Source organism: uncultured Desulfovibrio sp. (assembly GCF_944324935.1).
In the GTDB taxonomy this organism is placed as follows: Bacteria; Desulfobacterota; Desulfovibrionia; order Desulfovibrionales; family Desulfovibrionaceae; genus Desulfovibrio.
The window spans coordinates 1-57,671 of sequence record NZ_CALUYG010000003.1; the positions used below are offsets into that span (position 1 = coordinate 1).

Consider the following 57,671-nt stretch of genomic DNA (forward strand, 5'->3'; position numbering starts at 1 on the left):
TGTAGAGGGGCCAGCCCCTCTCACCCCCTGCCCCCCGCCGGGAGGCGACCCGGCCCGGATGCCGGGCAAAAAACGGCAAGCCGAAGCGGGGTCACGACAAAAAACATTCATCCCCCCTGCCCCCCGGCCCGTCGCCGGGCCGTCCCGTCCTGATCGCGCCACGCGACCAGCCGCCTTGCGTCCGCCGCCTTGGGCAGCTTTTGCCGTTTTGCCGCTGAAAAATCGGGGATTTGGGCAAGGAAAAAATTTCCACCGGCAAATGACAACTTTCAACATGCTGAAATAAAACAGTTTTTATATTTTGGCACGCGAACTGCATTAAAGTGGGCACAGCTTAACTAATAACCACCGCAGGAGGTGTCCCATGTCTTTGGTCGTTAATCACAACATGATGGCTATGAACGTTGCGAGGAACCTGAATGCCCATTACGGCAATCTGTCTACCTCGACGCAGCGTCTTTCTTCCGGTCTCCGCATCAACAGCGCGGCTGACGATGCCGCCGGTCTGGCTGTCAGCGAACTCCAGCGTGCCGATATTGCAACCCTGCAACAGGGCTCACGCAATGCAAACGATGCTATTTCCCTGATTCAGGTTGCCGACGGCTCCCTGGGCATCATCGACGAAAAGATCATCCGCATGAAGGAACTGGCGGAACAGGCCGCTACCGGTACCTATGACTCCACCCAGCGCCTCATGATCGAATCCGAATATCAGCAGATGGCTTCGGAAATCACCCGCATCGCCAACTCCACGGACTTCAACGGCATCAAGCTGCTCGACGGCACCCTGTCCGCTCTGGATCGGGCCGACGGCAAGATCCACGACGGCTCCGGCATGACCAGCATCGGCGCCCTGAAGGTCCACTTCGGCACCTCCAATGACTCGGCGGAAGACTACTACTACGTCGTGATCGGCGATTCCACCGCCTCCGCTCTCGGTATCGGCAACCAGGCCTACCAGATCGTGAACGGCGAAAAGCAGCTGCGCGACGGCGGCACCGTGTCCACCCAGGAAGCCGCCCAGAAGGCCCTGAACGCCCTGAACCAGGCCATCATTTCCAAGGACAAGATTCGCGCGCACCTTGGCGCCATGCAGAATCGCCTTGAAAACACCATTTCCAACCTGAACATCCAGGCTGAAAACCTGCAGGCCGCCGAATCGCGCATCCGCGACGTGGACGTCGCTACGGAAATGACCGAATTCACGCGCCAGCAGATCCTTACGCAGAGCGCCGTGGCCATGCTCGGCCAGGCCAACTCGCTGCCTCAGATGGCTCTGCAGCTCATCGGCGGCTAAGCCATCTTTACATAGGCTGTGGCAGACCAAAGACGGGAGGTCCGGGGGGAATGTCCCCCCGGACCGGAACGGAAAAGGGTGTGTCGCGGGCCGTCGGTCGCCCACGTTCCATGCCGTGCATGGCAGGCGACGTGACAAGATGGTCGATATTACCGGGCCGTCGCCTGCGGCGGGACTTGCTCCGCCTCCAGCGCCAGACGCGCGGCCTCCTGTTCAGCCTTTTTGCAACTCGTGCCGCAGGCGGCATATTCCCTGCCGTCCGGCAGGCTCACCACCACCTCGAACACCTTGGCGTGTTCCGGTCCGTGGCTGGCCAGCAGGCGATAGAGGGGACGATCCCTGTAACGCTGTTGCATGATCTCCTGAAGGAGCGTCTTGAAATCCTTGTGCCGGGGGGAAGCGTCTTCCCGCTTCGGCCAGAGTGGAGAAAACAACTTGCGGACGCACGCATGGGCCGCCGCGAAGCCGCCGTCCTCATAAACGGCGGCGAGCACAGCCTCAAAGGCGTCACTCAGTACGGTATCACGATCTCTCCCCCCCTGCCGTTCTTCTCCGCGCCCCATGAAAAGCGCTCGCCCCAGATCCAGACTCCTCGCCAGCCGGGCAAGGCTCGGCGTGCTCACAAGCTGCGAACGCAGACGCGTCAATTCCCCCTCGCGCAGCCGCGTGAATCGCTCAAAGAGCTCCTTGGAAACGGCCAGTTCAAGCACGGCATCTCCCAGAAATTCCAGACGTTCATTGTGCTGGCGCAGCGATCCTCCCTCGTTTGCCCAGGAGCTGTGCGTCAGGGCCAGCGCCAGCAGGGAACGGTTCGCAAAGCGATAGCCCAGCGCCCTTTCCAGACGCCCGGCCACGACCTCATCCAGCATGTGCACCGAATTTTTTTTCATGGGCAGACGGTAGCTCAAGCCCTTGCCGCTGGCAACAAAAAGCCTTGACACATGCCCGCGCAACGTCTATTTGCTTGACAGCCACGACAGCGGAAGAGCTTCCCTCCCGCTGCCGGCATCGCGTTTTTCCGGGCGGCGCGCCTCCGCGTCATGAGGGGCTTTTTGCCTGCCCCGCATGTCCCGCCTGACGGCCGTACCCGGCGTGCACTCTCTGGCGGATGCTTCCGCCGTCTTCGAGGAGAAACTCATGGCCTACGATATCCGACTGATGAAGCTTGTCACCGGCGAACTGGTCATCGGCAAATATGATGCCGACAAGGACTGCCTCAATGAGACCGCCATCATCCAGAGCATCCCCACGCAACAGGGCATGCAGATGATGATCCTCCCCTACGGCTACCCCTTTGAACCCAACTTCGAAGGGACCATCGAGGGCAAGCATTTCCTGTACCGCTATGTCGATACCCCCAAGGAAATGCAGGACAAGTACATTGAAGCCAGCACCAACCTCACGGTGGCCGGCGGTCTCGGCAAGCTCAAGTTCGGCGGCGGCCCCGCCCCCACCTCCGGCGGTCTGGTGACGCCGTAACTCACGTCCGCGCCGTTCCCGCGCCGGTCCGCCGGAAGGGCGCAGAAAGGGAGAGCTCTCCCGTTTGCTGATCCGGGGCGGTGGCAACCGCCCTTTTTTCATGCCTCTTTCAGCCCGGAAATCCCATGCGACAACTGCTTCCGCTCCTGCCCCGCCCCAGCCGCCATGTCGGCATCGAAGAAGGCGCTTGCCGCAAATCGCCCGAATCGGTCAGCCTGCGGGTCGCGCTGGCCTTTCCCGATACCTATGACGTCGGCATGTCCTATCTGGGGCAAAAGATTCTGTACGGCATCGTCAATGCCCGCGAAAACTGGTGGGCCGAGCGCGTCATGGCCCCGGACCGGGAAAGCGGCGATATCCTGCGCCGTCACGCGGCCCCGCTCTGCACGCTGGAATCCGGGCTGCCCATCGGCAGGGCGGACTGTGTCTCCTTCTCCATCACCAATGAGCTTTGCTACACCAATGTGCTGTACATGCTGGATCTGGGCGACATCCCCCTGCACCATGCGGACAGACCCGACGACCTGTCCGCCTGTCCGCTGATCTTCGCGGGGGGCGGCGCGCTGCTCAGCGCCGAGCCGCTGGTCCCCTTTCTGGATTTCTGCGTGCTGGGCGACGGCGAAGAGACCCTCGTGGACGTGCTCGACCTGCTGGAAAAGGCCAAGGCCGCGGGCTGGGGCCGCGCGCGCTACCTCGAGGAAGCGCGCCACATCCCCGGCGTCTATGTGCCGTCCTTCTTCACGCCGCGGGCGGACGGCAGCCTGCACCCCCGCTTTGCCGATCATGCCCGCCCCGCCCGCCGTATCGTGGCCGACCTCGACAGCGCGCCCTACCCCGTGGAACAGGTAGTGCCCGTGGGCGCGGTGCACAACCGCCTCTCGCTGGAGATAGCCCGCGGCTGTACGCGCGGCTGCCGCTTCTGCCATGCGGGCATGGTGTACCGCCCGGTGCGGGAACGCTCGCTGGACAACATCGCCCGCCTGCTGGAAGACTGCCTGAACAAGACGGGTTACGACGAGATCTCCTTCCTCTCCCTGTCCACCGGGGATTTCTCCGCCCTGAAGACGCTCTCCAACCGGGTGCTTGACCGCTGCGTCCATGAACAGGTCAGCCTTTCCCTGCCGTCGCTCAGGGTCGGCTCCATCGATGACGACATCATGCGCCGCATGGCCGACATCCGCCGCACAGGCTGCACCCTAGCCCCGGAGGCGGGCAGCCAGCGCCTGCGCGACGTCATCAACAAGGGCGTCAGCGAGGAACAGCTCCTCCTCCATGTGCAAAAACTGCTGGAATACGGCTGGCGGCAAGTCAAACTCTATTTTATGATCGGCCTGCCCACGGAGACCGACGACGACCTGCTGGCCATCGCCGACCTCTGCCGCAAGGTACGCGACGCCGCCGGACGCGGCAATCCGCGCCTTCAGGTCACGGCGGCCCTCTCCCCCTTCGTGCCCAAGCCCTTCACCCCCTTCCAGTGGGTGGAACAGATCGGCATGGAGGAGATGGAACGCCGCGTCCGCCTGGTGCGCGAGGCCTTCAAGGGCCAGAAGTTCCTCAAGCTGCGCTGGCATGAACCGTCCATGAGCCATCTGGAAGGCATCCTCTCCCGCGCCGGGCGCGAACTGGCCCCGGTGGTGGAGGCCGCCTACCGCAAGGGGGCCATCTTTACGAGCTGGGTGGAAGAGTTTTCCCTCGCGCCGTGGTATGAAGCGCTGGCGGAGAACGGACTCGATCCCGCCGCGTACATCGCCGCCCGCCCCCAGGACGCGCCCCTGCCCTGGGATCATCTGGAAGCCGGCATCTCGCCCGACTTCCTGCGCCGCGAATGGGAGCGGGCCCAGGCCGCAAAAGTGACCGACGACTGCCGCTACGGCGCCTGCCGTGCCTGCGGAGCCTGCGACACCCCGGCCCGACCCTCACGCCTGCCCCATGCCGGCATACCCACGGATGGCGGCCCCCTGCACCGCAACCGCCTCATCTTCAGCCAGCGGGATCAGAGCGCCCACCAGCCGCACCGGGACGCCGAAGGACGCATCATCTGCCGGGAACGGGAAAAGAAACCGCCGCGGATAGCGCCGGAGCTCACCGTCAAGGCCGCGCAGTTTCGCGTCTGGCACAGCAAGACCGACGGCTGCGCCTACCTGAGTCAGCTTGAACTGCAATCCCTGCTGGAACGCGCCCTGCGCCGCGCCCGCCTGCCCATGAGCTTCTCGCAGGGTTTCCATCCGCTGCCGCTTATGAGTTTCGGGCGTGCCCTGCCTGTGGGCGTGGAGAGCCGCGCCGAATGGTTCGCCATCACCCTGCGCGAACCGCTCGCCGCGGCGGAAGTGGCCCGGCGGCTGCGGGATGTCCTGCCCCCCGGCATGGACATCCTGCATGTGGAAAGCGTGGACGGCAGCCGGCGTACGGAGCAGTCCGTGCGCGAGACCTTCCGCCTGAGCGTGGACGGCGTGGACGGCGCGACCCTTGCCGAGGTCTTTGCCCGCTTCGCCGGCGAGCCTGAACATCCGCTGACCCGCGAGACCAGGAAAGGCCCGCGCACGGCGGACATCCGCCCCCTGCTCGGCCCGTGGGCGCAGGACGGCGATGCCGTGACATTCACTCTGGATTGGACTACGCTGTATCTCTCTCCGGCAGTCTTCTGTCTGGAGGTCCTGGCCCCGCTCGGCGAGGCCGGCAGCCTGCGCCCGGTCATGCATCTTTGCAAGACGGAACAGCACTTCGCCGCCGATCCCCGCCGGGGGAAATCCGCCGGGAACCTGTGACGGCAGACGCCGTGCGGCGTCCCCCTCAGGGAAACGGATCCAAGGAGGATAACGGAAATGTCCCGCAATGTGACGGAAACATGGTTCTTTTACGGCGACTCGCTGACCCTCGGCGTCAATGACGACGCCATGCGGGGCGGCTGGGTCGGCCGGCTTGCCCGCATGGGCGGCGCGGCGGGCCTCTATGCCCTGCCGCCGGCAACCTTCTATAACCTCGGCGCACGCCGCCATACGGTCGCTGACGTGAAAGCCCGCTGGAAGCGGGAGTGGGACGCCCGTCAGCTCCCCGGCATTTCGCCGCATATCGCCTTCTGCGCCGGCGTGGTGGATATGGTGCCCGCCGACGGCAAGCCCGTCGCCGACGTCTGCGCCACCATGCTGGCCATGCTGCGTGAAGCGGCCGCCCTTGCGCCGGTCCTGCTCATCAGCGTGCCCCCGGTGGCCGATCCCGGCGTGACGGCCCGCATCGCCGACCTCAATCGCGCCTATGCCGCCCTGTGCGCCGAACAGGGATTCGGCTGGGCCGACGTCTTTGCCACGCTGAGCGAGTCGGCCGTCTACATGCAAAGCCTCCGCGACGGTACCCACGCCGCGCCGGAAGGCTGCGCAGTCATGGCTGAGGCCCTTTTTGCCCTGCCGTCAGTGCAGGCCTTCCTGACCCCGCAACACTAGGACATAGGCATGGGTTCCTGTCAGCCCTTTGAAGATGATGCCCCGTTCGCCGACAAGGTGAAAACGCTGGAAGACGACGAACTGCTGGAGATCTGGGAAGAGACCCAGCAACTTGCAGGCCTGCTTTCCCAGCAGATCAAGGCCGAGCTGCCGCTGGCCCCGGAATATGAGCAGCTCATCGTCGCCGAACTGCAATTGCGGCACGGCCGCCGCCTCTACGCCGGCGGTATGCGAAAATAGGCCGCGCCTCTTCCCCGCCGCAGGAAAGCCCCCGCCGCACATCGTGCCGGGGGCTTTCTTGCGAACGTGCGCTCCCGCCTGCCCGGGAGCCCCATGCCGCCAGACGTCCCCACACTTGCCGGCGACCATGCCGCATGACAGCAAAAAAAAATTTTTGCTGGACATCACTTTCTTGTGGCGCTATGATTTTTTAACAGTCGGGAAATCTCTTCCCGACCTTTCCCTTTTTGTCCTCCCACATATCAACCGGAAGTGGATGCCTATGTTTACCGCCGGTGAGCTCGTCGTTTATCCCGCGCAAGGGGTAGGAGAGATAGAACGCGTCAATAATCAGCAAATAGGCGGCGTCGCGTGCGAGCTGTATATCGTGCGTATCCGCGCCAACAACATCACGCTCATGGTCCCGGTGGCCAATGCGACCAATGTGGGGCTGCGCCCGCTCATCGCCGCCGAGGAGGCTCGCCGCATCTGGGGATCCCTCCAGTCCGAAACGCAAAAAAACATCCATACGGGCCAGAACTGGAACCGCCGCTTCCGCGAATATTCCGAACGTCTCAAGAGCCCCGACCTTGGCGTGGTGGCCGAAGTGCTGCGGGAACTTTTGCTCATCAGCCGGCAGAAGGACCTTTCCTTCGGGGAACGCCGCCTCCAGGAGCAGGCCATGAGCCTTGTCACCGGCGAGATCGGTGAAGTGCTCAAGCTGGATGAACATGCCCTGCGTGATGACCTCCTCCAACGCTATGCGCCGGCGTCCTCAGTGCCGGAAGCCGCCACCTGCTGATCCCCCCTTCCGTCAGCCGCACCGCCGCCGCAACGGCGTCTTGTCCGACGCCCGCGTAAAAAACCTGTTTTTTCCCTTGCCTTTTTTCCTGACTTACGCTAATCGCAAGGCACACATCTTTTTTGTTTTATCCCCTGCGATCCCCTCTGTCACATCAGACGACACCCATCGTGCCGTATTCCCTGTCATAATCTCATGGAAAAAAAACCTCGTAAGCCCGTTCGCAAAAAAAAGGCCGAGCCGGAACTCCTGTCCGACAGCACCCTGAGTCTTACCGATCTCAAAACCCGCAGCATGCAGGATCTCATGGAACTGGCGGAAAAATACGAGATCGAGAATGCCAGCTCCATGCGCAAACAGGAGCTCATCTTTGCCCTGCTGCAAAGCTGCGCCTCACAGAACGGGGCTATCTTCGGGGACGGCGTGCTGGAGATACTGCCCGACGGCTTCGGTTTTCTGCGCTCCCCCTTATGCAGCTACATGCCGGGCCCGGACGATATTTACGTCTCCCCTTCGCAGATACGGCGGTTTTCCCTGCGCAAGGGGGATGTGGTCTCCGGGCAGATACGCCCGCCCAAGGAAGGGGAGCGCTACTTCGCCCTGCTGAAAGTCACTGAGATCGGTTTTGAATCACCGGAAAACGCCAAAAATCTCGTCCTCTTCGACAACCTCACCCCCATTTATCCCGACCGTCAGCTCGTCATGGAAAATGGGGACAAGAACCTCTCCAACCGGGTCATCGACCTCATGGCCCCCATCGGCTGCGGACAGCGCGGCCTCATCGTCGCCCCGCCCCGTACCGGCAAGACAGTCCTGCTGCAATCGCTGGCCAATGCCATCAACGCCAACAATCCTGATGTCTACCTCATCGTCCTGCTCATCGACGAACGCCCCGAGGAAGTCACCGACATGGAACGCACGGTCAAAAAGGCCGAAGTCGTGAGCTCCACCTTCGACGAACCGCCGCAACGTCATGTGCAGGTCTGCGAAATGGTGCTGGAAAAGGCGAAACGCCTGGTGGAGCGCAAGCGGGACGTGGTCATCCTCCTCGACTCCATCACCCGTCTCGGGCGCGCCTTCAATACGGTCACTCCCTCTTCGGGCCGCGTACTCTCCGGCGGTCTGGACGCCAATGCCCTGCAGCGCCCCAAGCGCTTTTTCGGCGCGGCCCGCAATATCGAAGAAGGCGGCAGCCTGACCATCATCGCCACGGCCCTCATCGACACCGGCTCCCGCATGGACGAAGTGATCTTCGAAGAGTTCAAGGGCACCGGCAACATGGAGATCTATCTCGACCGTCATCTGGCCGAAAAGCGCGTCTTCCCGGCCATCGACATCAACCGCACCGGCACGCGCAAGGAGGACCTGCTCCTGCCGGAAGACGTGCTCAACCGGGTCTGGATCCTGCGCAAGATCCTTGCGCCCATGTCCCCCATCGACAGCATGGAATTCCTGCTGGACAAGATGCGGGGCACCAAGTCCAACAAGGATTTTATGAACGCCATGGGCAAGTAGCACTCTTTGGTGTGCAGTGGTGCATGGAACACCCGCCACGCGGTATTACGCTGTCAGCCTCTCCAGTCGGGAAAAATCGGGAAAATTGCAGCACGACAATATATGGAAGGAGGATTAATTTATGAAACCCATTATATTTTCGGAGGATGTAAAAAAAGTACTCGATATGATTCCCGTTGCCATAGTTGAGATTTCTTTCGGTGAGGGGATCACCCGTGATGCCAATAATGCCAATAATGCTTTTTACGCATTAACGGGCAGCACGCGCGAACAGTACATGGAAGAAGAATTAAGCGGAAATCCGCGCAATATTCTCCACCCCGATGACCTGGTTCCCGTTTTTGAAGCATTCAAAACCCATGCTGAACAGAAAGAAAGTTTTGATATCCAGTATCGCGTTATACATATGGATGGCAGCACGGTCTGGCTTGGTGTTCATGCCGCATACATGGGAACCAACGACGGAAAAGCCACGTTCCTTTGCACGATGCAAGTCATTACAAAAGAGAAAAGAAACCACGCCAAGCTCAGATACTATGTGTTACGTGATGCCGCATTCAAAAGTATGACGGAAAACATATATATGGAGTACAATTTAGCAACTGATTATATCGTTTTTTCAGGAAAATGGAATACTATCATGCGTAATAATACTTTTACTCGAGTTTTGGATAGCAACCTTGAAGATTTTCACTTTCTTCCTGAAAAATCAAAAAAAATATTTTTTTCCATATTGCAGCGAAAAAGCTATAAACAGAACATGCAGAAATCTTCTTCAATAAAATTTCTTACAAAGAGAAATGAAGAAATAGTATACTCCGCAAAAAGTGTCCACATTTCTCCGTCATTTATTCTCGCGGTGTTCAGTCCCCAAAAATACATAGAGCAGATTTAGAGAATTTTCGACATGCGTTTTGTTATGAAATCATGAATATTCCTTAAAATATAAGGTGAATAATTTTTCAATAATTTCCGCCAGTTAAACATAAAGATGGCCGATATTGTCCAGGTGTGAAGTACCCATGCCGTCTTGCATGGTTTTTTTCATTTTCCCTGACCATCTTTTTCGCAGGAAAAACGCTAAGGAAAAAGGAAGAGCGTCGCCAGTCCCAGAAAGAGGAAAAAGCCCGCGCCGTCGGTGATGGTGGTGAGGAAGATGCTGGAGGCCTGCGCCGGGTCGCGTCCCATAGCCCGGAAGATAAGGGGGATGGAGCCCCCGGCCACGGCCCCGAGCATCATGTCGCAAAACAGCGCTCCGGCCATGACCATGCCCACTTGCGGCACGCTGGTGAATATCCAGGCCCCCACAAAGGCCAGCAGGGCCATGATGACGCCGGTGAACAGGCCGATCTTGGCCTCGCGCAGCACGGCCAGCCAGGCTTTTTTCTGCTCGAAGCGGTCCGTCGCCAGTTGCCGGATCATGACGGCCAGGGCCTGCTGGCCGGTATTGCCGGCCTGATTGGCCACCATGGGCATGAGCACGGCCAGCGCGGCCATCTGGGCGATGCTCCCCTCGAACATGTAGACCACGGAAGCGGATAAGGCCGAATTGACCATGTTCACCACGAGCCAGGGCAGGCGCCTGACCACGCTTTGCAGCCACGGGGTGTCGACGCTTTCCCCGGGGTCCGCGCCCACCATGCCCTGCATGTCGGCGCTGGCCTCCTCGTGCATGATGTCCATGATGTCGTCGTAGGTGACGACGCCCATGATGTGTCCCTCGTGGTCCACAACGGGCATGGCCAGAAAGTTGTAGTGCGACAGCAGGCTGGCCACTTCGCCCTTGTCCATGTCGTAGGGGACGCTGACCACGCTCTGCCCGCGCACGGCGTCGCCCACCACGGTCCCGGGCCGGGCCAGCATGATGTCCCGCAGGGAAAGCACGCCGAGCAGGATGTCCGAAGCGTCCACCACATAGCCGTAGTAGGGACTTTCCTTGTCTTCCATCTCGCTGCGGATGTGGGCGATGGCCTCATCCACGGTCATGTGCTCCTCAAGCAGGATGAGCTCGATGTTCATGACGCCGGCGGCGGAATCCGGGTCAAAGTTGAGCAGGTTGCGCAACTCTTCGGAATCTTCCTTGTCCAGCTTGCCGAGCAGGACGTCGCGATGATCCTCGTCCAGCTCGTCCAGCACGTCGGCGGCGTCGTCCGGCTCCATTTCGGCGATGATCTGGGCCGCCACGTCGGCATCAAGGTTTTCGAGCACGTCCACGGCCACGCTGCCGTCCAGCTCGGCCAGCGCCTCGGCGGCATCCTCCTTGGCCATATGGCGCAGGGCGCAGACCTGCTTTTCCAGCGTCAGATTTTCCAGATGATCGGCAAGATCGGCGGGATGGACGAATTCGGCGTCGATCTCGTCGCCGTCGTCCAGACAGAAGTCCGGCATGGCGTAGCGATGCGGCTCATCGGCCGGTTCGGTCTGTTGCTCCGGCGTCGCGGCCAGTGGCGGCGGCACGGCGGAAAAGGAGGCTGTCGCCGGATCCGCCGCGGATGTCCCGGTCCGCTGGTCAGGCGTCGCGGCCTTCGGGGCCGCGTCGTCGCCCTGCTGCGGCGCGCCGGTCCCGGGCCGGAAAGGAGCGGGACGGCTGCCGGCTGCCTGCCAGTCCTTATGATCGTGCATACCGCCCCCCTTTGTCGCCTGATGTTGTGAAAAACGTCCCAATTCCCGCCCGGCCTTGACGCAGGCGGACAGGAACTTTATCAAGGAAGCATCATCGGTCGCCATACGCTGCGGACGGCCAGACCACCACGGCCGGCTTGCCGGGACATGGGGTGAAGCCGTCGCGCGACCGTCGGGCATGACTTAGCACGCACCTATGACAGGGACAAGCAAATGTTGACGCCTTGGGCTACTTTTTTCTCCGGTCGCGGAGAAGTTTTTTTACGTCGCGCCGTGGAACTTGCGCTGGAAGAGGACGGCCCCGACCTGACGGCCGAGGGGCTCTTTTCTCCCACTGATCCCATGCGGGCCGTCATCCGGGCCAAGGAGGACACCCTTGTGGCGGGCCTGCCCGTCATGGCGGACGTCTTTGCCGCCATGCGGGCCGACACTGTCCGCTATACGCTGCTGGCCGGGGAAGGAGAGCGCGTCCCGGCCATGACGGAAGTGGCCGTCATGGAAGGGCCGGCCGTGGTCCTGCTCAAGGCCGAGCGCGTCATCCTCAATTTCGTCACGCATCTTTCGGGCATCGCCAACCTGACCGCGCGTTACGTCCGTGAGCTGGAAGGCACGGGCGTCCGCCTGCTGGACACCCGCAAGACGACGCCCTGCCTGCGCTGGCCTGAAAAGTATGCCGTTCTCGCGGGCGGCGGCTGCAATCACCGCCGGGACCTGACGGAAATGCTCATGCTCAAGGACAATCACATCGACGCCGCCGGCTCCATCGAACGCGCGGTGGAGAAACTGCGCTCCGTCTACTCCCCCTGTCCGCCCATCGAAGTGGAATGCCGCACGCTCGACCATGTGCGTGAAGCCGTGGCCGCCCGGGCCGACCGCATTATGATGGACAACATGCGCCCCCCGCTGCTGGGCGAGGCGCTGGCCCTCGTGCCGCCGTACATCGAGACGGAAGTCAGCGGCGGCGTGACCCTGGAAAACATCGGCGAACTGGCCCGTTGTTCCCGTCGCGCCCCGGACTTCATCTCCGTGGGACGCCTGACCCATTCCGCCGTTGCGGCGGATTTCAGCATGACCCTGCAACAGGGCCGGGCCTCCGGGCCCGCCCTTCCTTAAGGAAACCCGCATGCACGATACCGCTGCCGCCATCACCGCCCTCAAGTCCCGGCTTGGTTCCCGAGTCTGCATCATGGGCCACCACTACCAGAATGACGCCGTCGTGCGCCATTGCGACATCACCGGCGACTCGCTGGAACTGGCCCGCCGCGTGCCGGACATCACGGCCGACCATATCATCTTCTGCGGCGTTTACTTCATGGGCGAATCCGCCGTGCTGCTGGCCAAGCCCGGGCAAAAGGTCCATCTGCCCGCGCCCGACGCCGACTGCGCCATGTCCCTCATGTCGCCGGCCGAGAGCGCCCGCGCCGTCCTGCGCCAGCTGCACGACGGCGGCCGCCGGGTCATCCCGGTGGCCTACGTCAATACCACGCTGGCTCTCAAGGCCGTGGTGGGCGAATTCGGCGGCGCGGTCTGCACGTCCGCCAATGCGCGTACCATCATGCGCTGGGCGCTGGATCAGGGACGGGGCGTCCTCTTCCTGCCGGACCGCCACCTGGGCCGCAATGTCGGCAAACAGCTCGGCCTCGGCCCGGACGACTGGCATCAGCTGGAACTGGGGGCCGACGGCCTCTCCCCGGCGGAACAAGACCCCGCCCATCGTCTCTGGAAGACGCCGCTGCTGCTCTGGCCGGGCTGCTGCCCCATCCACGACCATCTGACCGTGGAGCAGATCGCCGCCGCCCGGGCGGCCCATCCCGGCTGCCTGGTCATGGCCCATCCCGAATGCCGGCCGGAAGTCATCGACCTGTGCGACGGGGCAGGCTCCACCTCCTTCCTCATCGACGAGGCCGCCCGCCTTGCCGCGGAAAAACCCGGCAGCACGCTCATCGTCGGCACGGAGACCAATCTCGTGGACCGCCTGGGCCAGCGGCACGCCGGGAGCTGCACCGTCCTGCCGCTGGGGCCGGCCATCTGCCCCGACATGGGCAAAGTGACCGAAGACAACCTCCTTTCCACGCTCCAGGCCATCGAGGCCGGCACGGCCGAGGCCCTGGAAGTGGATCCGTCTCTCTGCCCGCCGGCCCGTGAGACCCTGACCCGCATGCTGGACATCTGCGCCGCCTCCTGACGGCGTTGTGGACAAGGCGTCATCTTTGCGGGGCATTGCCCCCTTCCCCGCCGGAGCGGCCGAAACGCCGCTCCGGCACGAGCTTGTAACCGCCTGCGGGCATTGAGGGACGATCATGAGTCATTCCCGTTGTCATGTGCCGATCCTGATCATCGGGTCCGGCGTCGCCGGCTGCACGGTCGCGCTCACTCTGGCCGATGCCGGCCATGAGGTCCTGCTCATCAGCGCCGGGGAGAACCTCGGCCAGGGCAATTCCGAACTGGCGCAAGGCGGCATCATCTACCGAGCCGCCACCGATGATACGGATGCCGAAGCGCACGCCCTGGAACATGACATCATGGTGGCGGGCCATCGCTACAATTCCCGCTCGGCCGTGCGGCAGCTCTGCCGGCAGGGGCCCGTCTGCGTGGACGAGATGCTCCTCGAACGCGCCCGGGTGCAGTTCGACCGCAACCCGGACGGCAGTTTCAATCTGACGCGCGAGGGAGGGCACAGCGCGCCGCGCATCCTGCACAAGGCCGATTATTCCGGCAAGGCCATCATGGACGGCCTGACGGCGCAGGTGGCGGCCCATCCGCGCATCACCCGCCTTTTCCGGCGCGCCGCCATCGACCTGCTGACCAGCCGCCATCACGATCGCATCACCCAGTACCGCTACAGCATCACCAACCGCTGCCTCGGCGCCTATGTGCTCAATGAGGAGAGCGGCGAGCCGGAAACCATCCTGGCCGACTGGACGGTGCTCGCCACCGGCGGCGTGGGACAAGTGTTCCTGCACTCCACCAATGCCCCGGACTGTGTGGGCGCGGGCATCTCCATGGCCGCACGCGCCGGCGTGGCGCTGGCCAATCTGGAATTCATGCAGTTCCACCCCACCGCCCTTTACGAGGAACGCAGCAACCGCCGCCCCCTCATCACCGAGGCCATGCGCGGCGAAGGCGCGCGCCTGCTGGACGAAAAGGGCCAGCCCTTCATGCTGCGCCATGACAAGCGCGGCGACCTTGCCCCGCGCGACATCGTGGCTCAGGCCATGATGGAAGAGATGCTGCACAGCGGCTCCCCCTGCCTCTTCCTCGACGTGAGCGGCGTCAAGCAGGATCTGCCCACTCGCTTCCCCACGGTGTTCAACCAGTGTCTGGAGGTGGGCATCGACATCCGCAAGGAACCCATCCCCGTGGTCCCCGCCGCCCACTACTTCTGCGGCGGCGTCCTTTCCGACGGCTGCGGACGCACCTCCATGCCCAACCTCTATGCCATCGGCGAATGCGCCTGCACGGGGCTGCACGGGGCCAACCGCCTTGCCAGCACCTCCCTGCTGGAAGGCGTGGTCTGGGGGGTGGCCTGCGGACGCGATCTGGCCAAACAGGTCGGCCGCAAGCACGGCGTCATCCCCAAGGGCCTTGCCGACGCCATCCCCGACTGGCAGCACGAGGGCGACGAACAGCGCGACGACCCCGCGCTGGTGGCGCAGGACTGGTTCAACATCCGCAGCACCATGTGGAACTATGTGGGGATCTCCCGCTCGGAACCGCGCCTGCGCCGCGCCTTTGAGGATATGCGCGACCTTGTGCGCCATATCCACGACTTCTACAAGACCACGCGCATCTCCCGCCGGCTGGTCGATCTGTTCCACGGCTCGCAGACGGCCTACGTCATCACACAGGCCGCCATGCGCAATCCGCACAGCCTCGGCTGCCATCATCGCATCGACTGACAGACGGAGGGGCGGCCCGGGCCGCCCCTTTCCTCCCCGCCATGAAAAAACTCCTTCTTGCCCTGCTTGTCCTGACGGCGCTGCTCTGCCTGGCGGCCTACGGCTTTCTGCATCAGGCGGAACAGCGCATGGAGCGGGCCGTACTGGACGGCCTGCCTCACCTTTTTTCCCGTCAGGGCCGGCCGGCAAGCGTTGCGGGACAGGTGGAAGCCTCCCTGCTGGCCGGGCGTATCAGCCTGCGGGATCTGGACATCCGCCAGCCGGGCGACGGACTGCGCCTGCAGGTCAGCGAACTTTCCGTCAGTCTGGATACCGAACATCTCCACGCCATATTGCAGACGCTGGAGCATGGCCATAACGTCCCCCCCGGCGAAGATCGCGGGCCGCTCGTGCTGGATGACGTGAACCTTCGGGGCGCGCGCCTGCAGACAGCCGACGGCGCCTGGAGCGCCCAGCGCCAGCATATCGCCCATCTGGAGATCTCCTCTTCCCTGCTCTGGGCGCTGGATCGGGGGACCGCCACGCTGGCGTCCTTCCGCAAGGGCGTGAGCTTTTCCCGCTACTCGGCGGACTTCTGCGATTACGATGCGCCCTCCCTGCTTGCCCCCCTGCGCCTGAGCATACGGGAACTGAGCGCCGACGCCCTTGCCGACGGCAAGCTGCTCCGCCTGAACGGACGGGAGATCACGCTGGACAGCGCCCCCTACATGGTGGAATGCCGAGTGCTGCGCCATGCCGCCCTCCCGCTCGCCGACATGCTGGCCGCCCCCGACATGCTGGCAAGTCTGACGCACAGCCTGACGCCCGCCTCGGTCGCCGCCCGGAACCAGCCTGCCGGCTCCCGCGGCGACAACGGCTGGAGCCTTGCGGATGTGCGCTGCCGGCTGGCGGATGCCCCGCTGTTCGCCATTGAACGGCTCTCCTGGGAAAAAGATGTGGACCTGGACGGCAGAGACTCGCACCGCCGCCTCGAAGGGGGCCGGCTCTACGCCGACGCCCTTGCCGGCGCGCTGGGTCTCGCGCTGCCCGCGGGTGCCGTCTGGCAGTGGGAAATGGACGCACAAAGCCATGTGACCGATGACGGTACGGAAGAACGCCTCACCTGGCGGAGCAGCCTGGCCGACGGCAGTCTTTCGGCTGTCATCCCCGCGGGAAACGCAGGCGTGCGCCAGCTGAACGTCCGCTATGCCGACAAGGGACTGCTTGCCCTGGTGGGCCTCAACCGGCCCGACGCCCTGCGCGATCCCCTGCGCCCGCTGGAAGCGTACCTGCCCGCGCCCCTGCCGCACCCCCTGCGCGAGGCCCTGCTTCGCCTCTGGCGGCAGCCCGGCACGCTGGACGTCCGCCTGCCGGACGGCGTCCTCTGGGACCCCTTCACTCCGCCGGCCGCGGGAGAGGAGCCCCCCCTCATCATCACCGTGGAGCCGGGAGCGGAGACGCTGCGCGCACAGATTGACAGACTGAAGAAAAAACAGAGATAAGAACAAAAAACAATCTGAACGATCTTTCCACAACAAGGCGGAACCATGAAACGCTCTCTGATCTTCCTCCTCATCCTGCTTGTCGTTGCCGGTGGTCTGCTTTATGCGGCCGATACCGTCATCCGCAGCCAAATCGAAGCCACCCTTCAACAGGCGCAGGCAGAAAAACAGCTCAGCATCAGTTCATGGGAATACGACTCCCTGTCCCGCCGTCTGGTGCTGCATGACGTCAAGGCCGACTTCTCCTCGACGGGAACCGGTGTCCCCTATCTGGCCCGGGAGATCCGGGGCGACATCAATCTGCGCGCCCTCCTGCACTCCATCCCGCAGCTGGACTTCCTGCTGCCCGCCCAGGGCTATCTGACCATGCTGGATGCCTGGCAGGGGACGAACGTCTCCCATGACAGCTCATCGCCTGACGCCGGGGACTGCCGCCTGAGCGTCGCCCGCATGGAGGGGGAAGGGCTGGCCATCCCCGTAGCACAGTTCAAGAAACTGCGGGACGGCACGGAAACGCCGGACAATGCGCTGCGCCAGGGCGTCACCCGTTCCCTCGTGCTGGAAAACGTCGCTTTCACCTTCCGGCAGCCGCACCAGCCGACATATGAGATGACGCTGGGCAAGGGCAGGCTGGAAAAATGGGACATGCAGGGCGGCATAGGCAGCATCTACCTGGAAAAATGCGCCCTGCGGCAGGAAGACAGCCTTGCTCTGCAACTGGGCACGCTGACGATGACCGATCTTGTGCCTCAGGCGATGGAAAAGCTTGGCTCCCTGAAGGATATGGCGCAGGTGTGGGATACCTTCATTGAGGACATCCCCTTTACCTCGCTTGCCGTCACGGATGCGGAAATGCGGCAACCCACCGATACGTTCGTGCTGGGAGGACTCGACATCGTCCGCGCCGAAGGCCCCCGCCGCCTGAAGCAGCTCGCCTTCCGCAAGATGCGGCTGGAGGGGAACGGCGGCGAAGGTTCTGCCAGCATACGTCTTGTCGACTACGCCATGCGGGATCTTGTCCTTCCTGACAGCGCGCTGGCGAAGGAATTCCTGCTTGCCGTGGAGGATCCCCGACTTTTTGAAGCCTTCCTGGCCAGCCATGCCCCGGACAAGCCCTTCTTTTCCCACATGCTGCTCAAAGATGCGGACTGCGGACTGGGCGGCATATCCGTCTCTCTGGAGCTGCTGGACACCACCTGGGCGCTGGAGGGAGACACCCAGACCCTGGTCAGCACCATACGCAATTTTCTCATCCCCGAATCGATGCTCCAGGCCATGCCCCTCCCCTTCGCGCTTCCCGGCCTGAAGGATATCCGCCTCAGCATGTCCAGCACGCAGACTCTCACCAACGGGGAATCCCGGCATTCGGGCAAGATCGTGGCGGACTCCCTCTGCGAGCTGGCGTATCAGCATGAAGCGCAGGGCAAGAGCGTGCTTGGCCCCTGGACGACCCTGCGCCATCTGGATAGCCGGCTGACGGACAAGGGGCTCATGGCCATCATCGCTCTCAACATCGCCCCCGACCCGGCCGTCGCCCAGATGGGCATGGAGACCCTGGCTCAGGTGGTCGCCGAAAACCTCCCCAACGGCAGAGAAGCCCTGCCCGCCCTCAGGACCTTCATCGCCACGCCCGGTGAGCTGAGACTGAGCATCACCGGCGACGACTGGATCCCCATCCAGGGCGACGATCCCCTGTGGCTGCTGCAACTTGCGCCGCGTCTGCGCCTTGATGCCACACCGGGCAAGAATTCGCTGGCCGACCTTGTCGCGGCCCAGCAGGCAAAGGCGGGAAACTGACCGATGCAGACCCTCTGGCTCAACAAGGGTGAGGATCGCCGCCTGCGGGCAGGACACCTCTGGGTGTTCGGCAATGAGGTGGACAGCGGGAAGAGCCCTCTTTCCGCCTTCACGCCCGGAGAATCCGCCACCGTGCGGGATGCCCGCGGCGGCGTCATCGGCAGCGCCTATGTCAACCCGCATTCGCTCATCTGCGCCCGCCTCTACAGCCGTGCCCCGGATACGGAACTTGACGCCGATCTGCTGCGGCAGCGCCTGCGGGCGGCGCTGGAACTGCGCGAGCGCCTTTTTGACCACCCCTTCTACCGCCTCTGCCACGGGGAAGGGGATCTGCTGCCCGGGCTGGTCATCGACCGTTTCGGCGATCATCTGACCCTGCAACTGGGCACGGCCGGCATGGAGGCACGGCGGGAGGCCGTCGCCGCCTGTCTGGAAGAGCTGATCCATCCGGCCTCCCTGCTCTGGGACAATGACCTGGCCTCCCGCTCGCTGGAAGGGCTCGCCCGCGAAAACGTGCTGGACGGCCCCGTCCCCCGGCGGCTGGAGCTGCCCGAAAACGGCTGCACCTTCACCGCGCCCCTGCTGGACGGACAGAAGACCGGCTGGTTTTACGATCAGCGCGCCAACCGGCAGGAGGCCGCGCGTTACGCCGCGGGCGCGGACGTGCTGGACATCTTCTGCTATGCCGGCGGCTTCGGCGCCACGGCGGCCGCGCGAGGGGCCCGTTCCGTGACCTTTCTTGACGCGTCGCCGCAGGCCGTGGAGCTGGCCGGCCTCAATGCCGCCCGCAATGCGCCCCGTCTGGCCGACGACGCGGCCATCCATACCCTGTGCGGCGATGCCTTTGAGCTGCTGCGCGAGCTGCACGACAGCGGCAGGCGCTTTTCCCTCATCTGCCTTGATCCGCCCGCCTTCATCAAGCGCCGCAAGGATATGGCGCAGGGGCTGGCCGCCTACCGCAAGATCAATGCGCTTGCCCTGCGACTGCTGGCTCCGGGCGGGGTCATCGCCAGTTGCTCCTGTTCGCACCACTTGCCGGCCGACGAGCTGCGCCGCTGTCTGGGCCTGGCCGCCGCACGCCGGAAGACCGCCCTGCGGCTGCTCCTTGCCGGCGGTCAGGGGCCGGATCATCCCATCCATGTCGCCATGCCGGAAACGGCGTATCTCAAATGCTTCATTGCCCAGCGCGCCGACTGAGGCGGTCGCGCCTTGCCATCAACGCCCGGCGTACTGCCGGGCCCGTGAAGGAAACGCCATGCTGAACAAACCCCGTCTTCTCACTCCCGGCCCCACGCCGTTGCCGGAGCAGGTTCGCCTTGCGCTGGCGCAAGACATGATCCATCACCGCAAGGCCGCCTTCAAGGACATCATGCTGCGGGTCCAGGGCAAATTGCGGACGCTCTTCGGTACGGAACAGCCCGTGCTCCCTCTCTCCTGCTCCGGCACAGGCGCCATGACGGCCGCCGTGCACAGTCTCTTTGCGCCCGGGGACAAGGTGCTCGTCGTCAACGGCGGCAAATTCGGCGAGCGCTGGCAGCAGATCGCCGCCGCCCGCGGGCTGGAATGCGTCCTGCTGGATGTGCCGTGGGGCCGCGCGGTGGAGCCTGCCGCCGTGGAAAAGGCGCTGGAGGCCGACCCCGGCATCAGCGGCGTGCTCATGCAGCTTTCCGAAACGTCCACCGGCGTCCTGCACCCCGTGCGCGATGTGGCGGCCATCACGCGCACGCGTGACGTCCTGCTGGTGGCGGACGGCATCTCCGCCGTGGGCCTTTCCCCCTGCCCTATGGACGACTGGGGCATCGACTGCCTGCTGACCGGTTCCCAGAAAGGCCTCATGCTGCCGCCCGGCCTGGCGCTGCTGGCTCTTTCCGCCCGGGCATGGCGAAAGGCCGAGGCCATCCCCTCCGGCTGCTTCTATTTCAACCTGCCCAAGGAGCGCGACAACCTGGCCAAGGGCCAGACGCTGTTCACCTCGCCGGTCAACCTGCTTGTGGGGCTGGACGTCAGCCTGGACATGCTGCTCAAGGACGGGCTGGAGGCGATCTACCGCAAGCAATGGGCCCTGACCATGCTCACCCGTACCGCCCTTGCCGTTATGGGCCTGGAGCTCTTCGCCCCGTCCCATTTCGCCTGGGGCATCACCAGCGTCTGCCTGCCGGCGGGCATCGATGGCGTGGAAGTGCTGCGCCTGGCTCAGGAAAAATACGGCATCATCATGGCCGGCGGACAGGATCAGCTCAAGGGACGCATCGTACGCATCGGCCATATGGGCTGGGTGGACTGGGCCGACGTGGCGGCCGGTCTCTTTGCGCTGGATCGCTGCATCTTTGCCGTGGGCGGCTACAGCGGTGCGCGGGACTACCTGGAGCAGGGGCTTGCCGCCTATGAAGCCGCCCTTGCGCTCCCACCCGGCACGCCGGTCGTCAGGCGTCACAACTAGCGGCGGTCGCGTCCGCACGAAAGCGGGCCGCGCCAGCCATTCCGTCACGCAATGCCGGGCGGGCCCGCGCCTGCCCGTCCCCAAAGGATGTTCCGCATGAGCCAGAACAACGACGGTCCCGCCCGGGACACTCTGCCGGAGGTCACCTTCTCCACCTTTGTCATGTCGCTTGCCTCCGCCGCGCTGGTGCAGCTCGGCGAGGTCCCCAACCCGGAGACAGGCACGCAGGTCGTGCATCCCCGGCTGGCCCGGCACAGCATCGACATGCTGGAGATGCTGCACCGCAAAACCACGCAGGGCCTGGATGAACAGGAACGCCGGCTGCTGGAAAGTCTGCTCTATGAACTGCGCATGAAATATGTGATGAAGTGCGGTTCGACCGGCGACGGCACGCCGACGGCCTGAGCGGCCTCCCTCCGCCCGCCCTCGCCGGCGACCATGCGCGCCTGTGTATGACTATCGGGGAGCCCCCGCACCGTGCCCCCCGCCCCCCAACCTCATAGCAACAAAGGAGCGACCCCCATGCCTGACATGATTCGCGCCGGTCTTGTGGGCATCACCGGCTATACCGGGATGGAACTGGCCCGCCTGCTGGCCATGCACCCCTGCATGCGCCTGAACATGGCCTGTTCACGGGCCGAGGCCGGACGCCGCCTTGGCGAATTCTATCCCTTCCTGGAGCACCTTTCCGGCGCGGAAGTCGTCATCAGCGAGTACGAACCACGCCGCATGGCGCGCGAATGCAATGTGGTCTTTCTGGCCGTCCCGCACGGCAAGGCCATGGAGATGGCCGCCGACCTCGTCAATGAAGGCACCAAGGTGGTGGATCTCTCCGCCGATTTTCGCCTGAGGGACGTGGACGTGTACGAACAGTGGTATGTGCCCCATACCCGCAGGGAGTTCCTCCCCCAGGCCGTCTACGGCCTGCCGGAACTGTACGCCGCCGAGGCCGCCAAGACCTATCTGGTCGCCAATCCGGGCTGTTATCCCACGTCGGCCGTCCTGGGCCTTTATGCCGCCTTCAAAAATGATTTCATCGAGGCCGAGGACATCGTCATCGACGCCAAGTCCGGCACGACAGGCGCCGGCCGCAAAGGCGTCGTGACCTCCCTGTTCTGCGAAGTGGCGGATACCTTCCGGGCCTACGGCCTCGGCAAACATCGTCATACGCCGGAGATCGAACAGGAACTCTCCCTTCTGGCGGGCAAGCCGGTGACCCTTTCCTTCAATCCGCACCTTGTCCCCATGAATCGCGGCATCCTGTCCACCATCTACACCAAGCTCAAACAGCCGGGCATCACCCTGGACGAGGTGCATGCCGCCTACGTCCGCACCTGGGCCGGCAGCCGCTGGGTACGCATCCTGCCCAAGGGCAGCCTGCCGGAGACCCGCAACGTCAGGGGGACCATGTTCTGCGACATCGGCCTTGTGGTCGATCCGCGCACCTCGCGGCTCATCATCGTTTCCGCCATCGACAACCTCTGTCGCGGCGCATCCGGGCAGGCCATCGCCAACGCCAACCTCATGTGCGGCCTGCCGGTGGAGACCGGGCTACAGCTGGCCCCCCTCATGCCGTAGGGCCTGTTACCACTATTCGTTGTTTGTTCAGGGGGAAGGGGAAACCCCTCCGCCGGCGCGAGAGGGGTTTCCCTTCCCCCTAGCCACCATCCCTTCCCCAGCGCGCTTTTATCAGGAGGAACGCGCCTTGCCCGACGCTCTGCGCTTCCCTGCGGCAAGCCATCCCCCAAAACAGACGAGTACGGACGGCCATACGCTCCGTCCTTCACTGAAGGCCCAGCAACCCTGCTTTTCCCTGAGGACCTATCGCTATGGCGGAACAGCCCACATCCCCGAATCCAGCTTTCGACACCTCCTCCCGCCTGACGGCCGCCTTGCGGAACCCGCATCTCTGCCACAGCCTGCTGGATCGCCTGCGGACGGCGCTCGACGGCCGCAGCCTGCGCTTCATGGAAGTTTGCGGCACGCACACCGTTTCCATTTTTCAAAGCGGCCTGCGCTCGCTGCTCCCGGAGCAGGTGCGCCACCTTTCGGGGCCGGGCTGCCCCGTCTGCGTCACCCATGATGCGGAAGTGGCCGCCTTTCTCGATCTGGCCGGGCGTGACGGCGTCATCCTGGCCACTTTCGGCGACCTGCTGCGCGTGCCGGGCCCCGGCGGCAAAAGCCTCAAGCACGCCAAGGCGCAGGGCGCGCGCGTCGAGATCGTCTATTCGCCACTGGATGCGCTGACGCTGGCCGCCGAACACCCCGGAGACATGGTGGTCTTTCTGGGGATCGGCTTCGAGACCACCGCGCCCACGGTGGCCGCCACCATCCTTACCGCGCAGCAACGGGGGCTGGACAACTTCTGCGTGCTTTCCCTGCACAAGCTTGTGCCCCCCGCCCTGCGCGCCCTGCTGGACGATCCCCAGCAGCAGGAGCAGCCCATCGAAGCCTTTCTGCTGCCGGGGCACGTCTCCACCATCCTCGGACTGGCCCCCTACGCCTTCCTTGCCGGGGAATATCATGTGCCCGCCGTGGTGGGCGGCTTTGAACCGGCGGACATCCTGCTGGCCCTCTGCCTCATGGCCGAACAGCGGCGGGACGGACGGGCCGAGGTGGTCAATGCCTATGCCCGCGCCGTGGACGATGGCGGCAACCCCCGCGCCCGCGCCCTTCTGGACCAGTGTTTCCAGCCCGCCGACGCCCTGTGGCGCGGCATAGGCCGCATTCCGCAAAGCGGCCTGGCCCTGCGCGAAGGATTTGCCCGCTTTGACGCCATGCGCCGCCTGGATCTGCGCCTTCCCGACGTGCCGCCCCTGCCAGGCTGCCGCTGCGGTCAGGTCCTCAAGGGGCGTCTCACACCGCCGCAATGCCCCCTTTTCGGCAAGGCCTGCACGCCGGCAACCCCTGTCGGTCCGTGCATGGTCTCCACCGAGGGCAGTTGCGCGGCCTATTTCAAGTATGCCCGGAATGAGGATTGCTGATACTCTTCGCGGCTTGTTTTTTCGAGGGGAAGGGCCCCCCATCCCTTCCCCAGCGCGCTTTTATCGGGAAGGGGAACCGTGTGTAACGGACCAGATGGATACGCACCTCAGCCTTTAACCTTGCCGAGAACTACTTATGGATGACTGCATACTGCTGGATGCCGGAAGCGGCGGTCGCGCCTCGCAACGCCTCATCAGCCAGTGCTTCCTGCGCCATTTCGCCAACCCTCTCCTGGACCGCATGGACGACGCCGCCCTGCTGCCCGTTTCGTCCTCCCACAACAAACCGCTGGCCATGAGCACGGACTCCTACACCGTCACCCCGCTCTTTTTCCCCGGCGGCAGCATCGGCACGCTTGCCGTGCATGGCACGGTCAATGACGTGAGCATGCTGGGCGGCGATGTCCATTATCTGAGCTGCGCCTTCATCATCGAGGAGGGCCTCCCCCTCGCCACGCTGGACAAGGTGGCCGCCGACATGGCCGCCGCCGCGCGGGAGGCCGGGGTGCAGATCGTCACCGGGGATACCAAGGTGGTGCAACGCGGGGCCTGCGACAAGCTGTTCATCAACACCACGGGCATCGGCCATCTGCTCGTGCAGCCGGAGCCCTCCGGCCATCGGGCCCGTCCGGGCGATGCGGTGCTGGTGAGCGGCGCGGTGGGCGATCATGGCCTGACCATCATGGGCAGCCGGGAGGGCCTTTCCTTCCTGACCGACGTACGCTCCGACTCCGCGCCGCTCAACGGCCTTGTCCGCGCCGTCTTCACCGCTGCCGAGGCGGCGGGTATGCCCGGCGAGATCCATGTGCTGCGCGATCCCACGCGCGGCGGACTGGCCACCACCCTCAACGAGATCGCCGAACAGTCCGGCGTCAGCATCGAACTGGACGAGCAGGCCATCCCTGTCCATGAGGCGGTGCGCAGCGGCTGCTCCTTCCTCGGCCTTGATCCGCTCTACCTGGCCAATGAGGGCAAATGCCTCTGCATCGTGCCCGAAACCCTGGCCGATACCGTGCTTGCGGCCATGCGCGCCACGCCTTACGGCCAGGAAGCCGCCCGCATAGGCACCGTCGGCGCCGAGCGCGCCGGACAGGTCGTCCTGCGTACCCTTATCGGCGGGCAGCGCCTGCTTGGCATGCTCGAGGGCGCGCAACTGCCACGGATCTGCTGAGTACATGATGCACAAGGGGAGACGGTCCACGTCTCCCCTTTTCGACAGATCGTAAATTGAAAGTTAGAGCGTTTTAGCTTTGAAAAAGGTGAAACGCTCTAACGCACTCCCAGCGCGCGCAGGGCGCAGCGGGCGGCAGAGGCGATGAGGGCTTCCTTGCGGGCCATGTCCGCGCCATCTGGCGAATGGGTAAGGATGACCAGGAGGATCCGCCGGCCGTCGGGGGATTCCGCGAGGCCCACGTCATGGACGAGGCCGCCGCTGGAGCCGGTCTTGTGGGCCAGCCGCCAGTCTGCCGGGAGACCGGCGCGTATGCGCCCCGTGCCGGTCGTGCAGGCGGCCATCCAGGCCAGCAGCTGCCGGCGTTGCGCGGGAGGCAGGGCCTGCCCCGTCAGCAAGGACTGGAGCGTCCGGGCATAGGCAAGCGCCGTGGTCGTATCCCGTTCATCGCCGGGAGCCGACAGATTGAGTTCCGGCTCCATCCTGTCCAAACGAAAGGTGACGTCGCCCAGCTTTCTGACGTAATCCGTCACGCTGCGCGGCCCGCCGAGGCAATCCAGCAGAAGATTGGTGGCGGTATTGTCGCTGAAGCCGAGGGAAGCGGCGCACAGGTCGGCGATGGTCATGCCGTCGCTGCCGTGCCCGCCGGTGATGGGCGACCAGTCCACTTCTTTCTGCGGGGACCAGTGCAGGCGCTCCGTCAGCAGGTTCGGATCGCTGACGGAGCGATCCAGTATGCAGGCGGCCAGCAGCACCTTGAAGGTACTGCAGAAGGTGAATCGCTCATCACCGCGCCATGCCAGCCTCCGCCCGCTGTCCACATCCACGGCCACAAGGCCGATGCGGGCCTGATGCTCTTGTTCCAGCACGCGCAGCTCCGCGGTCTCAGCGGCCTCGTCCTGAGCGTTTGCCCTGACCGGCGGGGCGGCGCAAAGAAGCAGCAGACAGCAGCAGAGGCATGACAGCAGGCGGGATGCCGACAACAGCATGACGAACTCCTTTCCTTATGGAGAGAGAGCGTTGAAGAGAAATGGGGAGCCGCCGCCTGTCCGGCGGCGACTCCCCTGCAAAACATGCGACAGACCGCCGGATCAGCCGTAAATGAAGGCGTCCGGCACGTCGGCCAGCGTGGCGACCATGACGGCCTTGATGGTGTGCATGCGGTTTTCCGCTTCCTGAAAGACGTAGCTGTTGGGCCCTTCGAACACTTCGTCACTGACTTCCATGTATTCGAGGCCGAATCGCTGGTAGATCTTTTCGCCGATGGTGGTTTCCCGGTTATGGAAGCTGGGCAGGCAGTGCAGGAAGCCGCACTGCGGATTGCCGGTCTTGCGCATGACCTCGGCATCGACGCTGTAGGGCGTCAGCAGATTAATACGCTCCTGCCAGACTTCATCCGGCTCGCCCATGGACACCCAGACGTCGGAATAGAGGAAATCGCAGCCGTGTACGCCCTCTTCCACGCTTTCGGTACGGGTGATGCGCGCGCCGGTCTTTTCGGCGATGGCGCAGGCCGTCTGGTAGACCTCATCCGACGTCCAGAGGGGGCGCGGGGCCACGGAGCGGAAGTCCAGCCCCAGCATGGCGCAGCAGACCATGAGCGAATTGCCCATATTGTAACGGGCGTCGCCAAGATAGGCCAGCGTCTGCTCCCGCAGGGGCTTGGTGCAGCACTCGCGCATGGTCAGCATGTCGGCCAGCATCTGGGTGGGATGCCATTCATTGGTCAGGCCGTTCCAGACCGGCACGGAGGCATAGGAAGCCAGCCGCTCCACGATGTCCTGACCGAAGCCGCGGTATTCGATGCCGTCATAAAAACCGGAGAGCACGCGGGCCGTATCGGCCATGGATTCCTTTTTGCCCATCTGGGAGCCCGAGGGGCCAAGATAGGTTGTAGAAGCGCCCTGGTCATGCGCGCCCACCTCGAAGGAGCAGCGCGTGCGCGTGGAGTCCTTTTCAAACAGAAGGACGATGTTCTTCCCTTCCAGAAAACGCGGTTCCCGCCGTTCCTTCTTGGCCTTCTTCAGGGCTGCCGCCAGATCCAGCAGATAGAGGAAGTCTTCGGGGGTAAAATCCGTTTCCTTCAAAAAATGACGATTGGTCAGTCTGCTCATGCAATCTCCGCCCCTGCGGGGCCGCTCTTGTCCATCCTTTCGGCGCATGGCCGATCCCCGCTGGCAGGCAGGCTCGCGGGGGATCGCCGACGCCACGCTCCCGACAGCGACCAGCGATCCTGCGGCCGCCGCGCGGAAAATGCGAAAAACCGCCCGGCGATCCGCCACGCAGTTCGTTTTCCGGCGACTCCGGCCCGCAACAGGCCGCCTTGCCGCGCGTAAATTCAATGAACGCTGAACCTAGCACGGGAAAGGCCCCTTGTCCATGCGGGCGCAGCGCCCCGCCATGCGTACCGCCCGACGCGCGGGATGTATGCGCGTCCCATTGCCCACCAGCTCCTTTACCGCTATAGTTTGCGGCAAGGAGATGTGCACATGCGGAAATCTTCCCCTGTCAGCATCCTGCTGCCTGTTTTGTGCTGCTGCCTGCTCTGCCTGACAACAACGGCAATGGCGGCCGAACCGCCCGCCCCTCGTCTGCTCAAGGTGGTGGCCCTGACGCGCTCCGGGGTGAGTGCTCCCCTGCAAAGCGAGGCCATGCTGGACTCCTGGACGGAACGCGCCTGGCCCAAATGGCCGGCCAGCCGTGGCGAGCTGACCCGGCGGGGGGCGGATCTCGTCAGCGAGCTCTGGAGCGAGCTGCGTAACCGCTACCTGGCACTGGGCGTACTGCCGGCCAACGCCTCGCCGGCCGCCGTCTATGTGCGCGCCGACACCTGCCAGCCCGCCCGGGCCACGGCCACAGCCCTGCTGCGCGGCATCCTCCCGCATGGCGACAGCGGCTATGCCATCGGCGATCTCGCGCCCGACCCGCTCTTCCATCCGGTACAGAACGGCATGTGCGTCTTCCATCTGGCCGCCACGGCCAAGGACGTTCTGAACAACATGGACGACGGCCTGCCCGGTCTCAATGCCGAATACGCCCGGGAGATCTCCTTGCTGGACAGCCTTGTCGGCCCGGCGGATGCGGAATTATGCACGCGCTATGCCCTGCCGCCCGGCTGTCGTCTTTCCTCCATCCCCTCCTCCGTCGCCATTGCCCGGCAGGGTACACGGGCCTTCATCCAGGGAGGACTCGGCATCGCCTCCAGCCTGACGGACGTCTTTTTGCAGGAATTCAGCCAGTGGCCCAGCGAATCAGCCGCCTGGGGCCAGGCGGACACCGCCACCATGCGGCAGATCCTGAGCCTGCACAGCGCCGTTTTCAATGCCGTCCAGCGCACGCCTTCCGTGGCGGGCGCGCAGGGCAGCACCCTGCTCCACGAACTGCTGGCCGCCCTGCAAGGACAGTTGCCGGACAGCCGGGCCAATCGATCGCCCATCGTCGTCTTCGTGGGCTCGGACGTGAACATCGCCAATGTGGCCGCCCTGCTGGACGTGCACTGGCAGGCCTCGGGCTATCCCGCCGACATCATCCCCCCCGCCGCGACGCTGGCCTTCGAGCTCTGGCAGCAGGGCGAAACGCGGGTCGTGCGCATCAAGTTCTTTGCCCACGCGCTGGAGACCCTGCACAGCAGCACGCCCTTTGAAGATGAGGAAAGCCTTGCCGCCTTCACCGTCCGGCTGGGCAAAAACGGCGACTCCACCCTGCCGTATGCGGCCTTTGCCGCACGGGCGCGTGAGGCCGTCCGCAAGGACTGCGTCTTTACGGGGCTCGTCCTGCCGCATGTCGTGGCCGCAGCGTCCGAAGGGCCTCTGGAAACGCCATCCGCGAAAAAGGATGCCGGTGCGGAGACTGAGACGGACGATCCTCAGGGGCAACCGCCCCGCTAGGGCGTATTGGCATAGATATTACAAATAATTTCGATAGATAAAATAAACGACCCGTACACGCTCCGCTTTTCGTTGAGGGCGGGGCGTCTCGTGTCTCCGACGTTTCCCCGGGAAAAGCGCGCTGAGGAAGGGATGGTTTGGGGGAAGGATGCCGAGGAGCCTTTTCCCGCTCCGCTGCGAAAAGGCGGGTCCCCCGCGCAGACGGTACGCGCAGACGGTAACCGAAAGGCGTCCCGCAGGGACGTGCCCGTCAGGCGACGCGGGGCCTTGCGGACATCGCCAGCAGGGCAAAGGGGTTTCTTCTCCCGCAAAAAAACGTAATGAGTCCTGAGCCTGGGACCTGGGCACGCTTTCCGCATGTGGGGGAGGTGTGATATATTTTGCCGGGCTCAGCATGCCCTATGGGTCGCGCTCTCTGGCGGCAGACCGCCCGGGAGCGTTGCCCGCCTTCCCTGAGCGATAAAACGGCGGCAGCCTTTTTCGGGCTGCCGCCGTTGGCGTCTCGCGTGCGTGTCCGTCCCTGTGGACGGCAGATGAGGGACCGTCCGTCCGGCTCAGTCGCGCGGGTTGTCGCGCGGCAGCACCAGATTGAGCAGAACGCCGGTGACCGCCGCAAGGCCGATGCCCGCCAGCGTGAAGGAGCCGAAATCGAACTGCATGCCCCCCACGCCGAAAATGATGATCAGGGCCACGATGACCATGTTGCGGGGCTGGAGCAGGTCATGCCCCGCCCGCACCAGCGTGTTCAGGCCCACCACCATGATGGCCCCGAACAGCAGGATCATAATCCCTCCCATGACCGGCGCGGGGATGCAGTTCAGGAACGCGCCCACCTTGGCCACGAAGGACAGCAGGATGGAGCAGATGGCCGCCCAGGTCATAACGGCGGGATTGAAGGCCCGCGTCAGCGTCACGGCCCCGGTCACTTCGGAATATGTGGTATTGGGCGGTCCCCCCAGCGCGCAGGCGGCCATAGTGGCCAGCCCGTCGCCCAGCATGGTGTTCTTGATGCCCGGATCCCGCAGGAAGTCCTTGCCCGTTACCGAGCTGATGGCGATGATGTCGCCGAAATGCTCGATGGCCGGCGCCACGGTAATGGGGATGATGAAGAGCATGGGCTCCCAGGAGAATTGCGGCAGCACGAAGTCAGGCAGGCCGAACCACGGTGCGACATGCACGGCCTCCCAGTTGCCGACCCCGAGGCCGAGCGCCACCAGCAGCCCCACGGCGATGCCGCAGAGAATGGGGACCAGCCGCAGCAGGCCGCGCCCCAGCAGAGACACCACCACCGTCGTCAGCAGGGCCGACATGGACAGCGCCAGCGCCGTGCTCCGGGGAATGAGCTGCTGTGTGCCGTCACCGGAGAGCCCCAGCGCCATCTTGACGGCCACCGGCGCCAGCACGAGCCCGATGACCATGATGACCGGGCCGGTCACTATGGGCGGCAGGATGCGCAGGATGACGGCCGTGCCCCGAAAGCGGATGAGCGTGCTCAGGGCCACATAGAGCAGACCGGAAAAGATGAGCGCCCCCATCGTCTGCGGGACGCCCCAGGTTTTCACGCCATACATGATGGGCGCGATGAAGGCAAAGGAGGAGGCCAGGAAAATGGGAACCTTGCCGCGCGTCACCAGCTGAAAGATCAGCGTGCCGACACCCGCGGTGAAGAAGGCCACATTGCTGTCCAGACCGGTCAGCAGCGGCACCAGCACCAGCGCGCCGAAGGCCACAAAGAGCATCTGTGCGCCGAGCAGCGCTTCCCGCAGGCGAAAGACATAGCGGCAGGGATCGTCATGGGCGGTCGTGGCGTGCATCACGTCTCCCGTTGCTATTTCGTGCCGAAGATGCGATCGCCCGCGTCGCCCAGCCCGGGGATGATGTAGCCGTGCTCATTCAGGTGACTGTCCACGGCGGCGGTATAGATGTCCACGTCGGGATGCGCCTGCTGCAGGCGGGCGATGCCTTCCGGGGCGCAGACGAGGTTGATGCTGCACATCTGACGGCAGCCCCGCTTCTTCAGCAGGTCGATGGTGGCGATGAGCGAGCCGCCCGTGGCCAGCATGGGGTCGAGGATGATGGCATAGCGGTGTTCCAGATTGCCCGCCAGCTTGACATAGTACTCCACCGGCTCCAGCGTCTCCTCGTTGCGGTACAGGCCCACCACGCTGATCTTCGCTCCCGGCACCATGTCCAGCACGCCGTCCATGAGGCCGAGTCCCGCCCGCAGGATGGGCACGACCGTCACCTTCTTGCCGGAGATGGCCTCGACCTCCACCGGCCCGGCCCAGCCCTGTACCGTCAGTTTTTCGGTCGTGAAGGACTTGGTGGCCTCATAGCTCAACAGCCTGGCCAGCTCATTGGCGATAGTGCGGAATTCGCCGGTTCCCGTGGATTCCCGGCGCAGCAGCCCGAGCTTGTGCCGCACCAGCGGATGATCGACCACATGCACAGCCATATCGGCCTCCTCAACGTCGTAAAATAGTTATACATAAATTCTTTTTATTTTAGCTTTCCCTTCTTTTGCCTGTCAAGGGCCAGTGTGTCCGCATCTTTACACACGGCCCTTTTTGGCGTAGCATGGCCGCAGGGCAAGGGGATGCGACGGCCCGCCGCCCGCCGCAACGACGGGGAGCCATGCCGCCCCGCTGCGGGACGCCGAAACCGACGCCTTACGGGAAAACTCTCCCGCATATTCGCGGTGCAGACAATGCGTCCCTGTCTGCACCCCGTCCGCACGGGAGCCTTTTCCCGCGCTCTGTCCCGGGAAGACCGTCATGCCAGTGCTGCACCCTGTCGAAAATTTCCTGCGTCTGCGCGATGCCGGCCTGCCCCTGCTGGACGTCCGCTCCCCTGCTGAATTCCAGACGGCCCATATGGCGGGCGCGCAGAACCTTCCGCTCTTTTCCGATGAGGAACGTGCACGGGTGGGCACGGCCTATGCCCGTGAGGGGCAGGAGGCAGCCTCCCTGCTTGCTCTGCGGCTGGTGGGCGGCAAGCTGGCCGATATGGTGGAGACGGCCCGGCGTCTCTGCCCCCCGCGGCCGCTGACGCCGGAGGCAGCGGATCTGCTGCGGAGCCGCTCCGCCCCGCCGGACGACGCCCCTCCGCACGGGAGCGCCGCTCCTGAGCAGGCGGGACCGGCGTCGGCCCGCCGCCATGTGCTGCTCCACTGCTGGCGGGGCGGCCTGCGCAGCCGCAGCGTGGGCTGGCTGCTGGAAAGCTGCGGCTTCACGGTACATCTGCTGCACGGCGGCTACCGCGCTTTTCGCGCTCATGTGCGCAAGGTGCTGGCCAGTCCCCGCCCTGTCCTTGTGCTGGGCGGTATGACCGGCTGCGGCAAGACGGACATCCTGCACGCGCTCGCGGCCAGGGGAGAGCAGATCATCGATCTGGAAGGTCTGGCCCGTCATCGGGGCTCCGCCTTCGGGGCCGTGGGCCTGAGCGATCCCCAGCCCGGCAATGAAGCTTTTGAAAACAGCCTGTTCGAGCAATGGCGCGCGCTCGATCCCCGACGCCCCGTCTGGCTGGAAGACGAAAGCCGCCGCATCGGCCACGTTACGCTGTGCGACGAGTTTTTCCGCCATATCGACAGCGCGCCGCTGCTTGTGGTGGAACTGCCCCTGCCCCTGCGCATCCGCCGCCTGACGGCCATCTACGGCAGCGCCGCCCCAGGATCCCCGCCGCCTCCGGCCATCGCCGATGCGCTCTGCGCGGGCCTGCAGAAACTGCACCGCCGTCTGGGCAGCGAGGCGAGTGCGCGTTGCTGCGAGCTGGTGCGCGCGGGACGACTTGACGAAGCCGCCGGCCGTGTGCTCCACTATTACGACAAATGCTACGCGCATCAGCAGGCGCAGCGCGGCGGCCGCCTGCTGGGACGGCTGACCTGCGATGCGGATGCGCCCCAGGAAACCGCCCGGCGGCTGACGGCGCTGGTTGCGGAAGCTGCCGCCCCACGCTCCGCCGAGGAACTGCCATGACCCTGTCCCCTTGCCTGCCCGACGGCTGTCTGCCGGATGATCCGGCCCTGACCACCCCCTGCCTTCTGCTTGACGAAGCACGCATGGCGGGCAATATCGCCCGCTTCAATCGCCATCTGGCGCGGCAGGGGCTGTCCGCCCGACCGCATCTCAAAACCTGCAAGAGCATGGCCGCGGCACAGCGCCTTCTTCGGACGCCTTCCGGCCCGGCCGCGGTCTCCACGCTGGCTGAGGCGGAATATTTCGCGGCCCGGGGCGTGACCGACATCTGCTATGCCGTGGGGATCGTGCCCGACAAGCTGGAACGGGTGCTTGCCCTGCGCCGGCAGGGAGCGGATCTTTCCGTCGTGCTGGACGATCCTGTGACGGCCGGCCTGCTGGATGCGGCGGCCAAACGCCTGTTTGCCGGCACGGACACGCCGCTCCCCGTCCTGCTGGAGCTGGATTGCGACGGACACCGCAGCGGCCTTGACCCGGCGGGCGACGAACTTCTTGCCGTGGCCGCGGCGGTGCAGGCCTCACCCTTTCTGACGCTGCGGGGCGTGATGACCCATGCCGGCGCCGCCTATGCCCGCGCGGATACGGCCCATATCGCCGCGCTGGCCCGCCAGGAAGGAGAAGCCGTGCTGACCGCCGCCGAAAGGCTGCGCGCGGCAGGCCTGGAGTGCCCCGTACGCAGCGTCGGTTCCACACCCACGGCCCTGCTGGGCGAATACCCCCAGGGCGTCACCGAGGTACGCGCCGGCGTCTATCCCTTCATGGATCTGACCATGTGCGGCCTTGGCGTCTGCACGACGGACGAGGTGGCGCTCAGCGTCCTTGCCACGGTCATCGGCCACCGCCGTCAGGACGGGGCGCTGGTGACGGACGCCGGCTGGATGGCCCTTGCCCAGGACCGCGGTCTGGACGAATGCTTCGCCCGCTGGGGTTTTGGTCTGCCCTGCACTCTGGGCGGCACGACCCTGCCGGGCCTGCGGGTCAGCGAATGCAATCAGGAACACGGCATCATCAGCTTCCGCCCCGGGGAGGCCGTCCCCGTTCCGGCCCTGCATGAGCGATTCCCCCCGGGAAGCCGCCTGCGCATCCTGCCCAACCATGCCTGCGCCACCGCCGCGCAGTACGACGCGTATCATGTGCTGCGACAGGGGCGGATCACGGCCCGCTGGGAGCGCATCCGCGGCTGGTAGGGGCCGTCTCCGTCCCCCCACTCTTGCCACCGCCGCGACGACACGATACACGCATCTTGCCGGCTGGGCATGTCCCGCTCCGGGAACCGTCCCGCCGGCCTGTCTAACCAAGGAGGATATCATGCCTGCAACTGTCTACTACACGGACATGCACACCCGCTCGCACGAGGACAGCAAGATCGCCAAGCTGGCCCGGCTGTGCGACGCGGTGGGACTCAAACGGGTCGTCCGCAAGAATGATCTCACCGCCATCAAGCTGCACTTCGGCGAATACGGCAACGACACCCACCTGAACCCTGCCCTGGTGCGTCAGGTGGTGGACAAGGTGCGCGGTGCGGGCGGCAAACCCTTCCTGACGGACACCACCACACTGTATTCCGGCACGCGGCACAATGCCGTCGACCACCTGCAGACCGCCTACAGCCACGGCTTCGCCCCCTCGGTGGTACAGGCGCCCGTGGTCATCGCCGATGGCCTTTACGGCGAGAACGACGTGCCCGTGTGCATCAACTGCAAACACTTCAAGGATGTGCACATCGCCACGGAAATCCGCCGCGCTCCGAGCATGGTGGTGCTCTCGCACTTCAAGGGGCATGAGATGGCGGGCTTCGGCGGGGCCATCAAGAACCTGGCCATGGGCGGCGCTTCGGTGCGCGGCAAGCGCGACCAGCACGGCACTCATGTGTCCGTGGACGCCGCCACCTGTATCGGCTGCGGGAAGTGCGTGAAGAACTGCCCGCAAAAGGCCCTGAGCCTGAAGGACAAGAAAAGCAGCGTGGACACCAGCCGCTGCATCGGCTGCTTTGAATGCATCACCGTCTGTCCCACCAAGGCCATCAGTATCGACTGGGCGACGGAAATGACCCCCTTTGTGGAACGCATGACCGAATACGCTTACGGCGTCGTCAAGGGCAAGAAGAACGTCTGCTACATCAACTTCGTCATGAACGTCACCCCGGACTGCGACTGCGTGGGCTGGAGCGACATGCCGCTCGTGCCGGACATCGGCCTGCTGGCTTCCACCGACCCCGTGGCCCTGGATCAGGCCTGCTTCGATCTGGTCAATCAGGCCCCCTGTCTTGATCCCACCCTCAAGGTCGCGCCCGGCGACGACAAGTTCACGGCGCGCTGGCCCAACACCCGCGGCCCCCTGCAGCTCAGCTATGGCGAAGAGATAGGGCTCGGCAGCCGCAGCTACACGCTGGAAAAAATCTAGTTCCGGCGGTGAAGCGGCGCTGACGCTCCGCCCGCTCTCCTGATCCAGCCTCCGGCGACGATGTCGCCGGAGTTTTTTTGTCCAACATATGTGAAAAAGAAAACGATCTTGCGATACGGCGGGTGGATGATAGACGGCAATAATTTGAAATATATCCATTTTAGACAGATCCCCGCCGCGGTTCAGGAGTCTCCCGACCGGCAATCCCGCTCAAAAACCCGCAAGGTTGTTGCCTTTTTTCCTCCCTCATGGCAGGATGCGCCATCGACTCTGCATACTGTCGGCAAATGGGGAGGTTCGTTTTGCCAAGCCATATCTTGCTGCTGGTTCTTGGAGCCGCCCTTCTGCACGCGACGTGGAACATCATCGTCAAAGGAGGGGACAACAAGCTCTTCGAGTCAGCCCTCAACGCTCTGGGAGGAGGTCTCGGCACGCTCTTCATCCTGCCGTTCCTCCCACCGCTTCCTGCCGCCTGCTGGCCGTTCCTGGCCCTTTCCTGCTGCTGTCACCTCACCTATTACATCTGCATCTCCGCCGCCTACAAGGAAGTCGATCTTTCGATCGGCTACACCATCATGCGCGGCTGCGCCCCCCTCATCACTTCCATCGTCATGCTCTGCCTCGGTCAGGGACTCAGCCTGACGAGCTGGAGCGGGGTCGCCATCCTCTGCCTCGGCATCTTGGCGCTTTCCCTGGACAATCTGAAACGGCACGCCAACCTGCGGGGCATCCTCATCTCCCTGCGCACCTCCTTCGTCATCGCCGGCTATACGCTGGCGGACGGTTTCGGCGCGTCGGCCGGCGGCGACGGCTACGGCGTGGCCTACGCCTGCTGGATATTCTTCCTCAACATCTTCCCGCTGCATATCTACGTCTTCCTGCGGCATGGTCGTGAATATTTGCCCTATCTCCGGCAGCGCGGGGGGATAGGCATCTTCGGCGGGCTGTGCGGCCTGGGTTCCTACGGCATAGCCATCTGGGCCATGACCAAGGCGCCCATCGCCATGGTGGCGGCCCTGCGCGAGACATCCGTCATTTTCGGCATGCTCATGGCCGTCATCTTTTTGGGCGAAAAGCTTACGCCCAGCCGCATCCTGGCCGTCCTGCTCGTGTGTTGCGGCACAATGGTACTCAAGTACGGTTAGCCAAAAGGCCGGCCGCTGCGTATAGTCGGTTGCCTGCCCTTGACGGGCGAGGCTTCTGCCTTTAGTGTGTCCAATGTTCTTTTTTGGACAAATCATATTTTGGAGGATCACATGGGGGATTTACCAGAAAAGCATGAGCTGATGGAGGAAGCACGCGAGGCTCTTGCCAAAACTCTCGGCCCCACCGAAGTGCTGGCGCTCGCCCTGGGCGCCATCGTGGGCTGGGGGTGTTTCATGCTGCCCGGCATCACCTTTCTGCCCAATGCCGGCCCGCTGGGTACCATCATCGCTTTTTTTATCGGCGCATTCTTTCAGTGCATCGTGGCGCTGGGCTACAGTTTTCTCATCAAGCCCTATCCGGTGGCGGGCGGGGCTTTTGTGTACGCCTACGCGGGATTCGGCTCCAAGGGAGCCTTCATCTGCGGCTGGGCGCTGGTGCTCAGCTATGTCTGTGTCATTGCCGCCAACGCCACGGCCATCATTCTGCTGGTACGCTTCCTGCTAGGGGAAAGCATCCAGTTCGGCCATCTCTATACCGTTCTGGACTGGGATATCTACCTCAGCGAAGTGGGCTACATTACGGTCATCCTGCTCGTTTTCGGATATATGAACTTCCGTGGAGTTGATGCGGCCAGTGCCGTTCAGGTCTTCCTGGCCTTTGCCCTGACCATCGGCGTGCTGGTACTCACCATCGGCACGGCCACCGCCGAGACCGCGAGCCTCGACAACCTTCAGCCCCTCTTTGCGGAAAACCGCTCGGCCATTGCCTGCATCATGATGGTGCTGGCTTTGACGCCATGGCTATATGTGGGCTTTGACACCATCCCGCAGATGGCGGAGGAGTTCTCCTTCTCTCCCGGCAAAGCCCGTGATCTCATGCTGCTTTCCATCATCTGCGGCGCCGTCATCTACGCCCTCGTCACGCTGTGCGTCGCCGGCCTCATCCCCTACAAGGAACTGCTGGCCGCCAACCATGACTGGGCCACGGGCTGGGTCGCCAATCAAATCTTCGGCCGCTGGGGCGGGGTAGCCCTTGCCGTTCCCGTGTTGGCGGCCATTCTGACAGGCATGAACGGCTTCTTCATGGCCACCACGCGCCTGCTGTTCAGCATGGGCCGCAGCAAATTCCTGCCCGGCTTCTTCTCCGAAGTGCATCCCAAATACAATACCGCCTGGAAGAGCGTCGTCTTCATTACGGCGCTGACCTTGATTGTGCCGTGGTTCGGGAGACCGGCTCTTGACTGGATCGTGGCCACATCGTCCATCGGCACGGCGCTTGCCTACCTTTTCGCCTGCCTGACGGCACGCAAGTATCTGCTTGCGCACCCTGAGCTGCGCGAATCCTCCTGGGGTAAGCCCGTCTGCACTCTGGGCGCCATTACATCGCTTATCTGCATCGGCCTGCTCATGATCCCCAGCTCTCCCGTAGCCATCAACGTGCCCAACTGGGCCATGCTCTTTGCCTGGGTCGCCCTCGGGGCCATTTTCTTCCTGGGCAAGCAGCAGGAACTGCTTTCCATTCCGCACTCGACCATGCGCTACCTGCTGTTCGGCAAAGCCGATCAGGAAGTGCTGTTCGACACCATGGAAGACGACGAGGACATCGTTTAGCGGTTTTGGTGCCGGGGTGGCGGCTGCCGGAGCGACACGCACGCCGGCGCCGCCCCTCCCGCCGGCAGTGTACGACCGTTCATCATGTCATGCGCCGCCCTCTGTCGGGCCGCGGACGTCCCGAACAAGCCAGTCATCTTCGACCCCGAAGGTGTCGAAGCCATAGCGGAGTATCACCATGCGTTTATTGCTTTCCATTCTCCTTGCCCTGCTCCTGACCGTCGTTCAGGTGTACATCGGCCTGGAAACCTTCTTCCCCAGCGTGTTCCAGCAGAAGACGCACATCGTGGACGAGCTGATCCAGGACAAGAAACCCATCATCAGCAAGCTCACCCCCGAAGAACAGGCCTGGATCACCAACCACGGCAAGGTCACCGTAGGTGTGGACCCCTACTTCTACCCCATTGAAACCTTTGACGGCCGCGGTCAGTATTCCGGCCTTGGCGGCGACTACATGAAGCTTCTGAGCCACCTGACCGGCATCCAGTTCCTGCCGCTGCGCCTCAATGACTGGGCCGCCACCGAGCACAGCGCGCAGGCCCGCGAAGTGGACATGTACATGGCCGCCGCCCAGACGGCGCGCCGCAGCGAGTATATGCTCTTTACCGAGCCCTACATCAACGAACCCGGCGTCATCAGGGCGCCCCGCACCTCCGGCCTGCACAACATCACCGTGGCCGATCTGCACGGCAAGAAGGTGGCTGTGGTGGCCGCCTACTCCTGGCATGACTTCCTCCTGGAACACCATCCCGAAGTGGAAGTGGTGCCCTGCGCCACCACTGTGGACGCGCTCAAGGCCGTGGTCAACGGCGATGCCGACGCCATCATTGATTATGAGTTCAACCTGAAGGAAAAGATCCACACGGCCGGCATCATGCAGATGGAGAAGGTTGGCAGCGTGGAGTCCAGCTACGGCCACGCCATTGCCGTGCGCAAGGACTGGCCCATCCTGTTCAGCATCCTCAAGAAGGGGATGGACAGCATCACCCCTGAAGAAAAGACTGAGCTGGCCGAATACTGGCTGGCCCAGGAAAGCGCCCCCGAACCGGCCGACCGCCATCTGCAGTGGCTGTTCTTCTTCTTCACCGAGATCGTCATGCTCGGCTTCGGCTTCCATACCTGGTGGCAGATCTCCGTCACCAGGGCGACCCGCGCCCGCATCCGGGATATCCGCGAAACCAACCGTGCCAAGGCGGCTGCCGCCGCGACCACGAAAGCCTGATCCCGTCCGCCAGCACACGTCAACAAGAAAGCCGCCGCAAGGCGGCTTTCTTGTTGCCTGCCTGACGGCGGAAACACAGGAGGGGCGGGAAAGCCCTGCCTTTCCGCCCTCCGCACAGCGTCTCAAGCCGGCGCCACGCTATTTCTTCTTGCGCTTCGGCCTGCCGTCATCGGGACGGTCGGCATTGTGCGCCCGTTCGTCCTTGCGCTGTGCCGGCTTCCTGACCAGCGCGGCTCTCAGGGCGTCCCGGTAGCAGCGCAGGACGGCCAGACGCGCATATTTCTTGTTTTCGGCCGGGATGATGTGCCACGGCGCATAGGCCGTGCTCGTCCGCAAAAACATCTCGTCGGCCGCCACACTGTAGGCATCGCGCTTTTCCCGGTTGCGCCAGTCCTCATCCGTTATCTTGTACTGCTTCCACGGTGTCTGCTGCCGTTCCTCAAAGCGGCGCAGCTGTTCGTCAGGGGAGATGTGCAGCCAGAATTTCAGCAGGATGTTGCCGTCTTCGGTGAGCTGCTCCTCGAAATGGTTGATCTCGGCATAGGCCCGGCTCCAGTCTTCCCGCGGGGTGAGGTTTTCCACCCGTTCCACGAGGACACGGCCGTACCAGGAGCGGTCATAGATGGTGATGAAGCCCGCGCGCGGTATGTGCCGCCAGAATCGCCAGAGATAATGGTGCGCCAGCTCCTCGTCCGAGGGGGCGCTGATGGGGATGACCTGGGTGATGCGTACATCCGCGCCGCTGATGACGCGCCGTATGGCCCCGCCCTTGCCGGCCGCGTCCCAGCCCTCGAAGATCAGGGTGCTGGAAATGCCGCGCCGGTAGGCATGATAGGTCAGGGCAAAAATCTCTTCCTGGAGCTTTTTCAATTCCTTGCGGTAGTGCTCCGGCTCCCGGGACAGACTGAGATCGATGGCCTCCAGGCTGGAGACCAGCCCTTCCTGTACGCTGCCGCCGTCCTTGTCCTGCTCCCTTTCCAGGGCCACGCGTCCGGCCTTGGCGTCCTGCGCGCGCATGGCGCGCTCCATGCCGGCAATGATGGCCTGCGCCACGGAGAGATTGCGGTAGTTGGCGTCGGCGGCATCCACGATGGTCCAGGGCGCTTCCGGGCGATCCGTCAGCCGGATGGCGGTGGAGATGCCCTCCACCAGACCGTCGTAGTTGCCCGAGGTCTTTTTGTCATACGGCGTGAAGTGGAAGACTTCCTGATGGGCAAGCCGGTGCTTGAGACGCTGCGTAAAGGTCTTCTTGTCCAGATGCAGCCAGAGCTTGATGATGGCCATGCCCGACGCGGCCAGACTGTTCTCCAGCCCGCGCAGCCGGTGCAGACGGCTCGTGAAGGCCTCCTCCGTGATGTCGCGGCAGGCCCGCAGGCGCACGGCTGGCCCGTACCAGCCGCCCAGGAAGACGCCCACCTCGCCTGCCGCCGGCAGCTGACGCCAGTAGCGCCAGAAGGGGGGACGCTCGCGCTCCTCGTCCGTTTCGAACCAGAAGGCATGGTGGTGCAGGTGCTTGCCGTCCATCCACTCCGAAAGCAGGTTGGCCACGGCCCCCCGCCCTGCCCCGTTGAGTCCGGCAATGGTGATGAGCACGGGGATCCTGCGGGCCAGGCACTGGCGCTGCGCCTCGAACAGGCGCAGGCGCAACTGCTGCATGGCGACTTCGTATTCCTTGTCTGCGCATTTTCGCCCAAGCGCGGCGGATTCAAACATGTGACCTCCTTGGCGTGAAAACACGCGCCGTAAGGGTTCGGGGATGACGAGCATCAATATACGCCAGTCTATCTCCGGCACGGTCAGACCACAAGAAAAAAGGCTGCCGACACCTCCACGTCCCGCTGGAGCCGCGCCTTGACCGCTCCCGGAGAACAGGCTATCGTTTCCGACACCTTATGCGGGAGTCCGAACATGTTTCCTACCATAACCGGCAGAAAGATCAGAAACGCCATCATCGGTTGCGGCCGTATCTCCAAAAATCATTTTGGCTCCATTGAAAAGCACCAGGAAAACATGGAGCTGGCCGCCGTCTGCGACAGCGATCCCGCTGTCCTGCGCGCTCATATGGAGCAGTATGGCGTCCCCGGCTTTGCTTCGCTTACCGAGCTGCTGGATGCCTGCGACTGCGATCTTGTGACCATCTGCACGCCGAGCGGGCTGCATCCGCAAATGGTCATCGAAGCCGCCCGTGCCGGACGGCATGTCATGACGGAAAAGCCCATGGCCACCCGCTGGAAAGACGGCCTGGCCATGATCCAGGCCTGCGACGAAGCCAGACGCCGTCTCTTCGTGGTCAAGCAGAACCGGCGTAACGCCACGCTCCAGATGCTCAAGCGCGCCATCGACGAGCAGCGCTTCGGCCGCATCTATATGGTGCATCTGAATGTCTTCTGGACGCGTCCGCAATCCTATTACGACTCGGCCAAATGGCGCGGCACATGGGAAATGGACGGCGGGGCCTTCATGAATCAGGCCAGTCACTATGTGGATCTGCTGGAATGGCTCATCGGGCCCGTGGCCGACGTGCAGGCCATGACCGGCACGCTGGCGCGGCATATCGAGGTGGAAGATTCGGGCGTGCTCAATGTGCGCTGGCGCAACGGCGCACTGGGCTCCATGGCCGTCACCATGCTCACCTATGACAAGAACCTGGAAGGCTCCATCACCATCCTCGGCGAAAAGGGCACGGCCCGCGTCGGCGGCGTGGCCGTCAACGAGATCCAGATCTGGAAGTTCGACGAACCGCGCGACTACGATGCCACGGTGGCGGAATCGAGCTATGCCACGACTTCCGTCTACGGTTTCGGCCACCCGCTCTATTACAAGAATGTCATCGATGTGCTGCGCGGCGAAGCGGAACCGGAAACGGACGGACGCGAGGGGCTCAAGTCCCTTGAGATCCTCATTGCCGCGTATTGCAGCGCCCGCGACAACAAGACGGTCTCGCTGCCGCTGGAATACTAGGCATTTTCGCTGTGGCGCTGCCCCGGCGGCACGAGCGGCGCGCAAGGGCGCACTGATGCCGCGATCCGACGGCAGGCGATGCGGCGTCGGGCTGCGCGCCCGCAGCACGGCTGAAGGGCCGGCCACGATCACGTGCCGGCAGACGTAACGAATGGGAAAGAGGAGAGGGCATGGTTTCTCTCGATGCACTGCGGCAGGGGACGTCCGCTGTCGCCGTTGTGGGGCTCGGCTATGTGGGCCTGCCCCTTGCCGTGGCGCTGGCCCGGCATTTCGACGTCATCGGCTTTGACGTCAACAGCTCCCGTGTGGACGCCCTGCGCCGGGGCCATGACGCCACCCGGGAAGTGGACGGCGAGGAGCTTGCCGGCTGCAAGGCCCTTTTTACCGATGACCCGGAACAGTTGCGCCGGGCAGCGGTCATCATCGTCGCCGTCCCCACCCCGGTGGACGACCACCGCCGGCCGGATCTGACGCCGGTGCGCGCGGCCAGCCGCACTGTGGGCCGCCACATGGCGCGAGGCTGTGTTGTCTGCTACGAATCCACGGTCTATCCCGGCGTGACCGAAGAGGAATGCCGCCCCATCCTTGAGGCGGAATCCGGCCTGCGCTTCCCGCAGGATTTCACCCTCGGCTACTCGCCGGAGCGCATCAATCCCGGCGACAAGGTGCACCGGCTGGAGACCATCCGCAAGATCGTTTCCGGCTCGGATGCGGCCACGGCCGATCTGCTGGCGCAGATATACGGCAGCGTGGTGAGCGCGGGCATCCACCGCGCCTCGTCCATCAAGGTCGCCGAAGCCGCCAAGGTCATCGAGAATACCCAGCGCGACATCAACATCGCGCTTATGAACGAGCTGGCCATCATCTTCAACAAGCTGGACATCGATACGCTGGAAGTGCTGGAAGCCGCGGGCAGTAAATGGAACTTCCTGCCCTTCCGCCCCGGGCTCGTCGGGGGCCACTGCATCGGCGTCGATCCCTACTACCTCACCTACAAGGCGGAGGAGATCGGCTGCCATCCCGAAGTCATCCTTGCCGGCCGGCGCATCAATGACGGCATGGGCAAATTCGTGGCCGAGACCTGCGTCAAGCGGCTCATCGAGGCCGACAGGCGCGTCAAGGGCGCACGCGTAGGCATCCTGGGCTTCACCTTCAAGGAAAATGTGCCGGATATCCGCAACACGCGCGTGGTGGACATCGTGACGGAACTGAAGGAGTACGGCATCACCCCCCTTGTGCATGACCCGGAAGCCGACCCCGCCGAGGCCCTGCTCGAGTACGGACAGGAACTGCTGCCCCTTTCGGCCCTGACCCGGCTCGACGCGCTCATCCTGGCTGTAGCGCACGAACGTTTCCGCACCCTGACGCCCGATGTCATCACGGGCATGTTCGGCGACGCTCCCGTCAGCCTCATGGACATCAAGGGCTTCTGGGACAAGCATGCCCTGCGCGAAGCCGGCTTCGACCTCTGGCGGCTGTAAGCACCTACGGAGAGGAAAATCCATGCAGTTCATCGACCTTGCCGCGCAACAGACACGCATCCGCTCCCGTATCGAGGCCCGCATGACGGCCGTGCTGGATCACGGGAAATACATCATGGGCCCGGAAGTGGCCGAGCTGGAGGCCGCCCTCTGCGCCTTTACCGGCGCGCGGCACTGCATCACCTGCGCCTCCGGCACGGATGCCCTGCTCATGCCGCTCATGGCCTGGGACATCGGCCCGGGCGACGCCGTCTTCGTACCGCCCTTCACCTTCTTCTCCACGGCGGAAGAGCCCGCCTTCCTGGGCGCAACGCCCATTTTTGTGGACATTGATCCCCAGACCTTCAATATGCGGCCCGACCTGCTGGCCCGTGCCGTGGAAGCCGTCCTTCGGCAGGATGCGAGCCTCTATCCGCTTCCCGAGGCGGCGCGCGCAAGCAAGCTGACCCCTCGGGCGGTCATCCCCGTCGATCTGTTCGGGCAGGCCCCGCCGTATGCGGAGCTGCTGGAAGTGGCCCGGGCCCACGATCTGCTGGTACTGGAAGACGCGGCCCAGAGCTTCGGCGGCACGCATCACGGGCGACGTCATGGCGCTGTGGGCTGCCATGCGGCCGCCACGAGCTTCTTTCCCGCCAAGCCGCTGGGCTGTTACGGCGACGGCGGCGCCGTCTTCACCGATGACGACGATCTGGCCGCCCTGCTGCGCTCCATCCGGGTACACGGCAAGGGCAGCGACAAATACGACAATGTGCGTCTTGGCCTGAACGGACGCCTGGATACCCTTCAGGCCGCCATCCTGCTGGCCAAGCTGGAGATATTCCCCGAGGAGCTGGACGCGCGGCAGAAGGTGGCCGCATGCTATGCCCGGCATCTTTCCGGCATCGAGGGGCTGACGCCTCCCCATGTGGCGGAGGGCAACCGCAGCGCCTGGGCCCAGTTCTGCGTGCTGCTGCCCGACGGCAGGCGCCCCGCCGTCATGGAGCGTCTCAAGGCGCAGGACATCCCCACCAACATCTATTACCCCAAGCCCCAGCACTGCCTTGCCGTCTTTGCCCGGCTGGGCTACGCGCCGGAAGATCTGCCGGCGGCGCTCCAGGCCTCACGCAACATCCTTGCCCTGCCCTTCCACCCCTATCTGACGGAAGAAGAGGTCCGCACCGTCGCCTCAGCCCTCCGCGAGGCTCTGGCATGAGCGGCTCCGGCGCCTTCGTGCACGAAACGGCCTGCATCGACGATGCGGTCAGCCTCGGCGACGGCACAAAAATCTGGCATTTCACCCATGTTCTGTCCGGCTCTGTGGTGGGAGAAAACTGCAATATAGGCCAGAACGTCGTCATCGGCCCGGACGTTCGCATCGGCAGGGGCTGCAAGATCCAGAACAACGTCAGCGTCTACAAGGGCGTGACGCTGGAAGATGACGTCTTTTGCGGCCCGAGCATGGTCTTTACCAATGTCTTCAACCCGCGCGCCCATATCCGCCGCATGGATGAAGCCCGCCCGACGCTTGTCCGGCGGGGGGCCAGCATCGGCGCCAATGCCACCGTCGTCTGCGGCATCACCATAGGACGGTTCGCCCTCGTGGGGGCAGGAGCCGTCGTCACCCGTGACGTGCCCGATTTTGCCCTGATCTACGGCAATCCGGCCCGCCAGCACGGCTGGGTATGCGCCTGCGGCGAAAAACTGCCGAAGGATCTGCGCTGCCCTGCCTGCGGCCAGCGCTATCAGCTGCGGGACGGACGCCTGGCCGAGGCGGACGCCTGACGCATTTCCCGGCACGGTTCGCGCGTGCCGGAGGGGTCGGTGCGACGACAGATTCGCCGTTCCGCCTCCTGTCCGGTCGTGCCCGGCGGCATGCCCCCTGTTCCCTTCGCGCCATCAGATCAGCGTCCACGCCGGCCGCAGAGGACAAACATGAAATATCTCCCCTCCCAGCTCATGTCCTTCCTGCACGAACGCGGGGCGCGCCACAATATCACCATATTGCGGCGCTTCAGCCTGACGCTCTTCCTTATGATCGCCGTGTACAGCGTGCTCTTTCACCTCATCATGGAGTACGAGGGGCAATACCATTCCTGGATCACCGGCGTCTACTGGACGCTTACCGTCATGTCCACGCTGGGTTTCGGGGACATCACCTTCACTTCGGACCTCGGCCGCGTCTTCTCCATCATCGTGCTCATGTCCGGGGTGATCTTCTTCCTCATCATGCTGCCGTTCACCTTCATCCAGCATTTCTACATGCCCTGGCTGGAAAGCCAGAAAAAGGACATGGTCCCCCGACAGCTCCCCCCCGCCACGCACGGGCACGTCATCATCGCGGGCAGCGGTCCCATCACGCTCAACCTTGCCGACGATCTCACCCGCTACGGCGTGCGTAACGTCCTGCTGTGCCATGATCCCCAAAGCGGCCTCGAGCTGCTGGAACAAGGCTATGAGGTGGTGGCCGGCGACCACGACGACGTCAAGACCTACGCCAAGCTGCGGGCGGACGCCGCCGCCATGCTGGTTGTACTGGATACGGACATCCGCTGCACCAACATCGTCTTTTCCGCGCGTGAAGCTGCACCGCGCGTGCCCATCGCCGCCGGCGTGGAAAATCCCGACGCCAGCGACATCCTGCGGCTGGCCGGGTGCACGCGGGTCTTCCAGTTCCACAGCGTGCTCGGCAAGGCGCTGGCCCGCCGGGTGCTCAATACGGCCCAGCGGGTGAGCATCATGGGCCGCTTCGGCAATCTGGTGGTGGCCGAAGCGCCTGTCATGCGCAGCCATCTTTCGGGTAAGACCCTGCTGGAATGCGGCCTGCGCGAAAATACCGGCGTCAACGTGGTAGGGATCTGGGATCGGGGTGTGTTCCAATTGCCGCAACTGTCCACGGTCTTCACCGAGAGCTGCGTGCTCGTGGTGGCCGGGACGGAAGCGCAGATACGCGCGCTGGACAAGCTCATCAGCACGCCCCGCGAGAATGCCGTGCAGCCGCCGGCCGTCATCCTCGGCGGCGGCCGTGTGGGACTTTCCGTGGCGGCCCATCTGGCGCGGCGGCGCATCCCGGCGGTCATCGTGGATCGTCAGGCGCACATCAATTCCGGCGAAACGCCCCATATCCGCGGGGACGCCTCGGATCTGGCCGTGCTGGAAAAGGCGGGCATACGCACCACGCCCTCCATCATCATCACCACGCACGATGACGACGCCAACATCTATCTGAGCATCTACTGTCGCCGCCTGCGCCCGGATGCCCAGATCCTCTGCCGCGCCTCGCTGGACCGCAACGTCTCCGGCCTGCACAGCGCCGGCGCGGATCAGGTGCTTTCGCTGGCCTCGCTGGTCAGCAGCAGCATCTTCAACATGCTCTCGCCGGACAAGCTGCTTATGATCAACGAGCGCCTGTCCATCTTCCGCTACACCATACGCGGCGCACTGGCCGGAAAAAGCCTGAAGGACTGCGGCATCCGCAACAAGACGCAATGCAGCGTGCTGGCCATTCGCGGCGCTGACGGCTCCATGCACGTCAACCCGCCGCCGACCCACATCTTTGCACTCCGGGACGCCCTCTACCTCATCGGCGACTCGGAAGCGGAGGACAAATTCCGTGCCCACTATGGCATTGACGAAGACATGGGGACGCATGACGTGGATCTGAGCTGAGGACTGCTCACACTATCTGCTTCTTGTTGGGGGGAAGGAGAACCCCTCGCCGCGCGCGGAAGGGGTCCCCTTCCCCCCAAGCCCCCCATCTCTTCCCCAGCGCGCTTTAAGAGCTTTTGCCTTTGAAAAAGGCAAAATGCGAGGCGGCGGCACAGCACTGCCCAGCCGAAACCACGCGAAAAAAAACGCGTTTTTTCCGCGAAACGCCAGAGGCCGTATGGTTTGAAACGCGAAGCGCTTCAAACTGAAAATGCTCTATCTGGGAGGAGGCAGAGCGCATGGTATGGCATGCACTCTTCAAACATGCGGAGCGGATGGTCTTACAAAGCTTATCCTCCTGGATCCGTCATAAAACTTATAGCAGCAGGCTCTTGGGCAGCTCCCCCCTGCCGTCCCATCGTCCCTTTACGAGGTTCGCCATGACGACCGCCTTTCAGAAACGCCTGGAAGAAGGCATACAGCAGCGCCTGTCCTCCCGCAGATACCACTATGTGGACAACAGCTACGCCTATTATGTCCATCCCTGTGAGGAAAACATGCGGGAGGACAAGGACTGGTTCGCCCGCTATCCGCATATCGACCCCACCGCCTTCATGGCGGCCCATGCGCGGGAGATCGCCCGGCAGGTGCTGACCAAGGGCACGCTGTATGGCCTGCTGGCCGACCGGCACTCACGGGACACGCTGCTGCTGGTCGCCCTGTACGCCCTGCTGGGACACCGTTTCGTCCGCTTCCCCTACCATACGCCGGGCGCGACGGCACGCCGGCAGGCCCTGCACGAGCGCTGCCGCGTGGCGGAGGAGGATCCCGCCATACGCGAGGCCCTTGCCCGCGACGCCTTCGGCGTGGGCTGCCGCCTGGAGCGCTACCGGGCGCGCATGGCCGGCGAAGCGGTCGATTTTTACGGTACGAGCGAGTTCCTGTACCAGCTTGCCGCCTTCCCGCCCTACCGCTATGCCGCAGGTCCGGTCAGCGTGGCCGTACGGCCGGGGGATCATGTCATCGACTGCGGGGCCTGCTACGGCGATACGGCCCTGTTTTTCGCCGCCTGCGCGGGCGAAGATGGCAAAGTGCTCTCCTTTGAGCCGCATCCGGGCATCGGACAGCTCTTTCGGCACAACAGGGATCTGAATCCCCGCCTTGCCCGGCGTATGACGCTGTTGCCCGCGGCCACCGGCGAAACGGCGGGAGGGACGGTCGCCTTTTCCCTCTGCGGGCCGGGCAGCCATCTTGAGCACAGCAATCCCCGCCTGCAACGGGCGGACATCCCGCTGACGAGCATCGATGCCGAAGCGGATCGCCTGGACTGGCCGCGAGTGGATTTCATCAAAATGGATGTGGAAGGCGCGGAACTCGCCACCCTCAAGGGCGCGGAACGCACCCTGCGCCGCTTTCGTCCCCGGCTGGCCGTCTGCCTCTATCACAGCCCGGAAGACTTCTTCCGCATCCCGCGCTTTCTGGTGGAATGCGATCTGGGCTACCGCTTCTATCTGGAACACCACTTCATGAACGGCTGGGAGACCGTCCTCTACGCCCTGCCTGCTGCGGCATGCTGACGCAATACCGTAGGACCTGCTAATACAAATTTTATAACTAATTGCAATAGATAAAATAAATAAGCCGTACACGCTCCACTTGCCTTTGGAGGCGGGGCCGCCTCGTATCCCTGACTCTTCCCCGGTAAAAGCGCGCTGGGGAAGGGATGGGGGCTTGGGGGAAGGGGAACACCTCCCGCGCAGGCGGAGGGGTTCCCCTTCCCCCAAACAAGTAGCGAATCGTGTTAACAACACCTAGGCGGCCACAGCCGCCCGCAGGAAGGCCCGGACCTCTTCCTCGTCCGTCACCACGGCAAAATCATGCCGCAGATCGTCGGGAACGCGGATGGCCCGGCCCGTGCTCATATCGACATACATCCAGGCCGTTTCCGCCTCGGCCAGCACGGCCCCGTCCGCCCGCCGCAGGAATGCGTAGCGCCGCAGGCACTGGCGCGAGGCGTATTCGGACACCCAGGTGGCCGCCAGCAGCACATCCCCGGCCACGGCCGGCCGCTTGTAGGTGATGGTATGGCGATGCACCACCCAGCCCTGTCCGGCGGCGGCATAACGCTCCATGCTCCAGCCCTGCGCGGCGGAATGGGCCACGGCGAGATCCTGCATCCACTCCACATAGCGCACGTTGCTCACCCGCCGCTGCATGTCCATATCCCGCTCCGCGACCTCTATGCGGCAGGTGAAGATACGGCATCCGCCAGTTTCAGTCATGTTCCCTCCCCCCTGCGCCGCCTTCTTCGCTGACGACGGGCGCTCCGCTCAGGGGCAGACGCCCCGTGCGGATGAAGGCGTCCACCAGACCGAACACCAGTTCATTGCCGCAGAAGCGCCCGCGGGCGATGTTCTCCCGGAAGCGGGGCAGGTCCGCTTCGAACCGCCGCAGCAGCTCCGGCGAGAGGCGCAACATGTCGGCCTGCATGCCGTAGCCCAGCCGTTCGATATAGAGCGCATTGAACCGCTGCTCCACCATAGCCTTGAGCGGCAGGGTCAAAATGGGCTTGCCCAGATGCAGCGCCTCGGTCATAAGCGTGTGTCCGCCTCCCTGGATGACGTAGGAACAGCCTTCCAGCAGACGCAAAAAACCCTCTTCGCTTTTCTGCATGAAGATGACGTTGCCTTCCCGCCCTTCCGTGCGGTCATAGCCGTAGACGTAACAGGTGCGCGTGGTGGACTGCCGCAAAAAGTCGATGAGCGCGCGGTGGGTGGAATTGCTCTGGTAGACCAGCACATGGCCGTCATCACGCGGCGCAAGCCGCAGCACCCGGTCGCGCAGGATGGGCGGAACCACCCGCGCCCGGTAGCGCGGCAGCACCGGCGGCTGATAAAAGGAGACGATGAGATTGTCCCCCGTGGGACGGAAGAGATAACGCGGCGTCAAGCCCTGCAAAAAGGCATCCCACCACATGTCCGGCGGCAGATCGTGCCGGCAGCAGGTGATGACGTGCTGGTGGTCCAGCGTCAGACAGGGCAGCCCGGCCCGCTCCGCCGCCCGCGGCACGAAATATTCCAGATCGGTCATGCAGACGTCAGGCCGGAATTCGTCCATGATGCGCAGCACGGCGTCCACATGACGCCGGCGATGCAGCAGCAGGGGGACGGCGCGGCGGATGGTGGCCGCCAGATCCACCTGATAGTTGCGGAACACCGTCCCCAGATTGGGGATGCGGCGGACGGGGAACTCCGGCTCCAGAACGCGCGGGGCATCATCATTGGCGACAAAGAGGAATTCATGCCCGTCGAGCCGCCGTGCGATGGTCAGCCCCCGCATGGCGTGCCCATGCCCCGTGCCGTGGATACCGTACAAAATGCGCGCCATGCCGCCTCCCTTTCTCCCTCGCGCCCCAGCGGCAGACGTCAGACACGGCTGTACGCTGGCGGAATACTGCTTTCTGAGCCTAACAGCGGGGCGCGGCCGCCGTCAACATGCCCTTGCTCTCGGCACGCGAATTGGGCATACTCCCCGGCAGGAGCCAGCTTATGAACGTCCGCAAGATTCGTGAAGACCTCGGCCGGGCCCGCGCCTGCCTCAAACGCAACGAGACGCCGCGCGCCCTTTATCTCATCGTCACCGCCTTCAAGGAGACCGGCGCCAATCCGCCCATGGATCTGCGCGGCGATTTCCGGGAGACCATCACGGCCCTGTCCAGGGATGAGGACTTCCGCCGGGAACATCCCGCGCCCATCTCCTACCAGCCCGGCAATGAACGCGAACTCTGCAACCTGCTCATCAAACTCTACAAGTCCGTGCAGGGGCAGGAAAAGCAGGAAGATTACGAAACCACCCTGCAACGCAAGCTGGGACTGGATCGCTGCCTCAAGGAGGGCCGCGCCCTGCTCGCCCAGGGCAAGGCCTCGGAGGCCGATGCCGTATTCATGGAGGGGCTCAAGAACTTCCGCAATGAGCAGGCCGTGTTCAGCCTCATGGCCAAGGCGCACATGGAAGCCGGCGAATATGTGCGGGCCCTCGGCTACATCAAGAAGGGCCTGAGCTATGTGAAAGACGACCCCACCCTGCGGGAACTCGGCCAGATCTGTCTGCAAAAGCGCGAAGAAATGAAGCGCTGACGCCCGTCCCCTGCCCGGATGCCGCCGGCCGCTTGTCAGTCGTCTGGAAAAAGTCTAAAGTTTTGCCTCTTTCTTCCCTTCACCGTCAACGAGGCAAAGCATGGACATCGTGCGGTACATACATGCGGCCGATCTGCACCTGGATACTCCCTTTCAGGGACTTGCCCGGGAGGCCGCCCAGAGCGGCCATCTTTCCCGGCTCATGCAGGATGCCACCTTCACCGCCCTGGAGCGCCTTTTCCGCTTCTGTGAAGAAAAGCGCCCGGACTTCCTCGTCCTGGCCGGCGACATCTACAATCAGGAAAACTACAGCGCCAAGGCTCAGCTTGCCCTGCGGGACGGCTGTCGCCGGCTCGATGCGCTCGGCATCCGGGTCTTCATGGCCCACGGCAACCATGATCCGCTCTCTTCCCGGCTCACGGCCATCCACTGGCCGGACAACGTCACCGTTTTCGGGCCGGATGTGGAAAGCCATCTCCTGGAAAGGGACGGCCAGCCGCTGGCGCTCGTCCACGGCATAAGCCATGCCGGTTCCCGCGAGAACCGCAACCTTGCCCAGCTCTTCCGCAGGGATGATACGCGGGACGTCTTCCAGCTCGGCGTGCTCCACTGCACCGTGGAAGGCGAGGCCAAGGGCGACCGCTACGCCCCCTGCTCGCTGGAGGACCTGCGCCGCAGCCGTCTCGACGCCTGGGCGCTGGGGCACATCCACCAGCGTCGCCAGTGGGAGGAAGAGAGCTTCATCGCCTACAGCGGCAACGCGCAGGGACTGCACATCAACGAAACGGGCCCCCGCGGCTGCCTGCTGGTCACGGCCTGCCCCCGTGAGGGCGGCTGGCGCTGCGACAGCGAGTTCCTGCGCCTCGGCCCGGTGGAATGGCGGAAGCTCGTTCTGCCGCTCGACGCGGTGGACACGCTGGACGCGCTGGAGGACAGGCTCACCCGCCTCCTGGAAGAAAGCGCCGGCGCCCTTGACGGCAGTTGTGAAGCGCTCATCGCCCGTGTGACGCTCACCGGCCGCACGCCGCTGGACGATCCGCTGCGCAAGGCCGAGGTGTGCGCCGATCTTCAGGAACGCCTGCTGCACCTGGCCGCCAACTCCCCGCGCATCTGGCTCAAGGATCTGCTGGTGGAGACCCGCCCCCTGCTCGATGAGGCCGAATACCGCCGCCGGGAGGATCTGCTGGGCGAGACCATGCGCCTCATCGACGAGATGCGCCGCCACCCCGAGCAGCTTGCCGAACTTGACGCGGCGGCCCTTGCCCCCCTCTTTTCGCATACCCGCATGCGCAAGGCCCTTGCGCCGCCGGACCCGGAAGAAAGCCGCCGCCTGCTGGACGAGGCCCAGCGCCTGTGCATCGATCTGCTGGAGGTCCGCTGATGTATATCCAATCCTTCCATATCGACGGCTTCGGCATCTTTGCGGACGTGCAGGTGGATAATCTGCCCCCGGGCCTGACAGTCTTCCTGGGCGAGAACGAGGCCGGCAAGTCCACCTGTCTGGAATTCCTGCGTACCATGCTGGTGGGCTATCCCCATGCCCGCAGCCGCGAGGCGCGCCGCATCCCCCCGCCCCTGCGCGGCGGCCAGCCCGGCGGCAGCCTGCATCTCGTCAGCGAGGAACAGGGCGACATCCATCTGATCCGGCGCCCCGGACAGGACGGCGGCGTGCTGACCCTCTGCAATGCCGACGGCGCCCCGCTGGAAAACAGCCTGCTCCAGCAGCTGCTTTTCGGCATCAACCGGGATGTCTACCGCAACGTCTTCGGCTTCAGCCTCACTGAATTGCAGACATTCGAGAGCCTTTCCGGCGACGGCGTGCGCAACGCCCTCTACGGGGCCAGCTTCGGCGCGGGCCTGCGCTCGCCCGTGGAGGCCCTGCGGGAACTGGACAGCCGCAAGGACGCTCTTTTCCGCTCCAGCGCCAGCAAGCCCCGCCTCAATGAGGAACTGACGGCGCTGGAGAAGCTGCGCGGCGAGATCCAGGCCGTCAGCGAGGAATCAGCCGGCTATGACCAGCTGGCCACCAGCCTCAACGAAAAAAAACAGACGCTCGCCGCCCTGCGGGAACGCCGTGCGGTGGTGGACGACGAACGCCGCCGGGTGGAACGCCGCCTCAACGTCTGGCAGCAGTGGGACGAATGGCGCAAATGCGGCCTGCGCCTGGCGGCCTTTCCCGCCGTCAGCGCCGCGTTCCCCGAAGACGGCCCCGCCCGTCTGGCCCGCGCGCAGGAAGCCCGGGAAACCTGCGAGCGCGCCCTGGCCGCCCAGCAGGAAAAATCCTCCCGCCTGCGGGAGCGACGCGAGGCCCTGGAAGAAGATGCCGCCCTCCTGGACGCCCTGCCCCGTCTGCGGGCCCTGGCGGAACGCAAGAGCGGCTTTCGGCAGGCTCAGCTGGCCCTGCCCCGCCTGTGCGGCGAAAAGGAGCGGGCGGATGCCGACCTGGCCCGCGAGCTGGAACGCCTCGGCCCCGACTGGGATTGCGAACGCATCCGGCAGACGGATCGCGGCATCTTCGCCGACAAGGATCTGGAACGACAGGCCCGGGAGCTGAATGCCGCGGATTCCAGCCATCAGGCGGCTGTCGACTCGCTTGATCGCCTCAACCGCGACGTGGAACTCTGCCGGCGCGACATCGCCTCCGCCACGGCCGCCCTGGAGATGCTGCCCCAGCCTGTGGCCGCCCTCGGCGAGGCTGACCGCGACCGCCTGCGGCAGACGCTCGTCCTGCTGGAAGAGGGCCGCCAGCGCCTGCCCGCGCGGGAACGGGCGGTACAGCAGGCGCGCCATACCTTTGAACGCGCCCAGGAACGGCTCAGGCTGGCGGCGGACGAACCGCGCGCCGCGCTGGATGCTCTGCTGAGCAAACGCGAAGAGGCGCTGGGGCTGGCCCGCGAAGTACAGGCCAGCATCGACAGCGCCGGCGAGGCGGCCCGGGCCGTGCAGCAGGCCGAGGAACAGGCCGATATGCTGCGTGCCCGGCTGGAACAGCTCCGCGAGGAGCAGCGCGGCAGCAACGGCCCCAGCCGGGAAGCCCTCGACAACCGCAGCAGCGCCCTCCGCTCGCTGCGAGCCCTGTCCGCTTCGCTGGAAACGGAACAGGAACGCCTCAAGGAATTGAGCGAACGCCTCAGCGCCGAAAAGGAACCCGCCGCCGTCAAGAATCTTGCCCTGCTCGTGCTGGGCGGCATCATCATGCTGCTGGGCATCGGCATCCTCGTGGGGCACTGGCAATTCGGGCTGGAAAGTCTCGCCATCACCGAGACCCTGCATCTGCCCATGACGCTCTGGTCCGGCTATCTCGTGCTGGTCTGCGGCGCTATGGCTGTGGGCGGCGGCCTGCCGCGCCGCAACGGCCCGGAGGCAAAGCGCCTCCGACAGGAACGCCTCCAGCTGGAGAGCCGCCGCGAGACCTGCGCCCTGCATGTCGCCGAACTGGGCGACAAGGCCCGCAAGCTCTGTCAGGAGGCAGGGGTGGACAGCATGGATCCCGAAACGCTGGAAGCCGTGGAGGTCATGCTGGAACGCAAGCGGGAACAGTGCTTCAATCAGGAACGCAGCCACAAGGAAGCCGAGGAACTGCAACGCGAGATCAGCCTTGCCCGCACACGCATCGCCGAATTGCAGACCAGATCCCAGGAGATGCAGGCCGTCGTCCAGCGCATCCGCCGTCGCTGGCAGGATTTTATGAGCATGCTGCGGGTGGTCAACGTGCCCGCGCCGGAAAGCGCCGAAAGCTTCTTTGCCCGTGCCGAGTCGGCCCGTGCCGCCTGGGATGCCGTGGAGAATGCACAGGCCGAGCTGGAAGGCCAGCGTGCCGATCTCGCCCAGTACGAAAACACCCTGCGGGCCTTTGCGCCCGTTCAGGAATGCCTGCGCGAGCCCGGCGACCTGCCCGCCCTGCTGGAAGCCGTGCGTCAGGTGCTGGAGTCCTGCCGCGAGGCCGACGCCGCGCGCGAGCAGCGCATCAAGGCGACCGCCACATTGCAGCACCACAAGGATGAGCTGGAACGCATCCAGGAACGTCAGGCCGAGGCCTCCGAAGCGCTGGCCCGGGCGCAGGCCCGCCTTGAAGCGGCCCGCAGCGACTGGGGCGACTGTCTTTCCGGTCTGGGGCTGGGCGAGGATCTTGATCCCGAGACAGTGCGTAAGGCCCTGCAATGTATGGACACCTGCCTGTCCCTTGATGCCGGCTGCCAGCGGCTGGCGGCGGAACTGGCCCAGAACGAACAGGAGATGGCGGCCCTGCGCCAGCCGCTGGAACAGCTGCTGACCACGCTCGCGCGCCCCCTGCCCCGGGACGAGGAAGGGGCCATCGACTGGCTCGGCGCGCTGGACAGCACGCTGGAAGCCGCCGAACGGGCGGCCGAAGTGGACGCTGAAGCCCGCCGCCTCGACAGTCTGCTGGCCGAACAGGACGCCGAACTGCGCGCCGCCTCCGCCGCGCTCGAAGAGGCCCGGCATGGCGAAGCCACTCTGCTGCACATGGCCGAAGCCTCTGATGCCGACGAGTTCCTGCGGCTGGCCGCCATCCTGGCCCAGAGCCGGGAAACGCAACGCCTGCGGGACAGCCTTCAGGAAAGTTTGCGCATCGCCGCCGGCAATCAGCCGTTCGAGGCCTTCCTTGCCTCGTTCGAGGCGGAAGATCACGACGCGCAGGAGAGCCGCTGCGCCGCGCTGAATGCGGAGCTTCAGGACATCCGCGAGCAGGAGGAACGCCTTTCCGATGAAGTGGGCAGCCTCACGGCCCGCGTCAACGGCCTTACCGGCACGGACACGCTGGCCCGGCTGCGGCAGCAGGAGGCCCTTGCCCTGGAAAGCATGCGCCGCCTGGCCCTGCAATGGAGCGCCCTCGCCCTGGCCCGTGAACTCCTGCTGCGCGCCAAGGATACCTTTGAACGCGAACGGCAGCCGCAGGTCATCCGGCTGGCATCCAGCATCTTTGCTTCCATCACCGGCGGCAACTGGCGCGGCATCAATGCCTCGCTGGATGACACCAGCCTGCACATCCTGCCCCATCATGGCGAGGCCATCAGTCCCGAGGCGCTCAGCCGCGGCACGCAGGAACAGGCCTATCTGGCCCTGCGGCTGGCCTATATCCAGAATCATGCCGAGCGGGCCACGCCCCTGCCGGTCATCATGGACGACGTACTGGTCAACTTCGATCCGCAGCGGGCCGCCCGGGCCGCCCGCACCTTCATCGAGCTCTCCGAAGGCCGTCACGGCCGCCCGCATCAGCTCCTCTACTTCACCTGCCATCCGCACATGGCGGACATGCTGCGGGAGGCACAGCCGCATTGCGCCATCTTCCGGGTGGAAAACGGCGGCATCGCCCGCCAGTAGGTCATCCTCCCCCAAAACACAGACAGCCCGGACGGTCTTGCGCCGTCCGGGCTGTTTTGCGTCCTGGCCGCGCCGGCTGCATCGCAGCCACTGCGCCGGGCATGCCGAAGCTATTCCTGCCAGACGAAGGTGAACACCTGTTCCGTATCGGGGTGCAGGCTCAGATGTACGGGGCAGGTGCGGGCCGCCCGTTCGATGGAGATCTTTTCCTTGTCCGAATAGGCGCGCGGCGGCATGATGAAGGTCACTTCCAGCTTGCCGATGCGGCGCGGATCGGCGCTCATGGTCTTGGTCACTTCCATTTTCATGCCGCGCACGTCCACATCATGCGCCTGGGCATAGATGCCGATGATGGTCATGGCGCATGCGCCCAGCGCCGCCCCCACCATATCCGTGGGAGAGAAGGCCTCGCCCTTGCCGTGATTGTCCACCGGCGCATCGGTGACGATGGTCGCGCCGCTCTGTTCGTGCCGCAGCTCCACCCGCAGATCGCCGAGATAGGTCCCCGTTGCCGTTGCCATACTGTGTCCTCCCGGAAAAGATGTAGACGATGCCGCCCGTCGGGACGGCCTCCCTGTTCTTCTACGGGAAAAATCCCGGCGGGGAAAGAGGACGCGGCGGACATACCGCCGTCCGGGGGAACGGACGGACTTAACCGAACCCCCCGTCCTGCCAGAGCACGCGCAGGCCGATGGCCAGCAGGACGAGACCGCCGATGAGGCCCGCCCAGCGCTGGAG

General features: G+C 64.4%; 46 protein-coding genes (1 of these 46 running past the window's edge). 35 read left to right on the forward strand and 11 right to left on the reverse strand.

Translation table 11 applies throughout. The features are described 5' to 3' along the window. Window positions 1–364 precede the first annotated feature (364 nt). Window positions 365–1,297 (forward strand): flagellin, encoded by a 933-nt coding sequence (locus Q0J54_RS01185; RefSeq protein WP_296303464.1) that lies wholly within the window; start codon window positions 365–367, stop codon window positions 1,295–1,297. 149 nt (window positions 1,298–1,446) lie between these two features. On the opposite strand, the gene rnc is transcribed toward Q0J54_RS01185, so the two are convergent. Then, window positions 1,447–2,187 (reverse strand): ribonuclease III, encoded by a 741-nt coding sequence (gene rnc / locus Q0J54_RS01190; protein WP_296303465.1) that lies wholly within the window; start codon window positions 2,185–2,187, stop codon window positions 1,447–1,449. 247 nt (window positions 2,188–2,434) lie between these two features. Here rnc and Q0J54_RS01195 point away from each other — a divergent pair, with 247 nt between their 5' ends. The 7 genes from Q0J54_RS01195 to Q0J54_RS01225 all read left to right on the forward strand — a co-directional run bounded on the left by Q0J54_RS01195 (window position 2,435) and on the right by Q0J54_RS01225 (window position 9,644). Beyond that, window positions 2,435–2,776: a hypothetical protein gene (locus tag Q0J54_RS01195; RefSeq protein ID WP_296303466.1), complete on the forward strand. Its 342-nt coding sequence runs from the start codon at window positions 2,435–2,437 to the stop codon at window positions 2,774–2,776. Between the two features lie 125 nt (window positions 2,777–2,901). Then, window positions 2,902–5,541 (forward strand): TIGR03960 family B12-binding radical SAM protein, encoded by a 2,640-nt coding sequence (locus tag Q0J54_RS01200; protein ID WP_296303467.1) that lies wholly within the window; start codon window positions 2,902–2,904, stop codon window positions 5,539–5,541. Between the two features lie 57 nt (window positions 5,542–5,598). After that, a complete protein-coding gene (locus Q0J54_RS01205; RefSeq protein ID WP_296303468.1) occupies window positions 5,599–6,213 on the forward strand; it encodes a GDSL-type esterase/lipase family protein in 615 nt (204 codons plus the stop codon). A gap of 9 nt (window positions 6,214–6,222) precedes the next feature. After that, complete coding sequence (locus Q0J54_RS01210; protein ID WP_296303469.1) at window positions 6,223–6,453, forward strand: hypothetical protein; 231 nt, start codon at window positions 6,223–6,225, stop codon at window positions 6,451–6,453. Window positions 6,454–6,715: 262 nt separating this feature from the next. After that, on the forward strand, window positions 6,716–7,234 hold the full coding sequence (locus tag Q0J54_RS01215) for a CarD family transcriptional regulator (protein ID WP_296303551.1): 519 nt from the start codon (window positions 6,716–6,718) through the stop codon (window positions 7,232–7,234). Window positions 7,235–7,498: 264 nt separating this feature from the next. After that, window positions 7,499–8,749 carry a transcription termination factor Rho gene (gene rho, locus Q0J54_RS01220; RefSeq protein WP_296303552.1) on the forward strand — a complete coding sequence of 417 codons (1,251 nt, stop codon included), beginning with the start codon at window positions 7,499–7,501 and terminating at the stop codon, window positions 8,747–8,749. Between the two features lie 121 nt (window positions 8,750–8,870). Next, window positions 8,871–9,644 (forward strand): PAS domain-containing protein, encoded by a 774-nt coding sequence (locus tag Q0J54_RS01225; protein ID WP_296303470.1) that lies wholly within the window; start codon window positions 8,871–8,873, stop codon window positions 9,642–9,644. A gap of 185 nt (window positions 9,645–9,829) precedes the next feature. Here the strand turns inward: Q0J54_RS01225 and mgtE are convergent, their stop codons facing one another. Continuing rightward, window positions 9,830–11,371 (reverse strand): magnesium transporter, encoded by a 1,542-nt coding sequence (mgtE, locus tag Q0J54_RS01230; RefSeq protein ID WP_296303471.1) that lies wholly within the window; start codon window positions 11,369–11,371, stop codon window positions 9,830–9,832. Between the two features lie 213 nt (window positions 11,372–11,584). On the opposite strand from mgtE, the gene nadC reads away from it, so the two are divergent. The 11 genes from nadC (at window position 11,585) to hypE (ending at window position 25,143) form a co-directional block, all read left to right on the forward strand. After that, window positions 11,585–12,484 carry a carboxylating nicotinate-nucleotide diphosphorylase gene (gene nadC, locus Q0J54_RS01235; RefSeq protein WP_296303472.1) on the forward strand — a complete coding sequence of 300 codons (900 nt, stop codon included), beginning with the start codon at window positions 11,585–11,587 and terminating at the stop codon, window positions 12,482–12,484. Window positions 12,485–12,494: 10 nt separating this feature from the next. After that, the gene (gene nadA, locus Q0J54_RS01240) at window positions 12,495–13,556 is read left to right on the forward strand and encodes a quinolinate synthase NadA (RefSeq protein WP_296303473.1); all 1,062 of its coding nucleotides are present in this window, start codon (window positions 12,495–12,497) and stop codon (window positions 13,554–13,556) included. A gap of 115 nt (window positions 13,557–13,671) precedes the next feature. Further along, window positions 13,672–15,270 carry an L-aspartate oxidase gene (nadB, locus tag Q0J54_RS01245; protein WP_296303474.1) on the forward strand — a complete coding sequence of 533 codons (1,599 nt, stop codon included), beginning with the start codon at window positions 13,672–13,674 and terminating at the stop codon, window positions 15,268–15,270. Window positions 15,271–15,311: 41 nt separating this feature from the next. Continuing rightward, entirely contained in the window at window positions 15,312–16,751 is a 1,440-nt protein-coding gene (locus Q0J54_RS01250) for a hypothetical protein (protein WP_296303475.1), read from the forward strand. 45 nt (window positions 16,752–16,796) lie between these two features. Further along, window positions 16,797–18,548: a hypothetical protein gene (locus Q0J54_RS01255; protein ID WP_296303476.1), complete on the forward strand. Its 1,752-nt coding sequence runs from the start codon at window positions 16,797–16,799 to the stop codon at window positions 18,546–18,548. Window positions 18,549–18,551: 3 nt separating this feature from the next. Then, window positions 18,552–19,745, forward strand: a complete 1,194-nt coding sequence (locus Q0J54_RS01260) for a class I SAM-dependent rRNA methyltransferase (protein WP_296303477.1) — start codon at window positions 18,552–18,554, stop codon at window positions 19,743–19,745. A 58-nt stretch (window positions 19,746–19,803) separates the two neighbouring features. Beyond that, window positions 19,804–20,988: an alanine--glyoxylate aminotransferase family protein gene (locus Q0J54_RS01265; RefSeq protein WP_296303478.1), complete on the forward strand. Its 1,185-nt coding sequence runs from the start codon at window positions 19,804–19,806 to the stop codon at window positions 20,986–20,988. Window positions 20,989–21,084: 96 nt separating this feature from the next. Further along, window positions 21,085–21,393: a DUF1844 domain-containing protein gene (locus Q0J54_RS01270; protein ID WP_296303479.1), complete on the forward strand. Its 309-nt coding sequence runs from the start codon at window positions 21,085–21,087 to the stop codon at window positions 21,391–21,393. A 117-nt stretch (window positions 21,394–21,510) separates the two neighbouring features. Next, on the forward strand, window positions 21,511–22,566 hold the full coding sequence (gene argC, locus Q0J54_RS01275) for an N-acetyl-gamma-glutamyl-phosphate reductase (RefSeq protein WP_296303480.1): 1,056 nt from the start codon (window positions 21,511–21,513) through the stop codon (window positions 22,564–22,566). A 251-nt stretch (window positions 22,567–22,817) separates the two neighbouring features. Then, complete coding sequence (hypD, locus tag Q0J54_RS01280) at window positions 22,818–23,972, forward strand: hydrogenase formation protein HypD (RefSeq protein ID WP_296303481.1); 1,155 nt, start codon at window positions 22,818–22,820, stop codon at window positions 23,970–23,972. Between the two features lie 136 nt (window positions 23,973–24,108). Beyond that, window positions 24,109–25,143 carry a hydrogenase expression/formation protein HypE gene (gene hypE / locus Q0J54_RS01285; protein ID WP_296303483.1) on the forward strand — a complete coding sequence of 345 codons (1,035 nt, stop codon included), beginning with the start codon at window positions 24,109–24,111 and terminating at the stop codon, window positions 25,141–25,143. A 98-nt stretch (window positions 25,144–25,241) separates the two neighbouring features. Here the strand turns inward: hypE and bla are convergent, their stop codons facing one another. Both bla and argF read right to left on the reverse strand, forming a co-directional pair. Beyond that, complete coding sequence (bla, locus tag Q0J54_RS01290; RefSeq protein ID WP_296303485.1) at window positions 25,242–26,132, reverse strand: class A beta-lactamase; 891 nt, start codon at window positions 26,130–26,132, stop codon at window positions 25,242–25,244. A 102-nt stretch (window positions 26,133–26,234) separates the two neighbouring features. Beyond that, entirely contained in the window at window positions 26,235–27,257 is a 1,023-nt protein-coding gene (gene argF, locus Q0J54_RS01295; protein ID WP_296303486.1) for an ornithine carbamoyltransferase, read from the reverse strand. A 375-nt stretch (window positions 27,258–27,632) separates the two neighbouring features. On the opposite strand from argF, the gene Q0J54_RS01300 reads away from it, so the two are divergent. Then, on the forward strand, window positions 27,633–29,030 hold the full coding sequence (locus Q0J54_RS01300) for a histidine-type phosphatase (RefSeq protein ID WP_296303487.1): 1,398 nt from the start codon (window positions 27,633–27,635) through the stop codon (window positions 29,028–29,030). A 554-nt stretch (window positions 29,031–29,584) separates the two neighbouring features. Here the strand turns inward: Q0J54_RS01300 and Q0J54_RS01305 are convergent. Both Q0J54_RS01305 and upp read right to left on the reverse strand, forming a co-directional pair. Then, a complete protein-coding gene (locus Q0J54_RS01305; protein ID WP_296303488.1) occupies window positions 29,585–30,844 on the reverse strand; it encodes a uracil-xanthine permease family protein in 1,260 nt (419 codons plus the stop codon). Window positions 30,845–30,858: 14 nt separating this feature from the next. Continuing rightward, window positions 30,859–31,485, reverse strand: coding sequence for a uracil phosphoribosyltransferase (upp, locus tag Q0J54_RS01310; protein ID WP_296303489.1), 627 nt, complete (start codon window positions 31,483–31,485; stop codon window positions 30,859–30,861). Window positions 31,486–31,804: 319 nt separating this feature from the next. On the opposite strand from upp, the gene mnmH reads away from it, so the two are divergent. The 6 genes from mnmH to Q0J54_RS01340 all read left to right on the forward strand — a co-directional run bounded on the left by mnmH (window position 31,805) and on the right by Q0J54_RS01340 (window position 39,388). Continuing rightward, complete coding sequence (mnmH, locus tag Q0J54_RS01315; RefSeq protein ID WP_296303490.1) at window positions 31,805–33,007, forward strand: tRNA 2-selenouridine(34) synthase MnmH; 1,203 nt, start codon at window positions 31,805–31,807, stop codon at window positions 33,005–33,007. Further along, a complete protein-coding gene (locus Q0J54_RS01320) occupies window positions 33,004–34,194 on the forward strand; it encodes an alanine racemase (protein ID WP_296303491.1) in 1,191 nt (396 codons plus the stop codon). Before mnmH ends, Q0J54_RS01320 begins: the two co-directional genes overlap by 4 nt. Window positions 34,195–34,315: 121 nt before the next feature. Beyond that, the gene (locus Q0J54_RS01325; RefSeq protein WP_296303493.1) at window positions 34,316–35,410 is read left to right on the forward strand and encodes a DUF362 domain-containing protein; all 1,095 of its coding nucleotides are present in this window, start codon (window positions 34,316–34,318) and stop codon (window positions 35,408–35,410) included. 302 nt (window positions 35,411–35,712) lie between these two features. Further along, a complete protein-coding gene (locus tag Q0J54_RS01330) occupies window positions 35,713–36,555 on the forward strand; it encodes a DMT family transporter (protein WP_296303494.1) in 843 nt (280 codons plus the stop codon). 111 nt (window positions 36,556–36,666) lie between these two features. Continuing rightward, window positions 36,667–38,166: an APC family permease gene (locus tag Q0J54_RS01335; protein WP_296303495.1), complete on the forward strand. Its 1,500-nt coding sequence runs from the start codon at window positions 36,667–36,669 to the stop codon at window positions 38,164–38,166. A gap of 178 nt (window positions 38,167–38,344) precedes the next feature. Continuing rightward, window positions 38,345–39,388 carry a transporter substrate-binding domain-containing protein gene (locus Q0J54_RS01340; protein WP_296303496.1) on the forward strand — a complete coding sequence of 348 codons (1,044 nt, stop codon included), beginning with the start codon at window positions 38,345–38,347 and terminating at the stop codon, window positions 39,386–39,388. 138 nt (window positions 39,389–39,526) lie between these two features. On the opposite strand, the gene pap is transcribed toward Q0J54_RS01340, so the two are convergent. Next, a complete protein-coding gene (gene pap / locus Q0J54_RS01345) occupies window positions 39,527–41,101 on the reverse strand; it encodes a polyphosphate:AMP phosphotransferase (RefSeq protein WP_296303498.1) in 1,575 nt (524 codons plus the stop codon). Window positions 41,102–41,296: 195 nt separating this feature from the next. Here pap and Q0J54_RS01350 point away from each other — a divergent pair, with 195 nt between their 5' ends. The 6 genes from Q0J54_RS01350 (at window position 41,297) to Q0J54_RS01375 (ending at window position 49,031) form a co-directional block, all read left to right on the forward strand. Further along, a complete protein-coding gene (locus tag Q0J54_RS01350; RefSeq protein WP_296303499.1) occupies window positions 41,297–42,349 on the forward strand; it encodes a Gfo/Idh/MocA family oxidoreductase in 1,053 nt (350 codons plus the stop codon). Window positions 42,350–42,519: 170 nt separating this feature from the next. After that, window positions 42,520–43,830, forward strand: coding sequence for a nucleotide sugar dehydrogenase (locus tag Q0J54_RS01355; protein ID WP_296303500.1), 1,311 nt, complete (start codon window positions 42,520–42,522; stop codon window positions 43,828–43,830). 22 nt (window positions 43,831–43,852) lie between these two features. Then, window positions 43,853–45,022: a DegT/DnrJ/EryC1/StrS aminotransferase family protein gene (locus Q0J54_RS01360; protein ID WP_296303501.1), complete on the forward strand. Its 1,170-nt coding sequence runs from the start codon at window positions 43,853–43,855 to the stop codon at window positions 45,020–45,022. Further along, window positions 45,019–45,591, forward strand: a complete 573-nt coding sequence (locus Q0J54_RS01365; RefSeq protein ID WP_296303502.1) for an acyltransferase — start codon at window positions 45,019–45,021, stop codon at window positions 45,589–45,591. Before Q0J54_RS01360 ends, Q0J54_RS01365 begins: the two co-directional genes overlap by 4 nt. A 150-nt stretch (window positions 45,592–45,741) precedes the next feature. Beyond that, the gene (locus Q0J54_RS01370) at window positions 45,742–47,475 is read left to right on the forward strand and encodes a TrkA family potassium uptake protein (RefSeq protein ID WP_296303504.1); all 1,734 of its coding nucleotides are present in this window, start codon (window positions 45,742–45,744) and stop codon (window positions 47,473–47,475) included. A gap of 419 nt (window positions 47,476–47,894) precedes the next feature. After that, complete coding sequence (locus Q0J54_RS01375) at window positions 47,895–49,031, forward strand: FkbM family methyltransferase (protein WP_296303505.1); 1,137 nt, start codon at window positions 47,895–47,897, stop codon at window positions 49,029–49,031. A gap of 234 nt (window positions 49,032–49,265) precedes the next feature. Here the strand turns inward: Q0J54_RS01375 and Q0J54_RS01380 are convergent, their stop codons facing one another. Then, a complete protein-coding gene (locus Q0J54_RS01380) occupies window positions 49,266–49,736 on the reverse strand; it encodes a thioesterase family protein (RefSeq protein ID WP_296303506.1) in 471 nt (156 codons plus the stop codon). Further along, on the reverse strand, window positions 49,729–50,841 hold the full coding sequence (locus tag Q0J54_RS01385) for a glycosyltransferase family protein (RefSeq protein WP_296303507.1): 1,113 nt from the start codon (window positions 50,839–50,841) through the stop codon (window positions 49,729–49,731). Before Q0J54_RS01385 ends, Q0J54_RS01380 begins: the two co-directional genes overlap by 8 nt. A gap of 161 nt (window positions 50,842–51,002) precedes the next feature. On the opposite strand from Q0J54_RS01385, the gene Q0J54_RS01390 reads away from it, so the two are divergent. From Q0J54_RS01390 to Q0J54_RS01400, 3 genes are all read left to right on the forward strand, one after another. Continuing rightward, window positions 51,003–51,590: a hypothetical protein gene (locus tag Q0J54_RS01390; protein WP_296303508.1), complete on the forward strand. Its 588-nt coding sequence runs from the start codon at window positions 51,003–51,005 to the stop codon at window positions 51,588–51,590. Window positions 51,591–51,690: 100 nt separating this feature from the next. Beyond that, window positions 51,691–52,971: a DNA repair exonuclease gene (locus tag Q0J54_RS01395; RefSeq protein WP_296303509.1), complete on the forward strand. Its 1,281-nt coding sequence runs from the start codon at window positions 51,691–51,693 to the stop codon at window positions 52,969–52,971. Continuing rightward, the gene (locus tag Q0J54_RS01400) at window positions 52,971–56,933 is read left to right on the forward strand and encodes an AAA family ATPase (RefSeq protein ID WP_296303510.1); all 3,963 of its coding nucleotides are present in this window, start codon (window positions 52,971–52,973) and stop codon (window positions 56,931–56,933) included. Before Q0J54_RS01395 ends, Q0J54_RS01400 begins: the two co-directional genes overlap by 1 nt. 110 nt (window positions 56,934–57,043) lie before the next feature. Here the strand turns inward: Q0J54_RS01400 and Q0J54_RS01405 are convergent, their stop codons facing one another. Together Q0J54_RS01405 and Q0J54_RS01410 are read right to left on the reverse strand one after the other, a co-directional pair. Then, the gene (locus tag Q0J54_RS01405) at window positions 57,044–57,454 is read right to left on the reverse strand and encodes an OsmC family protein (protein ID WP_296303512.1); all 411 of its coding nucleotides are present in this window, start codon (window positions 57,452–57,454) and stop codon (window positions 57,044–57,046) included. Between the two features lie 130 nt (window positions 57,455–57,584). Further along, window positions 57,585–57,671, reverse strand: partial view of a manganese efflux pump MntP family protein gene (locus Q0J54_RS01410; RefSeq protein WP_296303514.1) — the final stretch only. 513 nt of this gene lie beyond the right edge of the window; the window shows 87 of its 600 coding nt (coding positions 514–600); the start codon falls outside the window, past its right edge; the stop codon is at window positions 57,585–57,587.

Bases quoted from the DNA above. Each gene is read 5' to 3' on its own strand.
- Q0J54_RS01185 (WP_296303464.1), top strand. From the start codon at position 365: ATGTCTTTGGTCGTTAATCACAACATGATGGCTATGAACGTTGCGAGG.
- rnc (WP_296303465.1), bottom strand. From the start codon at position 2,187: ATGAAAAAAAATTCGGTGCACATGCTGGATGAGGTCGTGGCCGGGCGT.
- Q0J54_RS01195 (WP_296303466.1), top strand. From the start codon at position 2,435: ATGGCCTACGATATCCGACTGATGAAGCTTGTCACCGGCGAACTGGTC.
- Q0J54_RS01200 (WP_296303467.1), top strand. From the start codon at position 2,902: ATGCGACAACTGCTTCCGCTCCTGCCCCGCCCCAGCCGCCATGTCGGC.
- Q0J54_RS01205 (WP_296303468.1), top strand. From the start codon at position 5,599: ATGTCCCGCAATGTGACGGAAACATGGTTCTTTTACGGCGACTCGCTG.
- Q0J54_RS01210 (WP_296303469.1), top strand. From the start codon at position 6,223: ATGGGTTCCTGTCAGCCCTTTGAAGATGATGCCCCGTTCGCCGACAAG.
- Q0J54_RS01215 (WP_296303551.1), top strand. From the start codon at position 6,716: ATGTTTACCGCCGGTGAGCTCGTCGTTTATCCCGCGCAAGGGGTAGGA.
- Q0J54_RS01225 (WP_296303470.1), top strand. From the start codon at position 8,871: ATGAAACCCATTATATTTTCGGAGGATGTAAAAAAAGTACTCGATATG.
- mgtE (WP_296303471.1), bottom strand. From the start codon at position 11,371: ATGCACGATCATAAGGACTGGCAGGCAGCCGGCAGCCGTCCCGCTCCT.
- nadC (WP_296303472.1), top strand. From the start codon at position 11,585: ATGTTGACGCCTTGGGCTACTTTTTTCTCCGGTCGCGGAGAAGTTTTT.
- nadA (WP_296303473.1), top strand. From the start codon at position 12,495: ATGCACGATACCGCTGCCGCCATCACCGCCCTCAAGTCCCGGCTTGGT.
- nadB (WP_296303474.1), top strand. From the start codon at position 13,672: ATGAGTCATTCCCGTTGTCATGTGCCGATCCTGATCATCGGGTCCGGC.
- Q0J54_RS01250 (WP_296303475.1), top strand. From the start codon at position 15,312: ATGAAAAAACTCCTTCTTGCCCTGCTTGTCCTGACGGCGCTGCTCTGC.
- Q0J54_RS01255 (WP_296303476.1), top strand. From the start codon at position 16,797: ATGAAACGCTCTCTGATCTTCCTCCTCATCCTGCTTGTCGTTGCCGGT.
- Q0J54_RS01260 (WP_296303477.1), top strand. From the start codon at position 18,552: ATGCAGACCCTCTGGCTCAACAAGGGTGAGGATCGCCGCCTGCGGGCA.
- Q0J54_RS01265 (WP_296303478.1), top strand. From the start codon at position 19,804: ATGCTGAACAAACCCCGTCTTCTCACTCCCGGCCCCACGCCGTTGCCG.
- Q0J54_RS01270 (WP_296303479.1), top strand. From the start codon at position 21,085: ATGAGCCAGAACAACGACGGTCCCGCCCGGGACACTCTGCCGGAGGTC.
- argC (WP_296303480.1), top strand. From the start codon at position 21,511: ATGCCTGACATGATTCGCGCCGGTCTTGTGGGCATCACCGGCTATACC.
- hypD (WP_296303481.1), top strand. From the start codon at position 22,818: ATGGCGGAACAGCCCACATCCCCGAATCCAGCTTTCGACACCTCCTCC.
- hypE (WP_296303483.1), top strand. From the start codon at position 24,109: ATGGATGACTGCATACTGCTGGATGCCGGAAGCGGCGGTCGCGCCTCG.
- bla (WP_296303485.1), bottom strand. From the start codon at position 26,132: ATGCTGTTGTCGGCATCCCGCCTGCTGTCATGCCTCTGCTGCTGTCTG.
- argF (WP_296303486.1), bottom strand. From the start codon at position 27,257: ATGAGCAGACTGACCAATCGTCATTTTTTGAAGGAAACGGATTTTACC.
- Q0J54_RS01300 (WP_296303487.1), top strand. From the start codon at position 27,633: ATGCGGAAATCTTCCCCTGTCAGCATCCTGCTGCCTGTTTTGTGCTGC.
- Q0J54_RS01305 (WP_296303488.1), bottom strand. From the start codon at position 30,844: ATGCACGCCACGACCGCCCATGACGATCCCTGCCGCTATGTCTTTCGC.
- upp (WP_296303489.1), bottom strand. From the start codon at position 31,485: ATGGCTGTGCATGTGGTCGATCATCCGCTGGTGCGGCACAAGCTCGGG.
- mnmH (WP_296303490.1), top strand. From the start codon at position 31,805: ATGCCAGTGCTGCACCCTGTCGAAAATTTCCTGCGTCTGCGCGATGCC.
- Q0J54_RS01320 (WP_296303491.1), top strand. From the start codon at position 33,004: ATGACCCTGTCCCCTTGCCTGCCCGACGGCTGTCTGCCGGATGATCCG.
- Q0J54_RS01325 (WP_296303493.1), top strand. From the start codon at position 34,316: ATGCCTGCAACTGTCTACTACACGGACATGCACACCCGCTCGCACGAG.
- Q0J54_RS01335 (WP_296303495.1), top strand. From the start codon at position 36,667: ATGGGGGATTTACCAGAAAAGCATGAGCTGATGGAGGAAGCACGCGAG.
- Q0J54_RS01340 (WP_296303496.1), top strand. From the start codon at position 38,345: ATGCGTTTATTGCTTTCCATTCTCCTTGCCCTGCTCCTGACCGTCGTT.
- pap (WP_296303498.1), bottom strand. From the start codon at position 41,101: ATGTTTGAATCCGCCGCGCTTGGGCGAAAATGCGCAGACAAGGAATAC.
- Q0J54_RS01350 (WP_296303499.1), top strand. From the start codon at position 41,297: ATGTTTCCTACCATAACCGGCAGAAAGATCAGAAACGCCATCATCGGT.
- Q0J54_RS01355 (WP_296303500.1), top strand. From the start codon at position 42,520: ATGGTTTCTCTCGATGCACTGCGGCAGGGGACGTCCGCTGTCGCCGTT.
- Q0J54_RS01360 (WP_296303501.1), top strand. From the start codon at position 43,853: ATGCAGTTCATCGACCTTGCCGCGCAACAGACACGCATCCGCTCCCGT.
- Q0J54_RS01365 (WP_296303502.1), top strand. From the start codon at position 45,019: ATGAGCGGCTCCGGCGCCTTCGTGCACGAAACGGCCTGCATCGACGAT.
- Q0J54_RS01370 (WP_296303504.1), top strand. From the start codon at position 45,742: ATGAAATATCTCCCCTCCCAGCTCATGTCCTTCCTGCACGAACGCGGG.
- Q0J54_RS01375 (WP_296303505.1), top strand. From the start codon at position 47,895: ATGACGACCGCCTTTCAGAAACGCCTGGAAGAAGGCATACAGCAGCGC.
- Q0J54_RS01380 (WP_296303506.1), bottom strand. From the start codon at position 49,736: ATGACTGAAACTGGCGGATGCCGTATCTTCACCTGCCGCATAGAGGTC.
- Q0J54_RS01385 (WP_296303507.1), bottom strand. From the start codon at position 50,841: ATGGCGCGCATTTTGTACGGTATCCACGGCACGGGGCATGGGCACGCC.
- Q0J54_RS01390 (WP_296303508.1), top strand. From the start codon at position 51,003: ATGAACGTCCGCAAGATTCGTGAAGACCTCGGCCGGGCCCGCGCCTGC.
- Q0J54_RS01395 (WP_296303509.1), top strand. From the start codon at position 51,691: ATGGACATCGTGCGGTACATACATGCGGCCGATCTGCACCTGGATACT.
- Q0J54_RS01400 (WP_296303510.1), top strand. From the start codon at position 52,971: ATGTATATCCAATCCTTCCATATCGACGGCTTCGGCATCTTTGCGGAC.
- Q0J54_RS01405 (WP_296303512.1), bottom strand. From the start codon at position 57,454: ATGGCAACGGCAACGGGGACCTATCTCGGCGATCTGCGGGTGGAGCTG.